Annotated in this window: 51 protein-coding genes, 1 tRNA gene and 1 pseudogene (1 of these 53 running past the window's edge); 30 read left to right on the top strand and 23 right to left on the bottom strand. The window is 69.2% G+C overall.

Annotation, left to right across the window (positions count from 1 at the left end; translation table 11 throughout):
- Positions 1-297, top strand: partial view of a xylulokinase gene (xylB, locus tag J7E91_RS11380; protein ID WP_214901554.1) — the final stretch only. It extends 1,170 nt beyond the left edge of the window; 297 of the gene's 1,467 nt are visible here — the last part of the coding sequence; the start codon falls outside the window, past its left edge; the stop codon is at positions 295-297.
- 329 nt (positions 298-626) lie between these two features.
- Positions 627-1,139, top strand: a complete 513-nt coding sequence (locus tag J7E91_RS11375) for a hypothetical protein (protein WP_214901552.1) — start codon at positions 627-629, stop codon at positions 1,137-1,139.
- Between the two features lie 49 nt (positions 1,140-1,188).
- Here the strand turns inward: J7E91_RS11375 and J7E91_RS11370 are convergent, their stop codons facing one another.
- Entirely contained in the window at positions 1,189-2,721 is a 1,533-nt protein-coding gene (locus tag J7E91_RS11370; RefSeq protein ID WP_214901550.1) for an alpha/beta fold hydrolase, read from the bottom strand.
- 129 nt (positions 2,722-2,850) lie between these two features.
- On the opposite strand from J7E91_RS11370, the gene J7E91_RS11365 reads away from it, so the two are divergent.
- Positions 2,851-3,765: a MerR family transcriptional regulator gene (locus tag J7E91_RS11365; RefSeq protein WP_214901548.1), complete on the top strand. Its 915-nt coding sequence runs from the start codon at positions 2,851-2,853 to the stop codon at positions 3,763-3,765.
- 32 nt (positions 3,766-3,797) lie between these two features.
- Here J7E91_RS11365 and J7E91_RS11360 read toward each other — a convergent pair whose 3' ends face one another.
- From J7E91_RS11360 to J7E91_RS11350, 3 genes are all read right to left on the bottom strand, one after another.
- Positions 3,798-4,607 (bottom strand): SAM-dependent methyltransferase, encoded by an 810-nt coding sequence (locus tag J7E91_RS11360; protein ID WP_214901547.1) that lies wholly within the window; start codon positions 4,605-4,607, stop codon positions 3,798-3,800.
- 61 nt (positions 4,608-4,668) lie between these two features.
- The gene (locus J7E91_RS11355; protein ID WP_214901545.1) at positions 4,669-4,905 is read right to left on the bottom strand and encodes a DUF397 domain-containing protein; all 237 of its coding nucleotides are present in this window, start codon (positions 4,903-4,905) and stop codon (positions 4,669-4,671) included.
- 1 nt (position 4,906) lies between these two features.
- A complete protein-coding gene (locus J7E91_RS11350; protein ID WP_214901543.1) occupies positions 4,907-5,776 on the bottom strand; it encodes a helix-turn-helix transcriptional regulator in 870 nt (289 codons plus the stop codon).
- 203 nt (positions 5,777-5,979) lie between these two features.
- Between J7E91_RS11350 and J7E91_RS11345 the strand changes: the two genes are divergently transcribed.
- The 4 genes from J7E91_RS11345 to J7E91_RS11330 all read left to right on the top strand — a co-directional run bounded on the left by J7E91_RS11345 (position 5,980) and on the right by J7E91_RS11330 (position 9,661).
- On the top strand, positions 5,980-6,420 hold the full coding sequence (locus tag J7E91_RS11345; protein WP_214901541.1) for an ATP-binding protein: 441 nt from the start codon (positions 5,980-5,982) through the stop codon (positions 6,418-6,420).
- Between the two features lie 8 nt (positions 6,421-6,428).
- Complete coding sequence (locus J7E91_RS11340; protein ID WP_251015518.1) at positions 6,429-6,947, top strand: hypothetical protein; 519 nt, start codon at positions 6,429-6,431, stop codon at positions 6,945-6,947.
- Between the two features lie 131 nt (positions 6,948-7,078).
- Positions 7,079-8,341 carry an SGNH/GDSL hydrolase family protein gene (locus tag J7E91_RS11335; RefSeq protein ID WP_214901539.1) on the top strand — a complete coding sequence of 421 codons (1,263 nt, stop codon included), beginning with the start codon at positions 7,079-7,081 and terminating at the stop codon, positions 8,339-8,341.
- Positions 8,342-8,386: 45 nt separating this feature from the next.
- Positions 8,387-9,661: an MFS transporter gene (locus J7E91_RS11330; RefSeq protein ID WP_214901537.1), complete on the top strand. Its 1,275-nt coding sequence runs from the start codon at positions 8,387-8,389 to the stop codon at positions 9,659-9,661.
- A 25-nt stretch (positions 9,662-9,686) separates the two neighbouring features.
- On the opposite strand, the pseudogene J7E91_RS11325 reads toward J7E91_RS11330, so the two are convergent.
- From J7E91_RS11325 to J7E91_RS11300, 6 genes and pseudogenes are all read right to left on the bottom strand, one after another.
- Positions 9,687-12,318, bottom strand: a pseudogene (locus J7E91_RS11325) (AAA family ATPase).
- 234 nt (positions 12,319-12,552) lie between these two features.
- Positions 12,553-13,341: a 4'-phosphopantetheinyl transferase superfamily protein gene (locus J7E91_RS11320; protein ID WP_308376368.1), complete on the bottom strand. Its 789-nt coding sequence runs from the start codon at positions 13,339-13,341 to the stop codon at positions 12,553-12,555.
- A gap of 87 nt (positions 13,342-13,428) precedes the next feature.
- Complete coding sequence (locus J7E91_RS11315) at positions 13,429-14,751, bottom strand: aromatic acid/H+ symport family MFS transporter (protein WP_308376366.1); 1,323 nt, start codon at positions 14,749-14,751, stop codon at positions 13,429-13,431.
- 130 nt (positions 14,752-14,881) lie between these two features.
- Complete coding sequence (locus J7E91_RS11310) at positions 14,882-15,460, bottom strand: cysteine dioxygenase family protein (RefSeq protein ID WP_214901535.1); 579 nt, start codon at positions 15,458-15,460, stop codon at positions 14,882-14,884.
- A gap of 102 nt (positions 15,461-15,562) precedes the next feature.
- The gene (locus tag J7E91_RS11305) at positions 15,563-16,468 is read right to left on the bottom strand and encodes a LysR family transcriptional regulator (RefSeq protein ID WP_214901533.1); all 906 of its coding nucleotides are present in this window, start codon (positions 16,466-16,468) and stop codon (positions 15,563-15,565) included.
- Between the two features lie 143 nt (positions 16,469-16,611).
- Positions 16,612-18,855: a sialidase family protein gene (locus tag J7E91_RS11300; protein ID WP_214901531.1), complete on the bottom strand. Its 2,244-nt coding sequence runs from the start codon at positions 18,853-18,855 to the stop codon at positions 16,612-16,614.
- Between the two features lie 312 nt (positions 18,856-19,167).
- On the opposite strand from J7E91_RS11300, the gene J7E91_RS11295 reads away from it, so the two are divergent.
- Complete coding sequence (locus J7E91_RS11295) at positions 19,168-19,674, top strand: CHRD domain-containing protein (RefSeq protein ID WP_214901529.1); 507 nt, start codon at positions 19,168-19,170, stop codon at positions 19,672-19,674.
- Positions 19,675-19,739: 65 nt separating this feature from the next.
- Here the strand turns inward: J7E91_RS11295 and rbsD are convergent, their stop codons facing one another.
- From rbsD to J7E91_RS35830, 6 genes are all read right to left on the bottom strand, one after another.
- Entirely contained in the window at positions 19,740-20,129 is a 390-nt protein-coding gene (gene rbsD, locus J7E91_RS11290; RefSeq protein WP_214901526.1) for a D-ribose pyranase, read from the bottom strand.
- Positions 20,126-21,046, bottom strand: a complete 921-nt coding sequence (locus J7E91_RS11285; RefSeq protein ID WP_214901524.1) for a ribokinase — start codon at positions 21,044-21,046, stop codon at positions 20,126-20,128. Before J7E91_RS11285 ends, rbsD begins: the two co-directional genes overlap by 4 nt.
- 38 nt (positions 21,047-21,084) lie before the next feature.
- The gene (locus J7E91_RS11280; RefSeq protein WP_214901521.1) at positions 21,085-23,037 is read right to left on the bottom strand and encodes a substrate-binding domain-containing protein; all 1,953 of its coding nucleotides are present in this window, start codon (positions 23,035-23,037) and stop codon (positions 21,085-21,087) included.
- The gene (locus J7E91_RS11275) at positions 23,027-24,565 is read right to left on the bottom strand and encodes a sugar ABC transporter ATP-binding protein (RefSeq protein ID WP_214901519.1); all 1,539 of its coding nucleotides are present in this window, start codon (positions 24,563-24,565) and stop codon (positions 23,027-23,029) included. Before J7E91_RS11275 ends, J7E91_RS11280 begins: the two co-directional genes overlap by 11 nt.
- Positions 24,562-25,578 carry a LacI family DNA-binding transcriptional regulator gene (locus J7E91_RS11270; protein WP_214901512.1) on the bottom strand — a complete coding sequence of 339 codons (1,017 nt, stop codon included), beginning with the start codon at positions 25,576-25,578 and terminating at the stop codon, positions 24,562-24,564. The genes J7E91_RS11275 and J7E91_RS11270 overlap by 4 nt, the downstream gene beginning before the upstream one ends.
- Positions 25,579-25,991: 413 nt before the next feature.
- Positions 25,992-26,243: a hypothetical protein gene (locus J7E91_RS35830; RefSeq protein ID WP_251015517.1), complete on the bottom strand. Its 252-nt coding sequence runs from the start codon at positions 26,241-26,243 to the stop codon at positions 25,992-25,994.
- A gap of 15 nt (positions 26,244-26,258) precedes the next feature.
- Between J7E91_RS35830 and J7E91_RS35825 the strand changes: the two genes are divergently transcribed.
- Positions 26,259-26,471, top strand: a complete 213-nt coding sequence (locus J7E91_RS35825; RefSeq protein WP_251015516.1) for a hypothetical protein — start codon at positions 26,259-26,261, stop codon at positions 26,469-26,471.
- Here J7E91_RS35825 and J7E91_RS11260 read toward each other — a convergent pair.
- From J7E91_RS11260 to J7E91_RS11250, 3 genes are all read right to left on the bottom strand, one after another.
- A complete protein-coding gene (locus J7E91_RS11260) occupies positions 26,456-26,935 on the bottom strand; it encodes a VOC family protein (RefSeq protein ID WP_214901510.1) in 480 nt (159 codons plus the stop codon). The two genes, J7E91_RS35825 and J7E91_RS11260, sit on opposite strands and share 16 nt — an antisense overlap.
- A gap of 94 nt (positions 26,936-27,029) precedes the next feature.
- Positions 27,030-27,602 (bottom strand): hypothetical protein, encoded by a 573-nt coding sequence (locus tag J7E91_RS11255; protein ID WP_251015515.1) that lies wholly within the window; start codon positions 27,600-27,602, stop codon positions 27,030-27,032.
- Positions 27,603-27,719: 117 nt separating this feature from the next.
- Positions 27,720-28,946 (bottom strand): DNA sulfur modification protein DndB, encoded by a 1,227-nt coding sequence (locus J7E91_RS11250; RefSeq protein ID WP_214901508.1) that lies wholly within the window; start codon positions 28,944-28,946, stop codon positions 27,720-27,722.
- A 214-nt stretch (positions 28,947-29,160) separates the two neighbouring features.
- On the opposite strand from J7E91_RS11250, the gene J7E91_RS11245 reads away from it, so the two are divergent.
- The 5 genes from J7E91_RS11245 to J7E91_RS11225 all read left to right on the top strand — a co-directional run bounded on the left by J7E91_RS11245 (position 29,161) and on the right by J7E91_RS11225 (position 39,239).
- The gene (locus tag J7E91_RS11245; protein ID WP_251015514.1) at positions 29,161-31,341 is read left to right on the top strand and encodes an N-6 DNA methylase; all 2,181 of its coding nucleotides are present in this window, start codon (positions 29,161-29,163) and stop codon (positions 31,339-31,341) included.
- An 84-nt stretch (positions 31,342-31,425) separates the two neighbouring features.
- Positions 31,426-33,435 carry a class I SAM-dependent DNA methyltransferase gene (locus J7E91_RS11240; protein WP_214901506.1) on the top strand — a complete coding sequence of 670 codons (2,010 nt, stop codon included), beginning with the start codon at positions 31,426-31,428 and terminating at the stop codon, positions 33,433-33,435.
- Positions 33,432-34,673, top strand: coding sequence for a restriction endonuclease subunit S (locus J7E91_RS11235; protein WP_214901498.1), 1,242 nt, complete (start codon positions 33,432-33,434; stop codon positions 34,671-34,673). The genes J7E91_RS11240 and J7E91_RS11235 overlap by 4 nt, the downstream gene beginning before the upstream one ends.
- 2 nt (positions 34,674-34,675) lie before the next feature.
- Complete coding sequence (locus tag J7E91_RS11230) at positions 34,676-37,858, top strand: type I restriction endonuclease subunit R (RefSeq protein ID WP_214901496.1); 3,183 nt, start codon at positions 34,676-34,678, stop codon at positions 37,856-37,858.
- Between the two features lie 124 nt (positions 37,859-37,982).
- Positions 37,983-39,239 carry a hypothetical protein gene (locus tag J7E91_RS11225; RefSeq protein WP_214901494.1) on the top strand — a complete coding sequence of 419 codons (1,257 nt, stop codon included), beginning with the start codon at positions 37,983-37,985 and terminating at the stop codon, positions 39,237-39,239.
- Between the two features lie 127 nt (positions 39,240-39,366).
- Here J7E91_RS11225 and J7E91_RS11220 read toward each other — a convergent pair whose 3' ends face one another.
- Positions 39,367-39,579 (bottom strand): DUF397 domain-containing protein, encoded by a 213-nt coding sequence (locus tag J7E91_RS11220; RefSeq protein ID WP_214901492.1) that lies wholly within the window; start codon positions 39,577-39,579, stop codon positions 39,367-39,369.
- Positions 39,576-40,412: a helix-turn-helix transcriptional regulator gene (locus J7E91_RS11215; protein WP_251015526.1), complete on the bottom strand. Its 837-nt coding sequence runs from the start codon at positions 40,410-40,412 to the stop codon at positions 39,576-39,578. The genes J7E91_RS11220 and J7E91_RS11215 overlap by 4 nt, the downstream gene beginning before the upstream one ends.
- Before the next feature lie 152 nt (positions 40,413-40,564).
- On the opposite strand from J7E91_RS11215, the gene J7E91_RS11210 reads away from it, so the two are divergent.
- The 12 genes from J7E91_RS11210 (at position 40,565) to J7E91_RS11160 (ending at position 53,373) form a co-directional block, all read left to right on the top strand.
- On the top strand, positions 40,565-41,035 hold the full coding sequence (locus J7E91_RS11210) for an ATP-binding protein (protein WP_251015513.1): 471 nt from the start codon (positions 40,565-40,567) through the stop codon (positions 41,033-41,035).
- Positions 41,036-41,136: 101 nt separating this feature from the next.
- A complete protein-coding gene (locus tag J7E91_RS11205) occupies positions 41,137-42,726 on the top strand; it encodes a serine/threonine-protein kinase (RefSeq protein WP_214901695.1) in 1,590 nt (529 codons plus the stop codon).
- A 72-nt stretch (positions 42,727-42,798) separates the two neighbouring features.
- The gene (locus tag J7E91_RS11200; RefSeq protein WP_214901490.1) at positions 42,799-44,937 is read left to right on the top strand and encodes a UvrD-helicase domain-containing protein; all 2,139 of its coding nucleotides are present in this window, start codon (positions 42,799-42,801) and stop codon (positions 44,935-44,937) included.
- Between the two features lie 187 nt (positions 44,938-45,124).
- Positions 45,125-47,698, top strand: a complete 2,574-nt coding sequence (locus J7E91_RS11195; protein ID WP_214901488.1) for a DUF262 domain-containing protein — start codon at positions 45,125-45,127, stop codon at positions 47,696-47,698.
- A gap of 567 nt (positions 47,699-48,265) precedes the next feature.
- A complete protein-coding gene (locus tag J7E91_RS11190) occupies positions 48,266-48,469 on the top strand; it encodes a hypothetical protein (RefSeq protein WP_214901486.1) in 204 nt (67 codons plus the stop codon).
- Positions 48,453-48,965 (top strand): DUF6879 family protein, encoded by a 513-nt coding sequence (locus tag J7E91_RS11185; RefSeq protein WP_214901484.1) that lies wholly within the window; start codon positions 48,453-48,455, stop codon positions 48,963-48,965. The genes J7E91_RS11190 and J7E91_RS11185 overlap by 17 nt, the downstream gene beginning before the upstream one ends.
- Positions 48,962-49,795, top strand: a complete 834-nt coding sequence (locus tag J7E91_RS11180; protein WP_214901482.1) for a helix-turn-helix transcriptional regulator — start codon at positions 48,962-48,964, stop codon at positions 49,793-49,795. Before J7E91_RS11185 ends, J7E91_RS11180 begins: the two co-directional genes overlap by 4 nt.
- 301 nt (positions 49,796-50,096) lie before the next feature.
- Positions 50,097-50,219 carry a hypothetical protein gene (locus J7E91_RS36715; protein WP_285439054.1) on the top strand — a complete coding sequence of 41 codons (123 nt, stop codon included), beginning with the start codon at positions 50,097-50,099 and terminating at the stop codon, positions 50,217-50,219.
- Positions 50,220-50,296: 77 nt separating this feature from the next.
- The gene (locus J7E91_RS11175) at positions 50,297-50,434 is read left to right on the top strand and encodes a hypothetical protein (RefSeq protein ID WP_173456875.1); all 138 of its coding nucleotides are present in this window, start codon (positions 50,297-50,299) and stop codon (positions 50,432-50,434) included.
- A 14-nt stretch (positions 50,435-50,448) separates the two neighbouring features.
- Positions 50,449-51,636 carry a cupin domain-containing protein gene (locus J7E91_RS11170; RefSeq protein WP_214901480.1) on the top strand — a complete coding sequence of 396 codons (1,188 nt, stop codon included), beginning with the start codon at positions 50,449-50,451 and terminating at the stop codon, positions 51,634-51,636.
- Positions 51,633-52,538, top strand: coding sequence for an aldo/keto reductase (locus J7E91_RS11165; RefSeq protein WP_214901478.1), 906 nt, complete (start codon positions 51,633-51,635; stop codon positions 52,536-52,538). Before J7E91_RS11170 ends, J7E91_RS11165 begins: the two co-directional genes overlap by 4 nt.
- Entirely contained in the window at positions 52,519-53,373 is an 855-nt protein-coding gene (locus J7E91_RS11160; protein ID WP_214901476.1) for an aminoglycoside phosphotransferase family protein, read from the top strand. The genes J7E91_RS11165 and J7E91_RS11160 overlap by 20 nt, the downstream gene beginning before the upstream one ends.
- 21 nt (positions 53,374-53,394) lie before the next feature.
- On the opposite strand, the gene J7E91_RS11155 is transcribed toward J7E91_RS11160, so the two are convergent.
- Complete coding sequence (locus J7E91_RS11155) at positions 53,395-54,132, bottom strand: recombinase family protein (RefSeq protein WP_214901474.1); 738 nt, start codon at positions 54,130-54,132, stop codon at positions 53,395-53,397.
- 310 nt (positions 54,133-54,442) lie between these two features.
- Between J7E91_RS11155 and J7E91_RS11150 the strand changes: the two genes are divergently transcribed.
- From J7E91_RS11150 to J7E91_RS11140, 3 genes are all read left to right on the top strand, one after another.
- A complete protein-coding gene (locus J7E91_RS11150; RefSeq protein ID WP_214901472.1) occupies positions 54,443-54,643 on the top strand; it encodes a hypothetical protein in 201 nt (66 codons plus the stop codon).
- A gap of 41 nt (positions 54,644-54,684) precedes the next feature.
- The gene (locus J7E91_RS11145; RefSeq protein WP_214901470.1) at positions 54,685-55,239 is read left to right on the top strand and encodes an Arm DNA-binding domain-containing protein; all 555 of its coding nucleotides are present in this window, start codon (positions 54,685-54,687) and stop codon (positions 55,237-55,239) included.
- A gap of 176 nt (positions 55,240-55,415) precedes the next feature.
- The gene (locus tag J7E91_RS11140; protein ID WP_214901467.1) at positions 55,416-55,961 is read left to right on the top strand and encodes a hypothetical protein; all 546 of its coding nucleotides are present in this window, start codon (positions 55,416-55,418) and stop codon (positions 55,959-55,961) included.
- An 88-nt stretch (positions 55,962-56,049) separates the two neighbouring features.
- On the opposite strand, the gene J7E91_RS11135 is transcribed toward J7E91_RS11140, so the two are convergent.
- A tRNA-Leu gene (locus J7E91_RS11135) sits at positions 56,050-56,137 on the bottom strand.
- 181 nt (positions 56,138-56,318) lie between these two features.
- Here J7E91_RS11135 and J7E91_RS11130 point away from each other — a divergent pair.
- On the top strand, positions 56,319-57,653 hold the full coding sequence (locus tag J7E91_RS11130; protein WP_214901465.1) for a DUF2254 domain-containing protein: 1,335 nt from the start codon (positions 56,319-56,321) through the stop codon (positions 57,651-57,653).
- The last annotated feature ends 18 nt before the right edge of the window (positions 57,654-57,671 follow it).

The following is a 57,671-nucleotide window of genomic DNA, read 5'->3' as shown; positions in this document are numbered from 1 at the left end:
GCCGACTCCCGGGTCGCCTCGCGCCCGCTGCGCCTGATCGGGGGCGGGGCGCGGGGACGCACCTGGGTGGAGACCGTACGCCGCCTCTCCGGCCGCCCGCTCCTGATCCCCAAGACCACCGAACTGGTCGCCCTCGGCGCGGCGGCCCTCGCCGCGGGGGCGGCGAGCGGGCAGGACGCGGTGGCGGTCGCCGCCGGATGGGGCGCCGGTTCCGGCACGGAAGTCCCGCCGATGGAACGCGACTTGGCCACGTGGGCCCGGGTCACGTCGGTACTCGACGACCTCACTGGGCGTTAGTCTGTCGAGTGACTTCGGCTGAACGCCGCGAACATCACGATCGACGGCGACTGCCGTCCGGACGCGGCGACGCTGCCCAGGATCGCCCACGAGTCCGTGGAGCGCCAGCGCCGGGCCGGCGCGTCGGTCGAGGTCACCGGACGCCGCGAGACGCGCGAGCGGGCGGTGGTCCGCCTGGTTCTGACGGCCACCGCGTCCCAGCACCCCGACGTCTGGACGACTTCCAGTGCTTCGTGCGCACAGTCCGCCCGGACACCGGCGCGGCTTCGTAGCGGCTCCTCCGAAGCGGCACCTCGCACCGGCAAACCGACTCTTCATAGGTGGATCTCATGGGACTCTTCGACAAGCTCACCGGAACCAAGCGCCCCGCCGACGGTGTCGCCCCTCGGTCCGCGGCTGAGGTCCACGCGGCTCTGCTCGGCCTCAATCGCCCTGATGTCCCGTACGTCATCAGGGACGGCCGAGAGGAGGGCGCCGACCTGGTGGCCGAGTGGCGCATCCTGGACCCGGCCTGGCAGACCTTCTTCGTCCGCAACCAGGTGAGCCGGGTGTTCCAGGTCCGTATGCGCCTGGTCCCGGAGAAGAACGAAGTCCGTTCCCTCGACCAGCAGTACGAGGTCACGTGGGCCGGCGACACCCCCAGGCTCGCCCTCGCGGCCGAGGCCCAACGCGGCCAGGTACATACGGTCTCCAAGAGCTGGACGCTCGGCCGCGGCGAAGACGGCGGTCTCGAAGCGACCGAGACGTTCACCTTCGACAGCTCTGACCTGAAGAACCCCCTACAGGACACCGTCCTGGGCGCGGGGTGGACCTGGCGCGGAGTCGTCACCGGCAAGCTGTGAACTCGGCGCCACCACACCCGCGAGGCAAGAGCCGCTGCTCAGGGGCCCTTCAGCTCCGCAAGTGCCTCAGCACGGACCGGACCGCGTGCTGCACGGCGTGGCGTGTCTGGCCGGTGTGGTCGATCGTCTCGAAACCGTGGTGGCCCAGCGGTACGTCGACCACCTCGACATTGGCCTCGCAGTCCTTGGCGGCGGTCAGGAACTCCTCGACCGTCGCCGCTATCTCCGGGAGTTCGAGCCCCACCCGGGTCAGTACGATCGGCAGGTGTCCCGCGGTACGCACCGCGGTCGCGGGACGGAACCGGGAAGTGGCAGGGCCCCAGCTCGGCAGCGGCGCGAGTATGGGATAGGTCGCCGCCACGCACCGCAGCCAGGGCGGGGGCGCCGCGAGCCAGTCGGCCGACAGCGGTCCGCCACCGGAGAAGTACCACAGCGCGACGCGGTCCCCGTCGACGCGCGGATCGGCTCGTACGAGCTCGACCGCTTCGGCGACATCCTCGGCAGCGCGCCCGTAGTCGGACAGGTCGTGCAGCCGGTGATCCAGCGTCACACCGACCGCTCCCAGACCGGCCACGTACTGGCCGTAGCCGACAAGGGCCGGCCAGTCACGCGGGGTCGGCCGCACACCGGCGGGGACAGGGCCGCCATGGACGAACACCACCGCCGGCCAGGGTTGTTCGGCATCAGGCAGGTGGAGATCGACGTTTCCCACCCTCTCCCGGGGCCGTTCCGGTACGTCCATGAGGAAGGGCCGGAGGTGTGCGGGCTGTTCGCCCACCGTCGGGGACAGTCGGTGGCCTTCTCCCGCGGCGGCCCGGAGCAGTACGTCGGCCAGTTCGCCGGGGGTGGAGAGCATCGGCCAGTGTCCGGTGTCGAGTTCGAAGAAACTCACCCGGGGGTCGGTGAGCGCCTGGAGGCGGGGGTCCCCGAGTCCCACCTGGAGCTCGACCATGGCGATGCCCGGCCCGTTGGCGGTGCACAGGACGCCGGTCACCGGCAGCTCGGAGCCCGCCCCGGACAGCCGCAGTGGCTGGGTGAGCGTGCCCACCGGCTGCGGTGCGGCGAGACGGGTCAGCCGTGCGAGCGCGTCTGCGGGGACGCCCGCGAGGCTGCCCCAGCGCTGCCACTCGTCGAGCGGCGGCGGGGGGACGCGCCAATCGTCCCCGGCCTGCCCTGCGGCCTGCCCGGCGTCCTCCCCGGACCGGTGCAGCAGCCGGTCGCGGACCGCCTGGTCGGGCACGAGCTTGAGCGCCGGGTCGCCGTCCTGGGGCAGGCCCGCGTCCAGGTGGACGATCCGGGCGATCCGCTCCGGGCGCCGGTCGGCAGCGCCGAGCACCGGGTGGATGCCGTAACCATGACCGGCCATCACCACCTGTGGCGCGTCCACATGGTCGATCAGCTGCACCACATCCTGGATATGCGTCTCCAGATCCGTGCCGGGTCCCGCCAGGTGGCGGTGCTCCCCCATGCCGGTGAGCGTCACCGGATACACCTCGGCCCCCGACTCCCGCAGCCGGGCGGCCACCTCCCGCCATATCCAGCCGCCGGTGTGGGTCTCCGAAACCAGTATGAATGCCGTCATCAACATCTCCTCGCACGCCTCGTAGGCCTCGTAAGCCTTGGTCAGGGGATCGGCCGCATTGGCCGTCCGCGCTCGCCGGTACGGTAGGAGCTCCCCCTGAGGGAGGTTCAAGCCTTGTCCCCTGACGGCATGTGGAGTATCGGAGAGCTCGCCGAGCATGCGGGCGTCACCGTCAAGACCGTCCGCTTCTACTCCGACCGCGGCCTGCTGCCCGAGGCCGTCCGCAGCGCCGGCGGCCACCGCCGGTACGGCCCCGGCGCACTGGACCGGCTGCGTACGATCCGCTCCCTGCGCAACCTCGGCCTGCCGGTCCCCGAGGTGGGCCGGATCCTCGACCGGGAGGACGCGCTGGAGGACGTCGTCGCGGGGCAGCTGCGGGAGGTCGGCTCGCGGCTGGCCGCCCTGCGCTGGCGGGAAGCCGCCCTCCAGTTGCTCCGGGACTGCGCCCCCGAGGAACGCGCCGAGCGGCTGCGCCTGATCGGCGCCGTGGCCGCCCCGCCCAGCACAGCCGCGCTGGCGCGCTTCTGGCGGCGCTGGCTGCCCCCGCGGCTTCCGGCCCGGGTGGCCGCCGCGGTCATCGAACAGGCAGTCCCACAGCCGCCGGTGGATCCGACCTCGGCCCAGGTACTGGCCTTCACCCGGCTGCACGCCTTCGTCTCCGGCGACTGCCCCGGCGGCGATCGCGGCCAGCCCGAGGCGCACCGGCCCGACAAGGGCTACCGCCCGGCCGTGCTCTACGACGGTCTCGGTGAGGCGTTCGCGCTGGCGGCGCCGCACCTGCGGGCACAGCGGGCACCGCACGAGGGCGAGGCACTCGACTGCTTCGTCTCCGCGTACGCCCGCTCACACGGCACGCGTGACACTCCCGCGTTCCGCCGCCGGCTCGGCGGCCAGCTCGCCGCGGACCCCCGTATCGACCTCTACTGGCAGCTCACCGCCGAAGTGACCACCCCGCCGTCCGGCCCGCCGGAACCGACCGCCGGGGCCGCCCACGACTGGCTCCTCGCCGCCCTGGACGCCCAGGTCGCCCGTACGGCCGTCTGAACGGGGTGGTTTCACCCTGTGTCCGGCCCGGTTCAGACCTTGCGGGCCACACCCGCGTACCCGGGGATCGGGTCGTCGCCCGCGACCGGGACCACTTCTCCGAGCTCCGGTCGCCAGTCTGCGGCCAGCGAGACGCCCGGCTCGACGAGCTCGAAGTCGTTGAAGAACTCGGCGAACTCCGCGCGGGAACGCGGCCGCAGGGTGAGCCCCTTGGCGGCGTACAGCTCCGACGCCTTCGCCGCGCCCGCCGGGTCGAAGTCCCCGGTGACGTGGGACAGGACCAGGTAACTGCCGGACGCCAGCCGGTCCATGAGGCGGTTCACCAGCGCGTGCGCACCGTCCTCGTCACCCACGAAGTGCAGCAGCGCGACAAGCGACAGCGCGACCGGCTTCGTGAAGTCGAGCGTCTTGCCCGCCCGCTCCAGGATGAGGTCGGGTTCGCGGGCGTCCGCCTGGATGTACTCGGTGGCGCCCTGCGGCGTGGAGCGCAGCAGCGCCTCCGCGTGGGCGAGCACGATCGGGTCGTTGTCGCAGTAGACGATGCGCGCCTCGGGGGTGGTCCGCTGAGCGATCTGGTGCAGGTTCGGCTCGGTCGGTATGCCCGTACCGATGTCGAGGAACTGACGTACGCCGTTCTCCGCGAGCCAGCGAGTGGCACGGTGCATGAACGCCCGGTTGACCCGCGCCATGTCACGGCCCCGCGAGTCGAGGGTGAGGAGCTGGCGTGCCATCTCCTCGTCGACCGGGTAGTTGTCCTTGCCGCCCAGGAACCAGTCGTACATGCGCGCGGGGTGCGGCTTGCTGGTGTCGATCTCGACGGCAGTGTGGTCTTGCCCAGTCATACGGCGCTCCGTGGTCAGCGGGGGTGAGTGGTGAACGGTGAACGGTGGGAAGTGTGGCGGATCAGGTGAGCAGGAAGTCGGCCTGGCCGGCCTTCGCTCCCTGGATGAACGCGGCGATCTCGCCAGGGGTGTAGATCAGCGCGGGGCCCTCGGGGTCGGCGGACTGGCGGACGGCGACCCTGCCGTCGGCCAGCTTCATGGCTTCGACGCAGTTGCCGCCGTTGCCGCCGCTCCACGGCTTGTACCAGCCCTCCGCGGGCAGGTCGTTGGCGGGCATGCCGTTGTATATCCGGTCCATCTCACAGCTCCTTGCGGAGATTCCTGAGGATCTCCTTTGTGCGTTGTGCAGTCGCGGCCTGAGCCGCCATGCGGTCCATGACTTCGAGGTAGGCAGCCACCTCGGGGCGCGCGTCGAGATAGACCGCGCCGGTCAGGTACTCGCTGTAGACCATGTCCGGCAGTTCCGGTACGGCGAAGCGGAAGAGGACGAACGGGCCGTAGGTGCCGGGATGGTGTCCCGTGGCGAACTCGGCGATCTGCAAGGTGACATTGGGCATTTCGACGGCCTCCAGGAGGCGGTCGATCTGCTCCCCCAGCACATCCGGCCTGCCGACCGGCCGGCGCAGCACCGTCTCGTCCATGACGACCCACAGCTTCGGGGCGTCGGCGCGGGTGAGGAGGCTCTGACGCTCCATGCGCAGGGCCACATGCCGCTCGATGGCGTCGGCGGCACCGGGGCCGGCCTGCCCGACGGCTCCGCCGCGCAGGATGGCGCGGGCGTAGCTCTCGGTCTGCAGGAGGCCCGGGACGAACTGCGGCTCGTACGCCCTGATGAGCGACGCGGCGCCCTCCAGGCTGACGTACATGCTGAACCAGTCGGGCAGGGTGCCGTGGAACCGCTGCCACCAGCCGGGCCTGTTCGCCTCCTCGGCCAGCTCGACGAAGGAATCGATGTCCTGCGGGGAATGCCCGTACGCCTGCAGCAGGAGCTGCACGTAAGGGATTTTCAGCCCGACCTCGGCCGTCTCCATCCTGCGGATGGTGGCCGGGGTGACGCGGAGCACCCTGGCGGCCGCTTCGCGCGTCATGCCTGCCCTTTCGCGCAGTTCCAGCAGGCGCTTCCCGAGAACGACCTGGCCCACTGTCGGGGCGGACCGCGGTTCACTCACTTCAGACCTCCCCGTGGCTGTTGCGAGCAGTGTGCCACGCGGTTGCAGTCAAAGAAGCGACACTCTGCAATTTTCATAGTGGCCCTTGCCAAGTGCCGCGTTGGGGTGGAGAGTTGCGCGGTGAACCAGTTCACGCGGATGCCGTGCGCTGCCACCGGAGGGAGGCAGTTGCCGGCGCTGCCCCCCACCGTGAGGAAACGCTCGTGGCACCAGGCACTGCGCTCGTCCCCCAGCTCATGGACCGCTGCCGGGGAACGGCCGTACGCCGGTACGGGTTCGAATTGCCCGCCCGCGCTGAATTTGTGTCCTCGGCACGGCATCTGACCGGGCAACAGCTCGCGCGGTGGGGCGTCGACGAGGACACCTGTGACACGGCGGCTCTGATCGTCTCCGAACTGTTCACCAATGCCGTACTGCACACCGCGAGCGAGCAGGTCGTGTGTGAACTGCGCGACAGCGACGGTCGCCTGCGTGTCGCCGTGAAGGACCAGGGGCTGGAGCCCACCGGGCCGCGGCTGCGTCAGGCCGGCGACGAGGAACACGGGCGCGGGCTGCAGCTCGTCGACACCCTGAGCAGCTTCTGGGGAACGCGCGATGCGACGGACGGTCCGGGGCGCATCGTCTGGGCGGAGCTTCCTTGCTGAGGTCCGTGATGACCAGCCTGCCGGCCGGCCGGCTGTCGCGCGCGCGTCGCCACGAGGCGGGCGCGCAGAGCCGTGCGTACGGCGGCCCCCAGAAGGGCCCGCAGCACGGCGCGCACAACGGCGAGTACAACGGCGAGCAGGGCGGCGAACGGAACGGCGGGCGGAACACCGGACGGGTGCGCCTGCCCGTGCCGCCGGGTCTTTCCACACCGCTCGGCTGCGACGCCGTGGGGCTTCCCGCGCGGCACGGGTTCCGGATGATGGCCCACCTGTCCCGGCCCGGATGCGTCTTCGCCGACGCCGACTGGTGGTGGTGGCTCGTGCCTGCCGAGTCGGACCTCGGGCTCATGTGGCCGCAGCCCGCCCGTTACGTTCCCGGAGCGTACGTACCCGCGACACGTCCGCGCCTGATCCACACGCCGGAGGGCGGCGCACCGTACACGCCGCCGATTCCGCTCTACCTGATGGTCTGCCGGGTCGCGGGCACCGCTCCGGCGTGGTCCACTGTGCCGCATCAGGGGTCCTGACCACCTCCGCGCAAGAGACTGTTCGCGCTTCGCACCCTGGACAGCGCATGCCGTGCCGCGAGTCAATTCCCTGAGTGCCGGACTGGCATGTCCATGCGCATGCCCATGCTCAGGGGAGGAATCTCCGCGCCATGAACAGACCCACGTTACGCAGACACGCCCTGCACGCCCTGCACGCCCTGACCGCCGTCGCCGTCGCGATCGGAACGGTTCTCGCCGCCGGACCGCCCTCCACCGCACGGCCCACGCCCTCGCCCGCGCCCACCGAGCCGGGCAGAACGTCCGTCGTCACCTGGGCCGCCAGCACGGACCGGCTGTCCACCGCCGGCGCCGCCCCGGAGCGCACGTACCGGCTCGTCGTGCACACCAGCGCGGGCGGCAGCGGGCTGCGGATCCGGCTCTCCAACGCCTTCGGCACCCAGCCGGTGACCTTCGGCCGCGCGTACGCCGGACTGCGGGCCACCGGCGCCGCGCTGGTGCCGGGCACCAACCGGCCGCTGACCTTCGCCGGATCGCCCTCGGTGACCGTGCCGCCCGGCGGCTCGGTCTACAGCGACCCGCTGCCCGGCACGGTGCGGCCACGGTCCGACCTGGCCGTCAGCCTGTACGTACGCAGCGCGGGCGGCGCCGCGACGGGTCACAAGATGGCCCTGCAGACGTCGTACATCGCGCCCGTCGGCGACCACGCCGCCGACGACTCCGCCACGCCCTTCACCCGGCGGATCACCTCGTGGTTCTACCTCGACGCCGTCACCGTGGGCGCCCGGCGCGGCACGGGCGCCGTGGCGACGCTCGGCGACTCGATCACCGACGGCGCGATCTCCACCCGCGACACCAACCGCCGCTGGCCGGATTTCCTGGCCCGCAGACTGGACGCCGATCCCGGCTCGCGCGTCAAGGGCGTCGCCAACGAGGGGATCTCGGGCAACAAGGTCCTCAAGGACGGTTCCGGCGAGAGCGCGCTGAAGCGGCTCGACCGGGACGTGCTCTCGCAGCACGGCGTGCGCACCGTGGTGCTGCTCGAAGGGGTCAACGACATCAAGGGCGTCCCGGCGCCGACAGCCGCCGAACTGGTCGCCGGTTACCGGCAGATCATCGACAGGTCGCACGCCGCGGGCGTGTGCGTCGTCGGGGCGACGGTCATGCCGTACGAGGGCTGGCGGGAGTGGACGCCGGCCGGAGAGGCCGTACGGCAGGAGGTCAATGCCTTCATCCGCGGCAGCGGCGCGTTCGACGCCGTCGTCGATTTCGACCGGGCGGTCATGGACCCGGCCGCGCCGTCCCGGCTTCTTCCGGCGTACAACAGCGGCGATCACCTCCACCCCAACGATCTCGGGATGCGCACGATGGCGGACACCGTCGACCTGAAGAGCCTGCGCTGTCCGAGGCGTTGACGGACCGGCGGTTGAGGCCGTTCGCGCGGGGGGAGGGTCGTGATCATGGCACAGACCCTCGCCCCTGCGCGGCGCCCCGTCCGGCAGCTGTTCGCGGCCTCCGTCGGCAACGCCGTCGAGTGGTACGACTGGTACGCGTACACCTTCCTCGCGACCTATATCGCCGGGCAGATATTCCCCAAGGGCTCCGGCAATTCCCTCGTCCCCCTGCTCTCCACCTTCGCCGTCTTCGCCGTCGGCTTCTTCATGCGGCCGGTCGGCGGCCTGCTGATGGGCGCCGTCGCGGACCGGCACGGGCGTCGTGCCGCGCTCACCCTCACCATCCTCCTGATGGGCGGCAGCAGCCTGCTGGTCGGTCTGACCCCGACGTACGCCTCCGCGGGTGTCCTCGCTCCTGTGGTGCTGGTCACCGCGCGCCTGCTCCAGGGACTGTCCGTCGGCGGCGAGTTCGCGGCCTCGACCACGTTCCTCGTCGAGTCCGCCGGGCCGGGCAGGCGCGGTCTCTTCTCCAGCTTCCAGTACGTCTCCACGACCACGGGCCAGCTCGCCGCGTCCGGGATCGCCGCCGCGCTCGTGGCGGGCCTCAGCGAAGGGGCGATGGAGGGGTGGGGGTGGCGCGTTCCGTTCGTCGTGGGAGCGGCCCTGAGTCTCGTCGGGTTCTGGATCCGGCGCGGAGCCCAGGAGACCCTCGCCACCGAGCACGCGCACAAGCCGCGCCCCGGTCTCTTCGACGCCCTGCGGCACCACCCGCGCCAGTCGCTGCTGATCTGCGGCATCACGGCGGGCGGCACCATCGCGTACTACACCTGGACGTCCTATCTGCCGACGTACGCCGAACTGAACGCGGGCATCGCGAAGTCCGACGCGCTGCTCGCGGGCACCATCTCACTGGCCTTCTTCGCGCTGCTCCAGCCGGTCGGCGGGCTGCTGTCCGACCGTTACGGCCGCAAGCCGCTGCTGCTGTTCTTCGGCATCGGCTTCGCGCTGCTGAGCGTGCCCCTGCTGCGCGCCGTCAACGGTTCCTTCACGTCGCTCCTGCTCGTGCAGTGCGCGGGAATGGTCCTGCTCACCGGCTTCACGTCGATCTCGGCGGCGGTCAACGCGGAGATCTTCCCGGCCAGGGTCCGCGCGGCCGGCATCGGTTTCCCGTACTCCCTCACGGTCGCGCTCTTCGGCGGTACGGCGCCCTATGTGGGCACGCTGTTCAAGGAGCTGGGCCGGCCCGGACTGTTCCCGTGGTACGTCGCCGCGCTGTGCCTGGTGTCCACGGCGGTGTACTTCCGGCTTCCCGAGAGCGCGCACAACGAGCTGGACCGCTGACCCGGGCAACGGTCCTGGGTGCTCCTCAGAGCGAACGCAGCGCCTCCCGGGCACGCTTCACCAGTCCGTCGGCGCTGCACTTCTCGGCGAGGACCAGGCCGCGGCTCAGCTCGCCCGCGGACCGCGCGGCGATGCCGTACTCGACCCGCGCCACGGCGTGCTCGTACGCACAGGGTGACCCTTCGAGGCAGGCGACCGCCTTGGCGAGCAGCTCCACTGCCCGTTCTCCCTCCTCCAGGGCCGCCGCACAGCGCAGTGACTCGCCGATGGCGGTGTCCGTACCGAAGCGCTCCGCGCGGTCCCGTACGTAGGCGGCGAGGGCGGCGGCGCGGTCGGGGTCGTCGGCGGCCACCGCGCGGGCGAGATCGCTCGCCCAGGGCGCCATGACACCGTTGTGCCGACCGCGCGAGGTCAACGCCTCTCCCGCCGCTTCGAGTTCGGCGACGGCTTCCTTGGTGCGGCCCTGTGCGAGCAGCAGCCTTCCGCGTACGCACTGGGCGTCGGGAATGACGATCGACGACGGGTACGGCGGAGCGAAAGCGTGGCGTTCGGCCGCCTCCTGGGCGGCGTCGACCCTGCCCCGCGCGAGCAGCGTGTCGATGAGCATGCAGGCGGCGTCCCAGTGCATCGGCAGGCCGTTGCCGACGCGCTCGGCGAGGCGCAGACTCTCGCGCAGACACATCTCGGCCTGGGCGAGCCGGCCGCGCCTGCGCTGGAGGTAGCCGACGAGGGCGTTGGCGAAGGCCAGATGGCCGCCGCTCCAGCCGGAGATCTCGAAGGCGCGCAGTGCCTCGTCGAAGAGGCTCTCGGCCTGGTCGAGCCGGTCCGCGAAGGCGTACGTGAGGCCGAGCAGCGCCGGGGGGCTCGAAACCCCAGGCGGTGTTGGTCCAGCCGAGGCCCGGTGCGAGCATGCCGTCGAGCAGGGCGCGGTCGCAGATCTGGACGATCTCCTCCGCGTTCTCCCCGCGTGCGGTGCCGTCGAAGGCTCTCAGTATGAGCAGCACGCGTTCGGAGTTGTCGCGGCCCTGGAGATTTTCGGTCATCTCGGCGAGGCGCCGGGAGCGTCCTGGGCCGTCGTCCTCGGCCGCCTGTACGCCCTCCCACAGGAAGTGCACGGCCTGGAGACGCATCCTGGCGGGGCCGGGGCCGGTCCTGGCGACCTCGGCGGCCACGACCTGGGCCGCTTCCCGCGTCTGGTTGTTGTGCGTGAGCGCCTGGGACAGCCGGAAGACCGCGTCCACACGCTGACCGGCGTCCAGGCCCGGCATGCCCAGGGCCGTCCGCAGGTGGCCCACGGTGGTGGCGGGCGAGGTCAGCAGCGTGGCGCAGCCCAGTTCGTACAGCACCTTGGCATGTTCTTCCGGCAGCGGAGGCTCTTCGAGGGCGCGCTCCAGACAGCGCCTGGCGGCGTCCGGAGCGCCGACGGCGAGGTGCTCGGAGGCGGCCTCGCGGAGCTGGGCGACCAGCTCCGGGTCGTCGTCCGGGTGGACTTCGAGGAGGTGCCTCGCGGCAGCCGCCGCGCCCCGGCCCGCCCGGGTGACCGCCCAGGCGGCCAGGCCGTGCATGGCCGTGCGGGTGGCGGGCGGAATGGCGCGGTAGACGGCGCCCGCGATGAGCGGGTGGACGAACTCCATCGGGTCCGTACCGGTGAGAATGCGGGCCGTGCGCAGCCGTTCGGCGCAGTCGGCGGCCCGGGCACCGGCGAGGCCGGCGAGCGACGCGGCCAGGTCCAGCGAGATCTCCGTGCCGAGGATGGCGGCGGCCCAGGCGAACCTGGTGGTGTCGGTGCCCAGTTCTTCGAGCCGGGCGATCAGGCCGGTGCCGCGGGCGGCGGCACCGAGGGCGCGCAGGGCGCCCGCGGAGCCCTCGACCGGGTCCAGGCGTTCGTCGCTCACCTTGGCGACGAGCTCCACGGTCTCGTACAGGTTGCCGCCGGTGACCGCCCACACCTCACGGCAGAACGGATCGTCCGCGTGCTCGCCCAGGGCGGCGCGTGCGAGGCTCGCCACCGCCTCGGCGCTGAGCGCCCGCAGGGTGACGCACTGCCGGGCGACGGCCTCCATCGCCCGGATGAACTCCGCGGTGTCACCGGTGGGTTCCTCGGTGCGGTACGCGATGACGACGAGCACGGGAAGGTCGTCGCGCTGGACGAAGGACGCCAGCCAGCCGAGGGTCTCCAGGTCGGCCCAGTGGGCGTCGTCGACGAGCAGGACCAGCGGCCGGTGCACGGTCGCCAGGCGCAGGAGCAGGGCGTCCAGGCCGTCCCGGACACCCTGGGGGTCGGCCCTCCCACCGGCCGGCGCCACGCCGAGCGCGGGGCCGATGATGTCGTAGCCGTCACCGAGCAGGTCCCTGGCGTCCACCGCGCCGGGCAGCGCGAGTGCGGGCTGCAGGAGTTGCCGTACGACATGGAAGGGGACGGAGGTGACGGTCTCGCCGGCGCGCGCGGACCACACGGTGCACCGTCCGGCGGCGAGTCGCCGGACCTCGGCCAGCAACGCGGTCTTGCCCAGGCCCGCCTCACCACTGCAGACGAGAACTCCACCGGCAGGCACGTCGGCGCAGAGCGCGTCGACGGCGCGTGCGGCGGCAGCGAGTTCAGTCTCGCGCTCCAGCAGCGGGACGGTGACCGGGAGCTCCGGGCCGGACACCATCATCCCTCCCCAAACCGTGGCGGACCTCGAGCGTAGCCCGGCAGCGCTGTCGGTGGAATCGTTCCGCGCACTTCGGTCCGGTACGAGTGAACGACCGTTACCCGGCATTTCGTCACTGGCCGCCCCCGGCTTGCGGACTCCGGGGCTCCGGTCAACACGCGCGCGGTCGGGGTCGTATACAACCGCCGGAGCGGCCCGCCGCGCAGTCGGACACAGCAGGCCGTGGCAGGTGTCGTGTCAGGCGCGGTGGAGCGGTTCGCGTGACGCGCGTTCCCCATCGCTCGGAGCGGAAGCCTGCGCGGGCGCGGACTGAACGGCGACGGCGGCCGCGAAGCCGTCGGGGGCCACCACATCGCTGACGAGCCAGCCCGCCGGATGGTTCGCCGCCGCCGGGCCGGTGCCGAGGTAGTCGAGCGAGAGTCCGCGGGCGAGGCCGAGGCCGAGCCCCTTGAGGTACGCCTCCTTGCGCGCCCAGACCCGCGCGAAGGCCGCGGCCCGCCCGGCCTCGGGCAGGGCCAGGAGCTCGGCGGTCTCTCGCGGATGCAACTCCCCCGCCACCTCCCGCACCACGCCGGGCCTGGGGACCGCCTCCACGTCCACCCCCACGGGCACCGCCGCACAGGCGATCAGTGCCACGCTCCCGCTGTGCGACAGCGAGAAGTGCACCGGGCCGTCCGCCGTGGCGGGCCGCCCGTGCGGCCCGCCGCAGGACGCGCACGGCTCCCGGTGGATGCGCACCGCTGCCGGTTCGATTCCCAGGCAGGCTCCCAGCATCGACCTGAGCGCCACATGGGCGGTGACGTAAGACCTGCGGTCGGCCTCGCGGACGAACGACGCCGCGCGCTTCTTCTCGCCGTCGTCGAGTACGCCGACGGCGAGCCGCGCCGCGACGTCCCCCTGCCGCTCGGCGTCCACACTCCACAGCACGGGCGCCGCGCCGCCGCCTTCGGCGCGCGGCGGCCACACCACGGAAGCGGACGCTCCGAGAACCGGGGTCGTGGGCGCGTACATCACGGTTGCGTTCACCGGCCGAGCATAGGCAGTACGCACCGGAATTCCGAAGCGGGTCGGCCGGACGACGGCCATGGCCGAAGTCCGGGTGCCGGGCCGATGTCAGGCCGCAGTCACCGGCGCGGCCCCCGCACCCGCCCCGGCATCACGCTTGCCCCGGCGTGCCGTCAGCGGCACCAGTGAGATGGCCGCCGCCCCGCAGAGCCCGGCCACCGCGAAGGCGGTGAACCCCCAGTCCTGCATGCCGTTCGCCACCAGGGCGCCCCCCACCGACGGACCGACGACCGCGCCGAGCCGGCCGACGCCGGTGACCCAGCCGAGGCCGGTGGCACGCTGGCCGGGCGCGTAGACGGTGTTGGTGGCGGCGTAGACCATCACCTGGGCGCTGAACAGCCAGACGCCGGTGATGAAGACGACGCCGTACATCAGAGCCAGTCCCAGTTGCTGCCCCATCAACAGCGCGCCGACGGCGGTGAGTACGAACCACAGCGCGGAGACGCGCACCGCGCCGAAGCGGTCGGCGGTGCGTCCGGCGATCAGCATGCCGACGATGCCGCCCGCGTTGATCACCATCAGGAAGCTGATGGAGGAGGTGAGGCCGTAGCCGGAGGCGCGCATCAACTGCGGGAGCCAGGTGCTCACTCCGTACACGAGAAGCAGCCCGCAGAAGGACGCCACCCACAGCAGCGGAGTCGCCCACCGGCAGCCGGGTGCGAACAGGGCGAGCACCGTGTCCCAGCGGCCCTTCGCGCCTGCGGCCGGCGCCTGGGCAGGCTCGGGGGGCTCCAGTCCGTACCGTGCGGCGATCGCGGCGGCCTCGGCCCGGCGGCCTCGGGCGAGCAGTACGCCGGGCGACTCGGGCAGGTAGCGGAGGACGAGCGGTACGGCGACGAGCGCGGGGGCGACACCCGCCCAGAACACCCAGCGCCAGCCGAACGCCGGGGCCAGGGACAGCCCGAGGCCGGTCGCCACCATGCCGCCCGCGTGGTACGAGGTCATCAGCAGCCCGGTCGCGAGGGCCACCCGGCCGCGCGGGGCGAACTCCATGACCATCGCCAGGCAGGTCGGCATCAGCCCGCCGAGCCCGAGGCCCGCGGCGAAGCGCCCCGCGCCGAAGAACGCCGGACCTTCGGCGAGCGCGCAGAGCGCGGAGCCGAGCGAGAAGAGGATCACGGACCAGATCACGACGGGCCGCCGGCCCAGCCAGTCGGTGAGATTCCCGGCGGCCAGCGCACCGAGCAGCATGCCGAAGGTGGTCCAGCTGCCGATGGTGCCTGCGCTGGCGGGGGTGAGCCCCAGGCCCTCGTCGTCGAGCATGTGCGGCATGACGGCGCCGTAGATGTTGACGTCCATGCCGTCGAAGAAGACGACCAGCCAGCACAGGCCGAGTACGAGCGCCACGGGGCGCAGGGATCTCTTGGGCACGGGGGAACCTTCGCGTCGAGGTGTACGAGCGAGCGTTCCGCCACGCCTGGAGGCCGCGTTCGCCCAGTGAACTAATGTTCGTGATCGGCTCGCCCGCAGTTTCCGCCCGCCCTCCGCGCATGTCAATGGGTCAGCGCTCAGCCGCGCGCTCAGTAGGCACCTCGTACACCCGCCGGACGCTCGTGCCGAGGCGCGACAGGTCCGCGCCGTACACGTGCAGGGAGATCGCCACGTCCGTTCCCGCGTTCCACACGCGGTGAATGTCCCCGGGCGGCGCGAAGCCGCACACCGTCCCCCGCGGGTTGACGACGTCCCGCGTGGCGACCAGCCGCGCCGCCGTGCCGTCGCGGGACGGGACGAGCCGGTAGCGCCGCTCGTGTTCGGCGCCCGCGTGGACGCCGGTCGTGCACCACGCCACATGGTCGTGCACGGGGGTGCGCTGGCCGGGCAGCCAGACGAGCGCGACCACGGAGAAACTTCCGTCGGGTTCCGCGTGCAGGAGGTGCTGGCGGTAGCGCTCCGGATCGCTCGCGCGCTGCCCGGCGGTGAGCAGGTCGTCGGCGCCCAGATGCGGCGCGAGCCGCTCGCCGACGAGGTGCGCCGTCGGCTCGGGCGGCAGGCCGAGCGCGACGGCCTCACGGACTTCGGAGATGAATACGGCGAGACGCGTCGTCGTGCGCCCATCCATGGCTGCGGTCGAAGTGGTCATACGGGCAAGCCTTGCGCCGCCCGGCCGGCGACGTCCAAGGAGCGTTTGTGCGGTACCGCCCAAGGTCCGCTTATGAGTTGGACGCGGGCCCCTCGAACGCCGTCAGCAGCCGATCTTGTTCGCCGCGACCGTCCTGAGCTCTCCGAGCACCAGCGCCGTGGCCGGTATCCGCAGATGCTCACGCAGCACGTACGCCGAGATGCGCCGCCGGGACGCCGGCTGCAACGCACGCCCCGCCACCTTCGGGTGGCGGAGGAAGTTGAGCACCAGACCCGGCATCATCGCTGCGCCGAGCCCTTCCGCGACAAGGCTCTGCACCACAAGGTTGTCGTCGGTGGTGAAGGCGATGTCGGGCGCGAAGCCCTGTTCGGCGCACTCGTGCAGGAAGTTGACGCGGCAGCGCGGACAGCCCGCGATCCAGCGTTCGTCCGCGAGGTCCGCCAGCCGAACGGCACGGCGCCGCGCGAGCGGGTGCCCGGCCGGCAGCAGGACCAGTAACTGGTCCTCCATCAAGGGGACTTCCAGCACTTCCTCGGGCACGTCCTCGTGCGACCCCGGATAGGTGAAGGCGAGCGTGATGTCGCATTCCCCGCGCACCAGGCGCCGCAGCGACTCGGGCGGCTCGTCCTCCAGGAGCTCCACTCCCACCCCCGGGTGACCGGCGGCCAGCAGGGCCATGGCCTCGGGGACGAGGGTCGCGTTGGCGCTGGGGAAGGCGCAGACGCGCACCCGTCCCGCGCGCAGCCGGGTGAGGGAGTTCATCTGCTGCCGGGCGGCGGACATGTCGTCGAGGATGACGGCCGCGTGCCGCGCCAGCGTCTCCCCGGCCTCGGTGAGCCGCAGACCGCGGCCGACGCGGGTGAACAGGGGCGTACCGACGTCGCGTTCGAGCGCCTTCATCTGCTGGGTGATCGCGGGCTGCGTGTATCCCAGGACGCGGGCGGCGGCGGAGTACGAGCCGGTCCTGACCACTTCCTGGAAGGACTTGATGTGCCGCGTATCGAACACCCGTGAAGCATAAGCGGATTTTTGGATGTACGAACATCACCAATTCAGCCGTGATGGACGCCCCGTCGGCAGCAGAGCCCCGGATCCGGCCGGGAGACGGCTGACGCCGCGCTCCCGGCCGGCCGCTACGGCGGTACGGGCCGCTACGGCGTACGGAACTCGTAGAAGCCGCGGCCGAACGTGGCCGCCACCAGGCGGTGGTTCCTGGCGTCGTAGTCGAGGTCGTCCACCGGCACCAGCGGCATCCCGCCGCCGAGCCGGCGCCAGCCGCGCGAACCGTTGCGGATGAAGACGCCCTGGTCGGTGGCCGCGTAGAGCCTGCCGCCGCCCGCCAGGACCACATCGTTCACCGGGGCCTGCGGGAGGTTGCCGGACAGGTCGGTCCAGCTCGCGCCCGCGTCGGTCGTGCGCAGCAGGTGCGGCTGGGCCTCGCCCGAGCGGTACCCGGACAGGGCGACGTACGCCGTCTCCGGGTCCTTCGGGTCGACGACGACCCGGGTCACCCAGGGCTGTCCTTCGAGGACCTTCGTCCAGTTTGCGCCGAGGTCACGGGTGACCCAGACCCGGCCGTCGTCCGTACCCGCCCAGACGGTGCGGCCGTCGCGGGCCGCCGCGACGGTGGTGAGGGTGCCGTACGGGTAGTTGTCGCGGCTCGGGCCGCCGGTGAGGTCGGGGCTGATGGGCTGCCAGGTCGCTCCACCGTCGGTGGAGCGGTTCAGGCGGTTGCCGCCGTAGTACATGACGCGCGGGTTCACCGGATCGAACTGGAGCGGAGTGAACCAGTTGCGCCGGTCCGAGGTCGTGGCCTGGGTGAAGTACGTCATCGCGTTGCCGCCGTCGGTCGAGCGGGCGCAATTGCCGTACTGGTAGCAGGCGTAGACGTTCTCGCGGTCGGCCGGGTTGATGAGGTTCTGGAGGCCGTCCCCGCCCAGGTATTCGTTGAAGGCGGCTCCGCCCCAGGAGCGCAGCGAGCCGTTGTCCTGGGCGCCGCCCGATATGCGGCCGGTGTCCTGCGGGGTGGTGGCGACGCTGTAGAGCTGGGTCCACGGCATGTACGTCGCCTTGGTCCATCCCCGGTCTCCGTCGGCCTCCGAGCGGTAGACGCCGCCGTCATTGCCGAGGTAGACGCGGGACGGGCGGCGCGGGTCCCAGACCATGGCGTGCTGGTCGACATGGACGGCCTGGCTCTCACCCGTCCAGCTCGCGCCGCCGTCCTTCGACGTCATCAGGGCGACTCCGGCCGCGTGCACATGGCGTGCGTCGTCCGGGTCGACCCAGACCTTCCCGAACCACCACGAGAACCCGCCCTGCGACTGGGCGAGCTTGCTGTCGTCGGGCAGCCTGGTCCAGCTGTCGCCCGCGTCGGCGGAGGTGAAGAACCCGGCGAACCCGCCCTTCGCGTCACCCACGAGCGCGTACAGCCGTCCCGGTTCGGACGCCGCGACGCCGAGTCCGATACGTCCTGTGTCCGGGCCCGAGGCGGGCAGTCCGCCGCCGAGCCGCCGCCACGTGGAGCCGCCGTCGTCGGAGCGGAAGACGCCGGAGCCCGTGCCGCCGTAGGTGCGCTTGTCGGGCTCGCGCCGCCGGTCCCACATGACGGCGTACACCCGGTCGGGGTCGGCGGGGTCGATCTGCACGTCGACGGCGCCGGTGAACTCGTTCGGTACGTCCAGCACGTGCCGCCACGACTTGCCCGCGTTCTCGGACAGATAGACACCGCGGTCGCCGCCGGGGACGTACAGCGAACCGGCGGCGGCCGCGAAGATCCGGCGCGGGTCGCGCGGGTCGGCGCGCAGGGCGCCGACCGTACCGGAATCGCGCAGACCGGCGGACTTCCAGGTCTTCCCGTCGTCGGTCGAGCGGTAGACGCCCGTGCCTTCGTACGTGAGACTGCCGCCGCCCGGGTTGGGCTCGCCGGTCCCCGCGTACAGCGTCCCGTCGGACGAGGTGGCGACCGCGCCCATCGCCTGCGTCTGCCGCGCGGGCCAGGCGGGGCTGAAGGTGCGTCCGGCGTTCGTCGAACGCCACAGTCCGCCGCTGGCGGCCGCCGCGTAGACGGTGTCGGCGTCCTGCGGGTCCAGGGCGAGATCGACGATGCGCCCACCGATGTTCGTGGGGCCGAGGGGCTTCCATCTGCCCGACGTGCGGGGCAGCTCGGCCGCCTCGGAGGCGGCGGACTCGTACGCGTGCCGGGGCAGCGGTTCCCCCGGAATCTTCTTCTGCAGATAGCTGTACTCGGCCGGGGCGGCGGGACCGCGCAGTACGTCGCCGTCGGCGGCCGTGGCCGCTCCGGCGGTCTGCGATCCGGGGGCCAGCAGTCCGGCCGTGACCAGCGCTGCCCCGATGACGGCCCACTGTGCTGTTCTGGTCGGTCTCCCTCTGAGCATGAGCACACTCCCTACGCGACTTCGACGGCACGTAACGAGGCGCAACCTCTCACCAACAGCCCGTCCACCACCAGTAGTTCACTCAGGCCAAAGGCGAGGGGGCCGATCCGGTCATGCATCCGGTCATGACGCGTTCTCAGCGGCCTGACACCCCCCGGCCCGGTCCCGTCCGCCGCCGACGCACCCATCCAGCCGCGCAAATGTTGAGGGACGGGCGCGGCTGCCCTTGTGTGGGAACCAGCGATCCGGCCTCAGTGCGAGCCACCGGGCTCCCCCGTTTCTCCGATCGCCCGACACAGAGATGAGACGTCCATGCGTGTTCCGACCACCCTGATGGTCTCGGCCGTTTCCTGCGCGGCCGCCTTCGCCACTCTGACCACTCCGGCCGTCGCGGCCGGTACCGGCCCGGCCGACGGCCACGACAGAGTCACCCACGGCCAGGCCCACCTCACCGGCCGCGAGGAAGTGCCCGGGCCGGGCGACCGTAACGGGAGCGGCGAGTTCTGGTACGAGATCAAGCACGGCACCCTGTGCTACTCACTGCACGTACGCAAGATCGCGAAGCCCACCGCCGCGCACATCCACGCGGGCAGGCGCGGTACGGCCGGGCGGATCGTCGTCACCCTCAAGACGCCCACGCACGGGTCCTCGAAGGGCTGCGTCAAGGCTCACCGGCACCAGACGCACGACAACGCCGCCAAGGTCCTGACGTTCCGTGAACTGAGGGCCATCGCCACCAAGCCCGGCAAGTTCTACGCGAACGTTCACAACCGGCCCTTCCCCGACGGGGCCATCCGCGGGCAGCTCCACCGCAAGTAGGGCGCCGGTACGGGATCGCCGGGCGGGCTCCATGTGAGCCCCCCGGCGATCGCGTCGTTCCTCGGTCAGAAGAAGACGCCGCAGCGCAGCAGTACGTTCGCGTACGGGCGTGCCTCGCCGGTCCGTACCACCAGCCGGGCCTCGGCCGACAGCGCCTTGAGCTCGTCGTGCGGCACCAGGACAAGCCCCGGAAGGCACTCCTCCAGCAGCGCGGCCGCCGCCGGATTCGCCTCCCGTACCTCGTGCGCGGCCGTCGCGCCCTCGATCACCAGCTCGGCCAGCAGACCCTCGAGTACGTCGGCGAAGGACGGTATTCCGGCGCGGAAGGCCAGGTCCACGACGTGCGGACCGGCCGGAATCGGCATGCCCGCGTCGCAGACGAGGACGCCGTCACCATGGCCCAGGCCGGCCAGGGCCCCCGCCAGATGGCGGTTGAGAATTCCGGCCTTCTTCACAGCGCCGCGACCTCCTCGGCGGTCGGGAAGGACACCTGCGCGCCCTCCTTGGTGACGGCGGCGGCGCCCACCCGTACCGCGAAGGCCGCAGCCGTCGCCAGGTCCTCTCCCCGCGCGAGCCGCCAGGCCAGCGCGGCGGTGAAGGCGTCACCGGCTCCCGTGGTGTCGACGGCGTCGACCCGGGGGCTCGGCACGCGTACCGCGGCGGTGTCCGTACCGCCTGCGGCGACCAGCGCGCCCTCCGCGCCCAGGGTGACGACCACCGACCGCGCGCCTAGCGCGAGCAGCGCCCGCGCCCAGTCCTCGGGCTCCCTGCCGTCGTACCCACCCGCGTGGCCGCCGAGCATGAACCGGGCCTCGTGCTCGTTGACCACCAGCGGGTCGCAGGCGGCGAGCACGTCGACGGGCAGCGGGGCGGGCGGCGAGGGGTTCAGTACGAACCGGGTACCGGCCGCCCGCGCACGTGCCACCTCGGCCACCGTCTCCAGGGGGATCTCCAGCTGCGCCGAGACGACGCGGGCGCCGGCGAAGAGGCCGGCGGCGTCGCGGACGTCCTCGGGGGTCAGCCGGGCGTTGGCGCCGGGCGAGACGACGATGCTGTTGTCACCCGAGGGGTCCACGGTGATCAGGGCGACCCCGGTGGGCGCCCCGCCGACGCGTACCCCACCGGTCTCCACACCGGCCGCGCGCTGCGATTCCAGCAGCAGTCGCCCGTGGGCGTCGTCGCCGACGCGGGCCAGCAGGGCGGTCCTGGCGCCGAGGCGGGCGGCGGCGACGGCCTGGTTGGCGCCCTTGCCGCCCGGGTGGACGGCCAGGTCGGAGCCGAGCACGGTCTCGCCGGGGGCGGGGCGGCGCTCGACGCCGATCACCAGGTCGGCGTTGGCCGACCCCACGACGAGCAGGTCGTAGTCGTACATTCCTGTCCTGTCTTAGCTGTTCGCGGTCACGGGCACGGTCACGAGAAGTCGGCGACGTTCTTCTTCGTCACGACCTTGACCGGCACCTTTACCACGCTGTCGACCTTCTTGCCCCGCGCCGCCTCGACCGCGTTCCGGACGGCGATCTTCCCGAGTTCCCTCGGCTGCTGCGCCACGGAGGCGTAGAGCGTGCCGGCCCCGACGGCCTTGAGACCGTCCGGAGTCCCGTCGAATCCGACGACGTGCACAGACTTCCCCGCCTTGCTGCCGAGCGCCTTGACCGCCCCGAGCGCCATCTCGTCGTTCTCGGCGAAGACACCCGTGATCCGGGGGTTGGACTGCAGCAGGTTGGTCATGACGTCCAGGCCCTTGGTGCGGTCGAAGTCCGCGGGCTGCCGGGCGACGACCTTGATCCCCGGGTACGCCCGGAGCCCCTCGGCGAAGCCGCTGCCACGCTCGCGGCTGGCGGAGGTGCCGGCCGTGCCCTGGAGCACGACGATCTCTCCCTTGCCGCCGAGCTTCTCCGCCAGCGCCTTCGCGGCGAGCTTGCCGCCCGCGACGTTGTCGGAGGCGACGAGTGCGGCGGTATCGGCCTTGTTGACGCCACGGTCGGCGGCGACCACCGGGATGCCGGCCTTGTTGGCGGCCCGTACCGCCGGCCCGGCCGCGTCCGAGTCCACGGGATTGACGATGATCGACTTCACGCCCTCGCCGGTGAAGTTCTGGAGCTGGTTGGCCTGCTGGGAGGCGTCGTTCTGCGCGTCCGTCACCGTCAGGTCGATACCGGCGTCCTTGGCCTCTGCCTGCGCGCCCGCCTTCATCTGTACGAAGAAGGGGTTGTTGAGGGTGGAGAGCGACATCCCGATCTTGGTGGTCGTACCGGAGGAGCCGGAGTTGAAGTAGGACACGCCTGCGACGACGAGGGCCACGCACACCGCTGCGATACCGAGCTTCGCCGCGCCCTTACGACCGTTCCCCGACGCACCGGACGCCGCCGCGGGAGCTGCCGACCCGCCACCTGCCCGCCGCCGCAGCGTGTCCAGCAGCACCGCGAGCGCGATGACGACACCGATGACGACCTGCTGCCAGAACGCCGAAACGGACAGCAGGTTCAGGCCGTTGCGGAGTACGGCGAGTATGAGCGCGCCGATCAGGGTGCCGGACGCCTTGCCGACGCCGCCCGCCAGGCTGGCGCCGCCGATGACGACCGCGGCGATCGCGTCGAGTTCGTAACCCTGCGCGGCCTGCGGCTGTGCGGAGGCCAGCCGGGACGCCAGAACGATGCCGGCGACGGCGGCGAAGAGGCCGGACAGGGCGTAGATGACGAGCTTCTGCCGCTTGACGCGCAGGCCCGAGAGCCGGGCGGCTTCCTCGTTGCCGCCGATCGCGTACATGGAACGTCCGATGTACGTACGCCCGAGCACAAGCGCCGTCAGGAGCCCCATCACCACCATGACGACAACCGGCACGGGCAGCCACCCGCCGAGCGTGTCGCCCAGTACCGACACGGACTCGGGGAAGGGGATCGGGCTGCCCTGCGAGATGACCAGGGACAGGCCGCGGCCGATCGAGAGCATGGCCAGGGTGGCGATGAACGGCGGGAGTTTGCCGTACGAGACGAGGGCTCCGTTGACGAGGCCGCAGGCGATGCCCGTAGCGACGGCGAGGATCACCGCGATCCACACCGGGACGCCTTCGGACGTGGCCGTCCAGGCGAGGACGGTTGCCGAGAGCGCGGCCACCGAACCGACCGACAGGTCGATGCCCGCCGAGACGATGACGAAGGTGACACCGAACGCGAGAATCGCGGTGACGGCGGCCTGCACCCCCACATTCAACAGGTTCTGGGTGGTCAGGAAGTCGCCGGAGAGCAGCGACATCGCCACCACCAGCACCACCAGGGCGCTGAGCGCGCCGTTGTCGAGCAGGATGCGGCGGACCGTACTCGCGGCGCTCGCGCCCGTCGTGCTCTTGAGCGTGTCAGTGGCCACGGGGGCCCTCCACTTCGTTCTTCGTTCCGTTCGGGTTCGGGGCGCTGACGGCGAGCGCCATCACCGCGTCCTGGGTCGCTTCGTGCGCGGGGAGTTCGCCGGCGATCCGGCCCTGGGCCATGACCAGCACCCGGTCGCTCATGCCGAGGACTTCGGGCAGGTCGCTGGAGATCATCAGGACGGCGTGCCCGGAGGCCGTCAGCTCATTGATGAGCTGGTAGATCTCGACCTTGGCGCCGACGTCGATGCCGCGCGTCGGCTCGTCGAGGATCAGCACCAAGGCGCCGGCGAGCAGCCACTTCCCGATGACGACCTTCTGCTGGTTGCCACCCGAAAGCGTGCGGACGTGCTGGCCGAGGCCCGCCATCCGTACGCCGAGCTGCTCGGCGATCCGGGCGGCGGCCGCGCGCTGCCCCTTGCGGTCCACGAGTCCGCCACGCGTGGCCGAACGCAGCGTGACCAGCCCGAGGTTCTCCTGCACGGAGGCGTCGAGCACCAGCCCCTGCCCCTTGCGGTCCTCGGGTACGAGCCCGATCCCGGCGCCCATGGCGGCGTTCACATCGCCCTTCCCCAGCCGCTCGCCGCGCACCGCGACGCTCCCGGCGTCGTAGGGGTCGGCGCCGAAGACCGCGCGTACGACCTCGGTGCGTCCGGCGCCGACGAGCCCGGCGAGACCGACGACCTCACCCGCCCGCACATCGAAGCTGACGTCATGAAAGACGCCACCACGCGTCAGTCCCCGGACGGACAGCAACGCGTCACCGGCCGCCTCCGGCCGTTCACGCGGATACTGCTGCTCGATGCTGCGCCCGACCATCAGCCGTACGAGCTCGTCCTCGGGCGTGGAGGCGGGCACCTGGCCGATGCTGCGACCGTCACGCAAAACGGTGACCCGGTCGCCGAGGGCCGCGATCTCCTCCAGGTGATGGGTGATGAAGACAACACCCACCCCGTCCGCGCGCAGCTGCCGCACGATCCGGAAGAGCTTGTCCACTTCCTCGCTGGTCAGTACGGCAGTCGGTTCGTCCATGATCAGGACGCGCGCCTCAAGACTCAGCGCCTTGGCGATCTCCACCATCTGGAGCCGCGCGATGCCGAGTTCGCGCACCAGGACTTTCGGCGAGACGTCCACGCCCACACGGCGCAGCAGCTCCTCCGCGTCGGCCTCCATCCGCTTGCGGTCGATCATCCCGAAGCGCCGGGGCTGACGGCCGAGAAAGATGTTCTCGGCGACGGTCAGCTCGGGCACCAGATTGAACTCCTGATAAATGGTGGCGATGCCCAGCCGCTCGGCGTCCTGCGCACCGTGAACGCGGACTTCCTCCCCTCCCACGAGGATCCGGCCGCTGTCGGGCCGGTAGGCACCGGACAGCATCTTGATCAGCGTGCTCTTTCCGGCGCCGTTCTCACCGAGCAGCACATGCACTTCACCGCGCCGCAGGTCGAAGTCGACGGAGTCGAGCGCGACGACGCCGGGGAAGGTTTTGCGTATGCCTTCGATGCGCAGCAACTCGTCCTGGCTGCTCACAGATTGCTCCTCTGACTCTGCTCACCCTCGCCGCAGGACCGGCGTACGACGAGACGGGCGGGAAGGGTGACGGACTGCGGGGGCCGGCCCTCGATGAGGTCGACCAGGGCCCGTACGGCGGCTCGGCCCAGCTCGCCGGTCGGCTGGGAGATCGCGGTGATCGGCGGATCGGTGTGGAGGAACCACGGAATATCGTCGAAGGCGGCGAGCCCGATGTCCCGCGGAATTCGCATGCCCCGCGCGCGGATCGCGTCCAGCGCGCCGAGCGCCATCAGGTTGTCGGCGGCGAAGACCACTTCGGGCGGTTCGGCCAGGCCGAGGAACCGCTCCGTCGCCCGCCGCCCGCTGTCGGCCTGGAAGTCGCCCTGGCCGATGTAGGCATCGGGCAGCGGCAGCCCATGCTCCCGCAGAGCCTCGCGGAAGGCTTCGACGCGCTCACTGCCGGTGGTGGTGGCGGCCGGTCCGGCGATGATGGCGAGCTTGCGGTGGCCAAGACCGTACAGATGGGCGACCAGATCACGTACGGCAGGACAGCCGTCCGCACGCACCACGGGTACGTCCACTCCCGGAATCCAGCGGTCCACGAACACCATGGGGGTGCCGCCGCGCGCCGCGTCACGTACCTGCGGCGAGCTTCCGTCGGCGGGCGACACGAGGAGCCCGTCGATCCGGCGGTCGAGGAGCGTACGGACGTGGTGGTCCTGCAAGTCGGGCCGCTCATCCGCGTTCCCGATGATGACGCTGTAGCCGAGCGCACGCGCCGCTTCCTCCACGGACCGGGCCAGCGCGGTGAAGTACGGATTGAGTACGTCGCTGATGACCAGCCCGAGGGTGCGCGTCTGGTCGGTGCGCAGCGAGCGGGCCACGGCGTTGGGCCGGTAGCCGAGCGTGTCGACGGCGGCCAGAACCCGGGTGCGCGCGCCGGGACTGACCGACGGATGGCTGTTGAGGACACGCGAGACCGTGGCAACGGACACGCCTGCCTCAGCCGCGACATCTTTGATGCTCGCCACTGCCGGACCACCTCCTTGTGGTTTGCGTGGACCTCGATCCAGGGCCCAGCGGAACCCTTGAAATCGATTACACGCACGATTGGAATCGATTACACAGACTGAAGGCAAGACCCCACCCCCACAGCGAGACCCGATCGTGACGAAGGGTCGCTCATATGAGCGGAAAGGCCGACCCCCTCCGGACAGGGCGGGGAGGCCGCACCCGACCCCTGCCTCACCTGCAACGCCGCCGGTGAGGGGACGTGTCGGGGCGCTCCCCGCAGGGCGTTGAACGCAACCACCGCGAACGAACCCACACCTACCCGAACGTTCGACGCCCGAGGAGACGCCCCGGCGCGGCACCGACCCCAACGCCCCCGCAACCGCACCCCCGGACGCCGCAACCCCCAGGGTCCCGACCCCGAACACCTCGGTCAGCCGACGGCGGACTTCGCCGCCGCCCCGCCGGTACGCCGACGACCCGGGTCGCACGCCACGAGACACACCGCGCTGACCAGCGCCATGCCCGCGAAGGCGAGGGCGACCGGCGTCCAGGAGTTCCCGGAGGCGCTGAACAGCCACGTCGCAGCGGCGGGCGCCAGCGTGCCGAGGAGGCCGGCGGTCTGGAAGCTACGGATCGCGGTGAGCGACCAGGTCCATTCCTCGGTCGGCAACACGCTGCGCACGGCGTAGAGGCCCTGGTGGTCCCCACGACCGACCACCGCCTGACCGGCGAGGCTCTCCGCGCGGCCCTCACCTCACGCGCCGCCCGCGCGGCCTGCCCCTGTGGTTCTCCCTCGCGGTGCACGGGCGAAACGGTCGGCCGCCTCGCCTTCCTCCACCCGGACATCACCGAGAAAACGGTCCGCGAAATCCTCGCCTCGCTGGTCGGCGCCGACTACTCCCCCGCGTAGGCCCTTCGAAGTGCGGCAACGTCGAACTTGACCATCGACATCATCGCCTCGGTGGACCGCTTCGCCTTGTCCGGATCGGGGTCGCTGATCATCTCGATGAGCCCGTCGGGGACGACCTGCCAGGACACCCCGTACTTGTCCCTCAGCCAGCCGCAGGCGACTTCCGCGCCCCCGTCGGAGAGCTTGCTCCAGTAGTAGTCCACCTCGTCCTGGTCGGCGCAGAAGATCTGGAACGAGATGGCTTCGTTGAAGGTGAACTCGGGCCCGCCGTTCAGCCCGACGAACTTCTGCCCGTTGACCTCGAACTCGACGGTCAGAACCTCACCGACGGGCCCGGGCCCGGCCTCGTTGTAGCGGACGATCCGTCCGAGCTTGGAGTCCTTGAAGATCGAGACGTAGTGGTTCGCGGCCTCTTCCGCCTGCCCGTCGAACCACAGGCAAGTGGTGAATCCCTTGGTGACCATCGGTGCCTCCAGCACTTGAGCGATGTGTACTCATAGAGACCGGCTCCGCCCGGCAAACTCATCGGCTGCAGGCTGCGCCACGCTGGGTTCCAGGTCAGCCGACCTTCTTCCACTCCTGGCAGCGCTCGGTCTTGAGGTACTCGCCCTTGTTGAGAGTCACGCGGCCGGGGCCGTTCAAGTTGTTGTTGGCGATGATCGCGTCGAACTCGCCGCTGGCGTTCCTCAGACGGGCCCAGTAACAGCCGAACTCACTGTCAGGACCGCTGGTCCTGTACGTGCCCGCCGCGATGTCCTCGCCAACCAGGTACTCGCCGTCCCCACCGAAGCTCTCCGGCGGTCCGGGCTTCTTCGTCCTCTTCGGCTTCTTTGGCTTCGCCGTGACCGTCTGGGTCTCCGTGACGGTCACCGCGGGCTCCGGCACGGCCTCGGCCGTCTCGGTCATCGTCACCGTCGGCTTCGGCTCGGCGTCGCTCACCGTGACGTCCGCGCCGGCTTCGCCGCTCGACCCGATGCCCGTGCCCACGATCAGCGCGGCGAGGGCGACACCGCCATGGGTCAGCCACGACTTGTGGCGCGAGGGCTGGCGAGGAGGGTGCGGGGGCGGGGTGGGGTAGGCGCCGTGCGGCATGCCTGACGATTCGAACCCTGGGCGCTGCGGGGTGTTCATCTCGACTGCTCCAAGCGGTCGTCAACCGGTGGTGGATGGGGTGGTCCGCTCCGCCGCCGGCTCACAGGAACAGCGGACCGACGGCGGGCGCGACGAGCTGGAAGCGGGGTCCGGGGCCTACTGGCCGCGGATCCTGCGTCCCGCCTCGGTAGCGGGGTAGAGGATCGCGTCGGCGACGCGGCCACCGGAGTCCTTGACCCCGCCGCTGAAGTTGAGCCTGCCCGTGGCACCCGCCTTGGCGGCGACGCCGTCCCAGTAGCGGGCCTCGCGGTCCCACTGGATGCCGGAGAGGAGCCGGTGCAGCTCGTCGGCGGACATGGCGTTCATCGGGTCGGCCCAGGGCGTGGTGTGGTGCACGGCGATACCGAGGCCCGCGAGGACGGCCGGAGCAGTGAGGGCACTGCGCGAGGCGAAGTGGCTGAAGTGCTCGGAGATCAGCCGGGCCAGGAGCGGGACGATCGTCCTCTCCGCCTGTTCGGCGCTCGCCCCGACGGGCAACTCGTCCTCGTGGACGGTCTCCGCCGAGCGGGACAGTCCGGTGCGCCCGTAGATCGCGGTGATCACGAGGGCCCGCAGTGCGGACAGCGTGACGACCTCGGCGTCGGTCTTGCCGACCTGCCGCTTGCTGGCGTTGACCAGCTTGGTGAACGGTACGAGCTTTCCGTCGACCTCCACCTTCACGGCATCGGCGACGCGGTGCGCGAGCCGGGTCGCGAAGTCCCGCTGGTCCATGGACATGGCCAGGTTCTTCGCGACGGCGACGCCCTGCACGTTACGGTCGTAGAAGATCTGCCGCGCATCGGCGACGGACAGGTCCACGTACAGCTCGAAGGGGACACGGATCTGACCGAGTTCGGCGTACGAGAGCCCGTATCGCTCGGGTTCGTCGTACAGCTCGTGCCAGGCCGTGGTCTGCGTCTCGCCGTCGATGGCGACGATGCAGGTGCCGGGCGTGATGGTCAGCGTACGCAGCCCGGTGCCGGGCAGCCGCTCGTCGCTGAGCGCGGCCAGCGGCCCGGCGTGCCAGAAGGTGATCGGCGGGGTGGACCAGCCGGCACCCAGCTCCCCCTTCACACCGTCGGCGATGTATTCGGCGTACGAGCCGACGTTCTTGCCCTTCTGCGTCGACTTGAGCGCACGCTGCACCAGAGCCCGCAATTCGGCGTGGCGGCGCACCGCGCCGGAGGCCGCCTTGAGTGTCCTGGTGTCCTCCTCGCGGCGGGGCGACGGCACGAGCTGGACCAGGGTCGCCACGGACATGGTCCCGATCACGGCGTCCGCACGGAACGGCATGACGGTGAGCTGGGTTCCTTCGATGACGGCTGTCGGCATGGTGATGCGCATGGCTGTCCCCCTGAGTGATCGAAGCGCGGTCCGGTTTCCCGAAGCCGCGCGGTGGGTGGCACTACGGACACGCCGCAGGTGTGAACCTGGGCGAGCACTGTCCCCGGAAGCACCTTCAGGTAAGCACTACCGTGAAAGCACTGTCAATCACCTTGACGCGTTTGGGCGGCACGGTAAAGTGTTGACCGTCCACTCACGAGAGGCCCGGAGATTCATGCCCCAGCCATCAGCCCAGGTGACCGCCGCCGAGATCTCCCGCATCGCGGGCGTCACGCGCGCCACCGTCAGCAACTGGCGGCGCAGGCACAACGACTTCCCCGTCCCGACAGGTGGCACCGAAAGCAGCCCGCTCTACGACCTTGAGGCGGTGCAGAGCTGGCTGGAGAAACGCGGGCAGACGTCCGCCGGCACCCCCTCCGAGGAGCTCCGCACGGCGCTGCGCCTGCACGGAGCGGCGTCGGGTGTGGCGGCGCGGCTCATCCCCCTTGTCCTGGCGGCATCCCGGCGCAGCACGGACGAGCTCACCGCTCTTGCCGACCTTCCGGATTCCGAGGTCATCACCCACGCCGACCGCGTGACGGCGGACGTGGGGAATTCCCTCCCGGAGGCAGCAGCCGTGCGTTTCCGGGCCGAGGACGCGAGCGCCTTGCGGTCCTTGCTCCGCTGCGTACGCGACGAAGGCGCACACGCCACCCTCGACGTCCTCGCGGAGCGCGAACTGGACGACACCGCTTCCAGCGGCACGTACCAGACACCGTCGAGACTGGCGGATCTCATGGCACGGCTACTCCCTGATCACCCTGCGCGGGTCCTCGACCCGGCGTGCGGCAGCGGCACGCTGCTGGAGGCGGCGGCTCGCCTGGGCGCGACTGAGCTGTACGGCCAGGACTCGGTACCCGTGCAGGCACAGCGCAGCGCCGTACGCCTGCTGCTGTCGGCGCCGGACGCGGACGTCACCGTCCGCACGGGAGACACCTTGCGCGCCGATGCCTTCCCGGCTCTGACGGTCGGCGGGGTGCTGTGCAATCCCCCGTACGGCGACCGGGACTGGGGGCACGACGAGCTGGCGTACGACCAGAGGTGGGCCTACGGTGTGCCGCCTCGGATCGAATCAGAGCTGGCCTGGACCCAACACGCGCTGGCGCACCTGGAATCCTGCGGCCACGCGGTACTGCTGCTTCCGCCGGCCACGGCGGCCCGTGCCTCCGGCCGCCGCATCCGCGCCGAACTCGTCCGCAGCGGTGCGCTGCGCGCCGTCGTAGGCCTCCCCGTCGGTGCCTCCGCGCCCCTTCACATCGCCCTCCACCTGTGGATTTTGCGGCGTCCGGAACCAGGGGACGCGGGCAGCAAGTCCGTGCTGTTCGTGGACGTGAGCGGAGACCAGCGCGAAGGCCCGCCGAGCTCACCGCGGGCGGCGTACTCCCGGCTGCGGCACCGGGGTGGAGTGGACTGGAACGCGCTGTCGGCGGAAGTTCTGGGCCACTGGACCACCTACAGCGACGACGCGGAGTCCTTCACCGACGTGGCCGGCGCGGCCCGTGCCGTACCCACCATCGATCTGCTCGACGACCTCGTCGACCTCACCCCCGCTCGGCAGGTGCGCGCCGCCCCCGTCGACCTCGACCCGGCGGAGGTGGCAGCGCGCACGGAGGAGCGGCGCGGGCTGCTGACCGCGTCACTCGACACCCTGGGGACGGCGGCGGGTTACGGACCGTGGGAGGCCGCGGCGGAGACCTCGCGGGCGGCGGCCTGGCGTACGGCCACCGTCTCCGATCTCGCGCGCGGCGGCGCACTCGCCCTGCTGCGCGCGGCGGTCCCGGCCGGGCGCGGGGACTCCCGGCCCGGTGCTGCGGGCACGGCCGTGGACCCGGATGCGGACCCGGACATGATGGGCGGCCGCCCCGTGCTCACCGTCGCCGATCTCCGTAACGGCGCACGCCCGTCGGGCACTGCGGAGGACCTGCGCACCGATGCGGCGCACACCGTCGTCGAGGGTGACGTTCTCGTACGCGGTGTCGCCGGCGGGGACGGCACCATGACCCGCGTCGCGGACGAGGCGGACGCCGAAGCGCTCCTCGGCCACCACATTCACCTGCTGCGACCGGACCCGTCCCGGCTGGACCCCTGGTTCCTGGCTGGGTTCCTCGGCGCTGGTGACAACATCGCGGGGGCTTCGACGGGCAGCACCATCCAGAACGTGTCACCCGGCCGACTGCGCGTACCGCTCATGCCGTTGGAGGAACAGCGACGGTACGGAACGGCCTTCCGCCGCCTCCACGAACTGCGCGCCGCCGCACGGCAGACAGCAGCGCTCGCTTTCGAAACGGCCGACGAGGCACTCACCGGCCTCACCTCGGGCGCGCTGCTCCCACCGTCCGAGGGGCCGTCGGCCTGAACGGCTGACCCGCCCGTCACACATCGACCACACTGAGTCCCCAGCCGCCCCCTGTCCGGGGCGGGGAACATCGAAGGGAACGCGTTGAACAGCAGCAAGCACACGGAGTTGGCGAACCACGCCTGGTCCGTCGCCGATCTCCTGCGCGGCGACTACAAGCAGTCGGACTACGGAAAGGTCATCCTTCCGTTCACCGTGTTGCGCCGCCTGGAGTGCGTCCTGGAACCGACGCGTGACAAGGTGAACGAGACCGTCGCCAAGTTCCAGGGCCAGGACATCGACACCGGCCACTTCCTGCGCCGCGCGTCGGGCCACTCCTTCTACAACAAGAGCGACCTGACTCTGCGCAAGATCGCGGCGGACCCGCAGAACGCGGCGAAGAACCTCCAGATCTACGTCGGCGCCTTCTCCGACAACGCCGTCGAGGTCCTGGACAAGTACGAGTTCAGCCAGCAGATCCGCAAGCTCGACGGCGCGAACCTCCTTTACCAGGTAATCGGCAAGTTCACCGACCTCGACCTACGCCCCGAAGTCGTGCCCAACCACAACATGGGTTACATCTTCGAGGAGTTGATCCGCCGCTTCGCCGAGCAGTCGAACGAGACCGCGGGTGAGCACTTCACCCCGCGCGAGGTCATCAAGCTGATGGTCAACCTGCTGGTCGCGCCGGACGCGGACGCGCTGACCATGCCGGGTGTCGTACGCACGGTCATGGACCCGGCCTGCGGTACCGGCGGCATGCTCAGCGCGGCCGAGGACCACATCAAGACGCTCAACGCGCACGCGACGGTCGAGGTGTACGGGCAGGAACTCAACCCGGAGTCGTGGGCGATCTGCCGTTCCGACCTCATGATCAAGGGCCAGGACCCGGAACACATCGCCTTCGGCAACTCCTTCTCCGACGACGGCCACGCGCGGGGGAAGTTCGACTACGTCCTCGCCAATCCGCCCTTCGGTGTGGAGTGGAAGAAGGTCAAGGAGGAGGTCGAGTACGAGCACAAGGCGCTGGGCGACGCGGGTCGCTTTGGGGCGGGCCTGCCGCGTATCAACGACGGCTCGCTGCTCTTCTTGCAGCACATGCTGTCGAAGATGAAGCCGGTGGATGTGCAGGGTGGTGGCGGCTCGCGTATCGCCATCGTCTTCAACGGCTCCCCGCTGTTCACGGGCGCGGCGGAGTCCGGCGAGTCCAACATCCGGCGCTGGATTCTGGAGAACGACTGGCTTGAGGCGGTCGTGGCCCTCCCGGACCAGCTCTTCTACAACACCGGTATCTCCACGTACTTCTGGATCCTGACGAATCGCAAGGCGCCCGACCACAAGGGCAAGGTCGTGCTGCTGGACGCGCGGGACTACTGGGTCAAGATGCGAAAGTCGCTGGGCGACAAGCGCAAGGAACTGGGCGACGGGACGAACGGCCGGCCGAACCACATCGCGGAGATCACGCGGTTGTACGGGGAGGCAGTGCAGGTCGCGAAGGATCCCGAGCACCCGCTACACGGCAAGGTCAAGCTCTTCGCGAACGAGGACTTCGGCTACCAGCGCATCACGGTTGAGCGCCCGTTGAAGCTGCGCTTCGAGCTGACGGAGCAGACGCTGGCGGCGCTGGATGCGTCAAAGGTGTTCCGGAAGCTTCCGAACGCGTCGGTCATGTTCGACGCCTTCGAGTCGATGGAGGTCCGGCGCTGGGCCACCAAGTCGGAGGCGTGGGTCGCGCTCAAAGACGCGGTGATCGAGGCGGGTTCGACGTGGCCGACCGGTGCGCCGTTCAACAAGGCACTACGGGACGCGATCGGCGTGCGGGACCCGGAGGGCGAGGTGCAGTTGGTGAAGGGCAAGCCCGAGCCGGACTCGGAGCTGCGGGACTACGAGAACGTGCCGCTGGGTGAGGACGTGGAGGAGTACCTGAAGCGGGAAGTACTGCCGCACGTCCCGGACGCCTGGATCGACCACACGAAGACGAAGATCGGCTACGAGATCCCGTTGACCCGGCACTTTTACGTGTACGTGCCGCCGAGGCCACTGGCGGAGATCGACGTGGAGTTGAAATCCCTGGAGTCAGAAATTCAGGAACTGCTTGGCGAGGTGACGGGATGAATGACCTTACCACGCTGTGGCGCATGGCTAAGTATGAGAATGGGTTCGCGTTCAAGCCTGGCCACTTCAGCACGACCGGTCTCCCCGTCGTTCGAATTCGTCAGCTCATTAACCCGGCAGCCGACATGGACCGGTGCGAAGGACCTGTGCCTCCTCGATATCGCATCGAGAGCGGCGATCTGATTTTCTCTTGGTCGGGATCGCTGGCAGTCCGTATTTGGAATCGAGGACCAGCCTGGCTAAACCAGCACCTATTCAAGGTCATCCCGAACCCTGGCGTGGAAAAGAAATGGCTGCAGTGGGTTCTCCAAGCATCAATTCCGCGCTTTGAAGGCCTGATGCATGGATCAGCCATGACGCACCTAAACCTGGACATGTTGAAACTCCTCAAGTATCAGCTACCGGAAGCGGCGGAGCAGCGCCGCATCACCGAATTCCTCGATGCCGAAACGGCCCGCATCGATTCACTAATGCACGCACGAAAGCTCCAGCAACGACTCCTGGCCGAGCGCCGCGTCGCGCTTAGAAATGACTGCGTCACCTTCGACGGCCCCCGTAAGATTCGACACCCACTCTTGGGGTACATTCACCCAGACTGGAAAGTGCAACCTCTGCGACGGGCTCTGCCGGCTATCAACGTGGGTGTAGTCATCAACCCCTCCCACTTTTTCACAGACTCTGGTGTTCCCTTCCTTCACGGGTTTAATGTTCGGGAGGGGTGGATAAACCCGGTCGGCCTCAAATTCATGAGCCCCGAAAGCAATGATCTCCACAAGCGATCCAAGGTGTTCGCAGGGGACGTGTTGGTCGTAAGAGCCGGAGCTACCGCTGGCCGCTCCGCCAAGGTTGGCGAAGAATTCGACGGCACCAACTGCGCATCTGTCTTGATCCTGAGGAAGAGCAACACCTTGGATTCCGCATTCCTGGAGACATTCATCAATTCTGTCGCCGGAAAGGGGCAGGTATCTTTCTCGCAATACGGAGCAGCCCAAGAAGTCATCAGTGCGGGACAAGTTTCATCCTTCCTCATTGCCCTTCCATCCTTGGTTGAGCAACGAGCGAGGGTGGCTGAGCTCAATGTGGCCACTGCTGGAACTGTGGACTTGGAGAGTCGCTTGACGCGCCAAGTAGACCTGCTTGCCGAACGACGTCAAGCCCTGATCACCGCCGCCGTAACCGGCCAGTTCGACGTATCCACCGCCAGCGGCCGCAACGTAACGGACGGAGTGAGCGCGTAGCCATGCCTCCCATTCACACAGAGTCCGCCTTCGGCGATGCCATCGTCGCAGCGATGATCGAGCGCGGCTGGCGCGAAGCGAGCCCCCAGGACTACCGCGCCGACCTCGGCCTGGACACCAACGAACTCTTCACCTTCATCGGCGCCACCCAGCCCGACGAGTGGTACGAGCTCGTCACCCTCTACGGCAACGACCAGACCGAAGCCATGCGCGGCTTCGCCAAGCGTCTCGACCAGGCCATCGCCACCGACGGCCTCCTCGACATCCTCCGCAACGGCGTAAAGGACCGCGGCGTCCGCCTCCGCGTCGCGTACTTCAAGCCGAACCTCGTCGCCCACGACTCCGTACTCGACGGCTACCGCGCCAACCGACTCACCGTCGTCCGCGAGCTCAAGTACGCCACCAAGCAGGCCGACTGGGGCAACGCCCTCGACCTCACCCTGCTCCTCAACGGAATCCCCGTCGCCACCGCCGAGTTGAAGAACCTGCTCACCGGGCAAGGCGTCGAGCAGGCCAAGGACCAGTACCGCACCGACCGCGACCCCACCGAGCTGATCTTCACCCGCCGGGTCGTCGCGAACTTCGCCGTGGACCCGGACCTGGTCTTCGTAGCCACCCAGCTCAAGGGAGCGAAGACCCGCTTCCTCCCCTTCAACACCGGCTCCAACGGCCCCGGCCAGCCCGGCGGCGCCGGAAACCCCACCCCCACCACCTACGGCGCGTACGCCACCTCCTACCTCTGGGAGCAGGTCTGGCAGCCGGACAACTGGCTGGACCTCCTCCAGCGCTTCGTGCACCTGCACAAGACCAAGACGCCCGGCGGCGGCACGACAAAGACCACGATCTTCCCCCGCTTCCACCAGTGGGACGCAGTCAAGAAGCTCACCGCCCACGCCGCCACCCACGGCGCCGGCAGCAACTACCTCGTCATGGCCTCCGCCGGTTCCGGCAAGTCGAACACCATCGGCTGGCTCGCCCACCGCCTGTCCGACCTCCACACCCCCGCCGACCCCCGCGAACTCGCCCCCGAGGCCCTCGCGAGCGGGCTCAAGACGGGCGTACCGGTCTTCGACAAAGTCATAGTCATCACCGACCGCCGCAACCTGGACGCCCAACTCCGGGAAACCATCGGTAGCTTCGAGCAGACCGCCGGCCTGGTCGTGAAGATCGACGAGAAGTACGGCGCCAAGGGCGAGCAGCTCGCCCGCGCCCTCTCGCGCGACACCGGCAAGATCGTCACCGTAACCCTGCACTCCTTCCCGGCCCTGCTGGACTACCTCCAGCGCAACCCCACCGAGATCCAGGGCAGCACCTTCGCGATTATCGTGGACGAGGCGCACTCCTCGCAGTCCGGTGACGCTGCCACCGCCGTACGGGCCGCCCTGCGTGAACTCGGCCTGGACTCCGACTCGGAGGACGCCGGCGCGACCACCCTCACCCTCGACGGCAAGCTGAAAAAGAAGGCTCTGGAGCGTTCGCGCGCCGCGAACCTCTCCTACTTCTCCTTCACCGCCACGCCCAAGGCCAAGACCCTCGAACTCTTCGGCACGCTCCAGGACATCGACGGCGAGGCGACGTACCGCCCCTTCCACACGTACTCCATGCGGCAGGCCATCGAGGAAGGGTTCATCCTCGACCCGCTGCGCAACTACGTCACGTACAACACGTACTGGAAGCTGGTGAACCAGAACCCGGACGAGCGCGAGGTAGACCCCTCGAAGGCGAACGGCCTGCTCGCCCGGTACGCGCTCACCCACGAGTCCACCGTCGCCCAACACGCGCAGGTGATCGTCGAGCACTTCGTGTCCCACAGCCGGGGCCGCCTAGGCGGACGCGCCAAGTCCATGGTCGTCACCGCCTCGCGGAAGTCAGCGGTGGAAATGGCGCGCGCGATCAAGAGCTACATCAAGGATCGCGACTACGACACCAAGTACCCCGACCTGGGTGTCCTCGTCGCCTTCTCCGGTTCGCTCACCATCGACGACGAGGAGACCACCGAGTCGAAGGAGAACGGCGGCCTCTCCGAGAGCGCGCTGCCGAAGGCGTTCGCGTACACGCGCGCCGACGACAAGGCCGCCCGCTCGGGCGGTTCCGGTCAGCAGGAGTACAAGATCCTGGTCGTCGCGGAGAAGTACCAGACCGGCTTCGACCAGCCGCTCCTGACCACGATGTACGTCAACAAGACGCTGACCGGCATCTCGGCCGTACAGACCCTGTCCCGCCTCAACCGAACCGCCGAGCGCAAGACCCAGGGCGACCTGGCCGTCCTGGACTTCGTGAACGACGCCGAGGACATCCAGGAGTCCTTCCGCCCGTACTTCGAGGAGGCGATGACCCTCCCCACCGACCCGAACCTGCTCTACACCGCGCAGAGCCGGGTCATGCAGGCCGCCATCCTCGCCGCGCACGAGATGGACGAGTTCGCCGCCGCGTACTTCGCCGCCAAGGAGAAGGCCGCCGGCTCGCAGGCGAAGTGGGAGAAGCTGCACGCGGAGCTGTACCGGCTGCTCTCCCCCGCCGTGGCTCGCTTCGCAGCGCTGCTCGACAGCGAGGACGAGGACGACGCGAAGACGGCGGAGGACTTCCGTGCCGACCTCACCGACTACGTCCGCAAGTACGGCTTCCTCGCCCAGATCGTCCCGTACCGCGACGCCGAGCTGGAGCGGCTGCACCTCTACGGCCGCTACCTCCTCAACCGCCTGCCGCGCCGCGCGGACGGCGGCGTGGACATAGGCGAAGTCGACCTGAGCCACATGCGCGTGGAGCAGACAGGCGAGTACGACCTCTCCCTCACAGCAGAGGGACCGACGGTGATGCAGGGCTTCGGGGACGGCTCGGGCGGGGCGAAGGAAGCGGAGAAGTCGCTGCTCTCCGAGCTGATCGACAAGTTCAACGCGAAGTTCGGCACGGAGTTCACTGAGCAGGACGTCATCCAGCCCTTCGAGGAGGCGAAGGCCGACCCGAAGGTCCGGGCCGCGGCGGTCGTCAACGACGAGGACAACTTCGGGCTCGTCTTCGACAACGTCTTCGCGGACAAGATGGCCGACCACATCGACACCATCGCCGGCATGGGCCGCCAGTACTTCGGCCCCGACAAGGGCTTCAAGTCCAGCCTGGACCGCAGCGCGCGCAAGGCGGCGTGGCGGATGATCCGCCGCGAGGAGGGCCTGGACGACGACGTCTAATTCGTAGACCCGGCTGGATATGCCGCCGGAGAACCCTTTGGAGCAAGACCTCGGCCCCTGCCCGGCGATCACCGCGCGCACCCCGACGGACCCTCAGCTACGAGAACCACTTCAGGAGCGGGCAATGGACAACGAGATTCAGCTGATCAGTGACGGTGATGGGCTGGCGGTCATCGGGAACGCGACGGACGTCGAACGCTTCCTCGTATCGGAGGGACTGTCGTCGAAGGACCTCGGACTGCAACGGCTCAAGTCCGCCTTCGGTACCGGAGCTGCGGTCGCGCAGGCAGGTTCAGAGATAGCCGCCAACTCCGGTCGCTGGGTGAAGCTGACCAAGGATTCCGCGCAGCGTGTCAAGAAGTTCGGGCTAACGGAAAGCAAGACGCCAGGCGTCAGCCATGCGATGGTGGGCAAACCTGGCTCAATCAAGTCATGGCTCCAGATCGAGAAAGGGGCCGGCTCTTTTCTGACCAACCCGGCGCTTCTGACTGGTGCCGCGGGGATCATGGCACAGCTCGCGATGCAGCAGACCATGGACGAGATCACCGACTATCTCGCCACGATCGACGAGAAGGTCGACGACGTGCTCCGCGCCCAGAAGGACGGTGTGTTGGCCCGCATGATCGGAGTGGACCTCGTGATCGAGGAGACCATGACCATCCGAGAGCAGGTGGGCCGGGTCTCCGAGGTCACGTGGTCGAAGGTGCAGGCCGCTCCAGCGACGATCGCAGATACCCAGGCGTACGCGTTGCGTCAACTCGACGCACTCGCGGAGAAGGTGGAGCGCAAGAGCAAGTCCAAGATCGGCGATCTCGCCACGGCGGCCAATGAAGCCGAGTCCAAGGCTCAGGAGTGGCTCGCTGTTCTGGCTCGTTGCTTCCAACTGCAGGACGCGATCGCCGTGCTCGAACTCGACCGAGTGCTGGACACGGCTCCGGAGGAGCTGGACCAGCATCGCCTCGGGCTTCGGGCTGCCCGACAGAACCGGCTGGATCTCATCTCGCGGAGCACCGAGCGTCTGGTGGCCCGGATGAATGAGGCTGCTGGCACGGCCAACGCGAAGGTGCTGCTGCACCCGACCAAGTCACCGGCTGTAGTCCAGTCGAGCAACCATGTCGCGACTGGCGTCCATGACTTCCACGGGCGGCTCGGGATTGAGTCCGGTCGCCAGTCATCGGATGCAAGACGATGGGGGGACGCGGCCGCGGAGGCGAGGGACAAGGCGCTCAAGACAGGAGCAAAGGGCGTCGATGCCGCCAGAAACCTCGGCAACGAGACCCTCGACCGGGCCAGCTCGGTAAAGGGCAAGCTCTCCAGCGGGATCGCCGAGCGAGCGCGCCGTCGGCGCGGGGACGAAGAGGAACACGCTGAGGAAGGCTGAGTCTGATCCGGCGGTCGGCCCCCGGCTCTTCGGGGCGGGGGCATTCTTTACCTCAGCTAACCGTGCAAGACGTGGGCGCCCAGCCGCCCGCGCGACAGGGCCCCCACGGGGAATGCAAATGTACGGCTCAGATGGTCTGGTCGGCGGCCAGCCGGACGAACTCGGTCCACGTCTGCGAAGTGACGGTCAGGACCGGACCGGTGGGAACCTTCGAGTCCCGAATGTGCACAGCTGCCGAAACGTTGGCCACCTCCACGCACTGCCCACCTTCGGCACCGCTGTAGCTGCTCTTGAACCAGGCCACTCCTTGAGCGGTGGCCGAGGTCTTTGCGGTGTTCATAGCTCTCCCAGCAACTTCTCGATAAATCCAAGGGACTCTCGCGGAGTGAGAGCCTGGGAACGGATGATCCCATAGCGAGCAGCGGCGAGACGGACCTCTTCCCGGTCCGTAAGCAGGCTGCTTCGACCTTGGACCTCCATGTACGTGAGGTGCTCTCCGCCCTTGCGCGTGATGACGGTGAATGGACCGTCTACGCCAGCGTTGTCCTCCCGGTCCAGTGGCATGACCTGGATCTCGACATTGCGTTTCTGACCGACAAGCAGCAACTGTTCGAGCTGTCCCCGTAGCACGGGCGTACCCCCAAGCGGCCTGCACAGAACGTTCTCCTCAAAGACGAAGCTCAGCAGCGGCGCAGGCCAACGGTTAAAGATCTCCTGCCGAGCCAGACGGGCTGCCACTCGCGACTCGATCGTCTCCTCGTCCAGCAGCGGACGCCGCATGGCCAGCAATGCTCGCGTGTACTCCTCCGTCTGCAACAACCCATTGACTACGTGTGTGTCGTAGACACACAGCTCGACCGCTTCCGCTTCCAACCGCGCCATATCCCGGAAGAACGCCGGATACTGCGCCCGCGCAACCTCCTCCTTCAGCGCCCTGAGCAACCCACCCGCATCCAGCACCTCATCCGCCCGGTCGATGAACCGCGGCGGCGGAATCCGCCGTCCCTGCTCGAACGACGCCACCGACTGCGCCGCGTACCCCACGCGCTTCCCGAACTCCGGCCGCTCCAGACCCGCCCGTACCCGCAGCAGCTTCAACTGCCGCCCGAATGCCGTCACCACGCCCTTCCCCGGCTCGTCCTCCGGACGAGGCCCCGCATCGCTCTGCTCCATCGGCTCACTCGACTCCATCGGCTCCGAGGAATCCACCGGCTCCGCCTTCCCGACCCACTTCACGTACACACCCACACGCCACCACGTACAGCCCGCACCCGACAGCGCGTCACCACTGGTCACGCTACGCCACCAACGGAAGCGTAGAAGGCATGACCAGTGAAACCGCTCGCCCCACCGTCACCACCCGAGCCACCACCCCCACCCACCACTTCGCCATGCGCTTCAGCTCGACCCCGCGCGGTGCCCGTCTCGCCCGGCGCCTCGCCGGGCAGCGGTTCGACGCCTGGGGCATTCCGTACGACAGCGACGTACACGACGCACTCACGCTGATCGTCGCCGAGCTGGCCGCCAACGCCGTCACCCACGGCCGGGTACCCGGCCGCGACTTCCACCTCGCCGTCACACTGGCCCCGGCCCTCGCGACCGTACGCATCGACGTCACCGACACCCGCACCGAACGCGTCCCCGCCGTCGCCCCGCCCTCCGACGACCGCGACTCCGGCCGCGGCCTGCTCCTGGTGGAGTGTCTGGCCACCCGATGGGGCTGGTGTCCACGGACCGACGGCCCCGGCAAGACGGTCTGGGCGGAGTACGCGCCCGCGCTGCCCGTCGCAGGGTGACCTGACGGCTGGACGGAAGATCGCCGCAGCGGCCACACTTGTCCCCCTGGCCGTCCGACAACGACGGTTTCGTCGGACAGCACCACACGGGGGCGGGCAAGGTGTCGCAGCAGTTAATCTCCGGGCGTTACGAGCTCCTGGAGGAGTTCGACCAGGGCGGCATGGGCGTCGTCTGGCGCGGCTACGACGCCGTCCTGGACCGGCCCGTCGCCGTCAAGGCCATCCGGCAGGCGTCGATCACCTCGCCGCACCTCATCGAGGAGTTCGCCAAGCGGTTCCGCCGCGAGGCCCGCATCACCGCGCGCATTCAGCACCCCGGTGTGCCGCAGGTGTACGACGCCGTGCTCGACGACTCGTACGAGCGGCTGTTCCTGGTGATGGAGCTGGTCGACGGCATGTCGCTGTCGGCCTACATCCACCCCACTCGCCCCCTGCCCGTCAGCTGGGCGGCCGCCGTCGCCGCTCAGGTGGCGACCGTCCTTTCGTACGCGCACGAGGTGCCGGTCATCCACCGTGACCTGAAGCCGGGGAACATCCTGGTCGCCCGCGACGGCACCGTAAAGGTCCTCGACTTCGGCATCGCGGCGATCCTGCGGACCGATGTCACCAAGCTGACCGCGACCGGAAGCCCCATCGGTACGTACCAGTACATGTCACCCGAGCAGGTGCGGGGCGGGAGCATCACGCCGCAGACCGACCTGTACGCGCTCGGCTGCGTGCTGCACGAACTTCTCAGCGGACGACTGGTATTCACGGCCGAGAGCGAATACCTGCTGATGTTCCAGCACGTCAACGCTGCCCCGACCCCACTGCGCCAGCTGCGGCCCGACGTACCCCAGGCGCTGGAGGAGCTGGTGCTGCTCCTGCTGAGCAAGGCGCCCGAGAAGCGGCCCGCGGACACGCAGGAGGTGTACGAGCGGCTGCTGCCGTTCCTCCCGCCGCCGGGCCAGGAGCCGACCGCCGCCGAGGCGGGGCCGGCAGGGGCTCCCGACCCGACGGGGCTGTTCCGCCACCCGTACGCGCCTCGCGCCCGTACGAAAACGTCGGCGACCGCAGGCCCGGCGCCCACCGCGTCACCGCTCGCCCAGCCCGCGATTCCCGTCCCGGCGCAGCTGCGCGAGGAGATCAAGGAGGCGTACGCCCACTCCGACGCTCTCCTCGAAGAGGAGCGCTTCGCCCAGGCCGCCGAGGTACTCGGCGAGATCATCGAACCGGCCGCCCTTGCCCTCGGCTCCGAGAGCAAACAGGTGCTGGGCCTGCGGCGGCAGCGGGCGGCGATCCGCCTCCTCGGTGGCGACTACCGGGCCGCGCTGCCGGAGTTCGACGCCCTCGCCGACGCGTACGCCCGCATCGTCGGTCCCACCGGCGAGAAGGCCCGCGCCTGCCGCGCCCAGGCCGCGCGCTGCCGCGCCGAACTCGGCCAGGTCACCGAGGCTCTCGCCGCTTTGCAGGGCGTACTGACGGTCGTACGAGCCGTCGACAGCGACGCCGGTGAGGAGGCCGTGGAGCTGCGGCACAACATCGGGATGCTGCTGCTCGCCCAGGGCCGGGCCGCCGAAGCCCGGGAGGTCCTGGAGCCACTCCACCAAGACGTGTGTCTGGTCTACGGGCCGGACGACGAAATGGCCGGCGAGATCGCCGAGGCGCTCTCCGTCATCCGGCTCGGCCTCGACGGCGACTCCGCCCGATAAGCCAGTCGGAGCCCGCAGCGACCGAGTATCGCAGAACCGCCAAACCGCCCCGGGAGAACGGAACCCACCCGCATGCCGCACCTCGCCTTCGACATCGGTTTCTGCGACCAGCTCAGCAAGCTCCAGGGGACCGTGAGACAAGGGGTGTTCGACGCCTGGGAGAAGTTCGGCCGCCTCACGCTCGACCAGCTCTTCAAGGACCCCGGTCTGAAACTGGAGTCCCTGAAGCGCGCCAAGGATCCGCACATCCGCACCATCCGCATCGACCAGGGCACCCGTGGCGTCGTCCTCGCCCCTGACCGCGGGGACACCTTCGTACTGTTGCGGGTGATGCCGCACGACAAGGCCATCGCCTGGGCGATCAAACAGAAGGCCAGCATCAACGCGGTCACCCGCGCCGTCGAGATCCGCGACATGGCGATGCTCGAAGAGCTCACGCCCGCCTACGAGCAAATCGCCGCCGCACCCGACCAGCGGCTCTTCTCCCAGATCTCCGACGGCGACCTGACGGCCCTCGGCGTCGACGGCACCACCCTCCGCCAGGCGCGTGTCCTCACCAGCAAGGAACAGCTGGAGGTCTTCGCGCCGTACTTCCCACCGGACCAGCGTGAAGTACTGGAGTACCTCGCCGAGGGCTTCACCGTGGAGGAGGTGTGGCGCGACCTGGTGTCCGTCAACCTGCCCTCGGCCGCCTCCGACGAGCCGGTGGACACCACCGACTACGCGACGGCCATTCGCCACACCCGCACCCGTATCGCTCTCGTCACCGGCTCCGACGAACTGCGCGACATCCTCGACAAGCCGTTCGCCGCCTGGCGCGTCTTCCTCCACCCGTCCCAGCACAAGGTCGCCTACCGGGCCAGCTACTCCGGCCCCGCGCAGGTGACCGGAGGGCCCGGTACCGGGAAAACCGTCGTCGCCCTGCACCGCGTACGGCATCTGCTGAAGTTCCTGCGCGACGGCGACCGGATCCTGCTGACCACCTACACCAACGCCCTCGTCGCCGCACTGCGCGGCGCACTCGCGGACCTCGTCGAGGACGAGGAGTTGCGCGAACTCGTGGACATCACCACCGTCGACGCCCTTGCCAGTCGGGTCGTGTCCACGGCGCGCCGGCCGCTGCGGGGCGGCGAGGAGGAGGCCCGCTGGGAGCAGGCCGCGCGGGCGACCGGGTTCACCGGCACCGCGCAGTTCCTCGCCCAGGAGTACAAGCACGTGGTCCTTGCGCAGAGCCTGCGGAGCCTGGCGGAGTACGAGGCCGCCGACCGGCGAGGGCGGGGCAGTCGTCTCCCCGTCGCTGAACGCCCTCTGGTATGGCGTACCGTCCAGGAGTTTTCCGACCAGCTCGCCGCCGACGGCCTGCGCACGTATCTGGGGACCTGTGCGGAGGCAGCGGAAGTGCTCAGGGCCAGGGGGCCCCTGTACCGGCACGTCGTCGTCGACGAGGCGCAGGATCTGCACCCCGCACAGTGGCGACTTCTGCGTGCCGCCGTCCCTTCACGACCCGACGACCTGTTCATCGCCGGCGACCCTCACCAGCGGATCTACGACTCGAAGGTGTCGTTGAGCGCCCTCGACATCAAGGTCGCCGGGCGGTCCACCAAAATGCGGAAGAACTACCGCTCGACGCACGAGATCCTCAGCTGGTCCACCGCTCTGCTCGTCGGCCGCCCCTTCGCACAACTGGCGGACGACACCCGTAACGAAACCCTCCTCGGTTACCGCTCGGCCCTGCACGGCAACGGGCCCGCCCACTACGCGGCGGTCTCGGAGGAGGAGGAGCTCGATGCCCTCGTCGAACAGGTGCGGGGGTGGACGGAGAACGGCATCGCTCCGGGCGAGATCGGGGTGACCACGCGCTTCAACCGGGGCGTGGAGAGGGCCCTCGCACGGTTGACTTCCGTCGGTATCCCCGCGATGAAACTGAGGGCCGACGCCACCGGCGGGACAGATTCGGTCCGCGTCGGAACGATGCACTCCATCAAGGGACTGGAGTTCCGCTGTGTTGCTGTGACGGGGGTGAGCTCGGACGCCCTGCCGTTCCCGAAGGCGGTGACGCCCGTGGTGGTCGACCGTCTCCAGCACGAAACAGACCTCATGTCCGAGCGCTGCCTGCTGTTCGTGGCGTGCACGCGTGCTCGGGACAGGCTCTACGTGTCTTGGACTGGAGATCCGAGCCCCTTCCTGACGGACGCTCAGGTGGTCGTCTGAGCACAGTATTCCGCGAGACGTGCCCTGCGCTACGGATGGCGGGCATCGAGCTCAGGCCGACCGGGCGCCTCAACTTGCGCCCAGGCGGCAGCCTCCCGCCCGTTCGCTGGGCGACTGTCAGTGGGAGGCCATATCGTCGGCGCCAACGGGCTTCGATCAGGTGAAGCGATAGGGGACGGACACCACCATGCAGGCCAAAGAGACACTGTTCGCCGACCTTGTGCAGGGACGGGCCCAGCAGTTCCAGGTGCCCCTTTATCAGCGAACGTATTCCTGGACCGAGAAGCACCTGGCGCAGCTGTGGAGCGACATCCTTGAACAGGTCGAGTTGTTGGAGTGCGGGGAGAAGGCAAGCACACACTTCCTCGGGTCGGTCGTCCTGGCGCCGTCCCCGCAGAACGAGGCGACGTTCCCCCGTTGGCTCGTCGTGGACGGCCAGCAGCGGTTGACCACGATCTCCTTAGCCCTTGCGGCGATTCGCGACCATATCGCGACTGCTCAGCCGGGCGAGGCAGAGCGCATCGATGAGGACTACCTGATCAACAAGCGCAAGGGAGACAACGATCGCTTCCGCCTGCTGCCCACCCAGGCTGACCGACCGCACTACGCCGCGCAGATCCGCGGCACGCGGGACGGACAGGCAGCGGGCGACAACATCGCCGCCGCCTATCGGTTCTTCCGCCGCAAGCTGGTGGAGGCGGCGGATCCTGCGGAACCACAGGACGTACTCCGCATCGAACAAGCGATCACGTCAAGGCTCGCCCTGGTGTCGGTGACCGCTGAACGCGGCGACAACGTCCACCGCATCTTCGAGTCGCTCAACAACACCGGTCTCAAGCTCAGCCAGGCGGACCTGCTGCGCAACTACCTCTTCATGCGGCTGCCGAGCCGTGGCGAGCATGTGTATGAGACGTACTGGCTGCCGCTGCAGGACAGCCTGAGCAACAACGAGCTCGAACAGCTCATGTGGTTGCAGTTGGTGCTGGATGGCGACGACCGGGTCCGCCGTCAGGACCTGTACGCCGCCCAGCAGCAACGCTTCGAACGCGGCGAGGTGAACGAGGACGAGATCGAGGCATACATCAAGGAGTTGCACCGCCGATCCGTCCACTTCCGGAGGATGATCCGCCCCGAAGAGGAGCCCGACGCATCGGTCCGGGCCCATCTGCGCCGGTTGGACGACTGGCAGGCAGCGGTCACGTATCCGGCGCTCATGCTGCTGCTCGACCGTCGGGAACGAGGAGAGATCGATTCGGCCGAGACCGCTCGCGCCATGTCGTACGTCGAGAGCTTCCTGGTGCGCCGGACGATCTGCCGCGTGCCGACGAACAACCTCAACAGGATTTTTCAGTCGGTGCCGGCGCAGCTGCCCCTGGACGTTCCCCTCGCCGACGGCCTGCACCAGTTGCTCTCCGCCACCAACCGATTCTGGCCCGACGACGACGAGCTGCGCGAGAAGATCCGTGTGGCCCCCTTCTACCAGTACGGCCGATGGCACCAGCGCAGGCTGGTGCTACAGCGGCTGGAGGAGAGTTATGAGCACCCTGAGCCGGTGGACTTCGCCGCCGCGCAACTGACCATCGAGCACGTGATGCCTCAGTCGGCCGGCGCAGAGTGGATGGAGATGCTGAGTGAGGACGCGGCCGATGGTGAGAGCCCGCAGGATCTGCACTCCCGGCTGCAGCACACGCTCGGTAATCTGACACTGACCGCGGTGAACTCGGAACTGTCCAACCACCCCTTCGAGCGCAAGCAGGACCTGCTGCGGAGCAGCCATCTCGAGATGAATCGCCGCATCGCGGCAACAGAGCGCTGGGGTGCCAAGGAAATTCTGTCTCGCGGCGATGATCTCGCCGAGATTGCGGTCGGGCTGTGGCCTGCCCCGCTACGCGGCGTCGGTCGAGCGGAGCGCAGTCGGGACTGGCAGCTCGCCCACGAGGTTCTGGCCGCGCTCCCGCACGGCACCTGGACTTCCTACGGCGACCTCGCCGCGTATATCGGCTCCGGCGCTCAGGCCGTGGGGAGCCATCTCGCCAGTACCGAAGGGCTGGTCAACGCGTACCGGGTCCTCAATGCCGACGGGAAGGTGTCCGACGGCTTCCGGTGGACCCCGCAGTCTCCGGGAGGCGATGTCCGTGCCCTGCTGAGTGCCGACGGGATCCACTTCACCCTCAGCGGAGCCGCCGACCCCGCGCAGCGTCTGACCAGCGACGACCTGGCCCTGTTGCTGTCGAACCCCGACGACGGGTCGGCAGAGGAAGAGGAACCCGCGGAGCGCACGGCGCAGAACCAGGAGGTCGAGACTCGCGCCGATCGGTTCTTCCGACAGCTCGCCGCGGACGACTCGGCCAAAACCGTGGCCGCTGTACGGGCTCTCCTCTCCCGCTGGGAGGAAGTGGGCGGCTGGACCGGCCACGGATCAGGTCATGTCACCACCAGCGCTTTTCTCATGCTTGGGGCCGAGGGCGGGCCGGGCCACGGCATCTGGCCCCTCGTTCTCTACCCTGGCAGCGAGCGCGGCGGCTCGGCGGAGGTGGTGTTCCAGCACCTCGCCGCGCGGGAACCCTTTACCGACCGAACGCTGCGCGCCGCGCTTCTCGATCGTTTCAACGCGATGGAGGGCGTGGACATCCCTGAGGGCAAATTGGAGCTACGCCCCAGCTTCCGGCTGTCGCTGCTGGAGAACGACCGTAACCGTGAGTTGCTCTCCGAGGCGCTTACCTGGTTCCGCGATCGATGGGAGAACAGGGATGCGTCCTGAGCTTCTTACAGCACGAGACCGCTGATTTCGGCTGCCCCGCATCACGAACGAGCGGTGCGGGGCCGCCGCGCTGGACATCTCCCGTCCGGTGCCGGGAGCGCCATCACGCACAACGCAAAGCGCCGGCCAGGATCTCTCCTGACCGGGCACTTGTCGGTAACGCTGTGGTGTCCGAGGGGGGACTTGAACTCTCCTCTCGGGCACCAGCCCATAACTGCTCTGACCTGGGGAAACGCCCGTCGATCGGCTTCATTTCGGCGGGCGCTTCCCCTGTTCTTTCCTGCTGTTTCAGGCCCTCTCGGGCCCCTGTTGGTCATGCGTTGGTCACGTGACCAACCCTCTTCCGAGGCGTCCGTCCCTGGTCAGGCTTCCCGGACGGCGCCACGGGGCTACGCCCAGTCTGCACGGGCGCGTGCGTGACCACGCACCGGGGGGTGGGCCGGGGTGGTCGCCGCCCTGTTTATGCAAGGACACGCATAGTCGCGTTCGCGCATAGACGCGTGACACCGCCCCCTCTAGTGTCGTTGGGCAGGCGGCCCAAACGGGGCCAGAGCAAGGGGGTTTGGCATGTCCGAACGTTCGGCACTCACCCGGCTCACGGGCAACGGCGAGTGCGGAGAGAAGGACTGCCCGAACGTGTACCGCACGGCTACCGGGTCGTTCGTGGTGCAGGGCGACGTGTCCGACGCCTTCACCCCGCCCTCCGGGGAAGGGCTCGTGGAAATCCCGGAGGCAGTTCTCAGGGAGGCGTTCCGTGCACTTGGATGGTGACGCGTGGAATGACTGCTTCGATTCCATGGAGCGTGAGGCGTGGCGACTGGAAACGCTGCCCGTCTACACCATGCCCCAGGAAGCGGAGAAGCTGAAGCGCTTTCTCGCCGGGGAGAAATCCCCCGACGATTACACGTCGGCTTGGATGGACGAGGTTCGGCAATGGACCTCGGAAGGAAAGAGCGTCGGCAGGGTGCACGTCGTGACCCGCCCGCTCTCGGACTACCTTCGGTTCGAGTTCGAGTATTACTACCGGCACCACGTGAAGGTGGGCGAGGATATCCGCATTCTCGACCTCACCGACCGGGAGAACCCGGGACTTCCGGGCCAGGACTTCTGGATGTTCGATGAGTCCAAGGTGGTCCTGATGAACTACCGGGCGGGCGGGACGCAGATAAACCGGGAGCTGTACGAGGGTGATCCCGAACAGTACCGGCAGTGGAAACGAATTGCCGTTGCCGAGTCGGTTCCATTCCTGGAGTACGTGAGCGGGTGACGTTCGACCCTGAGCAGATGGGCCAGCCGAAACAGGAACTGGCGGCCCTGCTGAAAGAACTACGCAAGCGAGCCGGCCTCACTGGGGACCGGCTCGCTCGGCGTTGCAACATGTCCCAATCGAAGATCAGCCGGATTGAGAACGGGAAAGCTCAGCCGAGCCTACTGGACCTGGAAAGAATCCTACGAGCCGTCGTGGCTCCACCCGAGGTCATCGAGGAGGTCATCGCCCTCGCGCGGTTGGCCAACACCGAATGGCAAGACCTGCGCTCCCTGCGCCGTAGGGGCCTGGAGAAGAAGCAGACTGAACTTGCAGCCCTCGAATCCTCCTCTACGGAATTCCGCTTCTTCCTGCTCTCGATGATTACAGGACTGCTGTCCACCCCTGAGTACATCCGGGCCAGCCTTGCCCATTCCCCGGCCGATGTCACTAAGACGATCGCGAGGAAGCTGGAGCGGCAGGAGGTTCTTTACGACACGAAGAAGCGGTTCACCTTCATCCTGACCGAGCAGGCTGTGAGGTGGCCGCTCCTTCCCCCGGCTGCGATGGCAATGCAGATTGACCGGCTGGCCTCACTTACCCACCTTACGAACGTGAAGCTCGGCGTTATCCCAATCGCGGGATACAAGCCCATGGCGCCTATGGACACCTTCACCATCTATGACAACACGCTGGCCACTGTGGAGAACACGACCGGTGTCGTGATCCTTAGAGATCCAAGAGACATCGAAATGCACCTGGAACTGTTCTCCACACTGGAGGGCTATGCATTGTTCGGGGACGAAGCGCGAGCCTTGTTGGCGGAGTGGTCTGCTGCTTGCCGTTCATGATCTTTAGTCCATGACGGGAAAGAACTACACAACCCCCGCTTTCCAGGTCAATGTTTTCCCCCATGGCGGCGACCGAGCGAGACGAAACGAGAAACCGCGACGGCGGACGCATGACCCTGCGGGTGTCATACGACGGCGGCCGGACGTACGGCCCGGTTCGTGAGGTGCGTGTGGACCCGCGCAAAGCAGTGATCTTGGGTTCACCGACCAAGTACCCGCCCTGCGGGTGCCCCCGGTGCACGGGCCGCAGTTCGCCGTCTGTGAGTGATCTCCGCCCTGTCGCGGTGGAGCCGAGGACGGCGTGAGGCATGGCTTGGGTCGCTGGGTGCTGCGCCACTTCGGCCGGTACGCGGGGCCGCTGTACCTGGCCATGATCCTCGGCGGCTGTGCCTTGATTTTCGCCGGAGCCCTGGCGATCCGGTAGCCGCCGGACTCGCCGCTGTCCCCTTTGCTTCCCGCCTGATCCCGGGCGGGAGTCCCCGAGAAGAGAGAGGTAGTCCGATGGTGGAAGAGAACACCGGTTCCGTGGCCCCCGAGGGGGGTGGCCTGCTCATCGCGAAGCGGAAGATCGTGGCCGCGCGCACTCGTGCCGAGCAGGAGTCGGACGTCAGCGGTGGCCGTTCCGACGGCAACGACTGACGGGAGCGCCCACGTTGCTTGATGCAGCCTCGTGGGCGGGGCGTCTGGGCGGGGACAAGTTCCTCGCCCGGACGTACCACCGCTCCTACGCACACATCCCCGGAGCCGCCGACACGGCGGGCCTGTTTTCCTGGGACGACCTGAACCGAATCATCGCCACACAGCGGCTGGAGCCGCCCCGGCTGCGCCTCTCGGTCGACGGCGAGATGGTCCCGCTGCACCGCTACGCCATCCCCACCACGAACCGCCGAGCGGTCACCTGGTCCCGCATCCAACCGTCCGACTTCCACGCCCAGCTCAGGGACGGGGCATCGCTGGTCCTCGACGCGGTGGAGAAGATCCACCCCGTCGTGGGGGCGGCTGCGGAGGCGCTGGCTCGCTTCCTCGGGACTTCCGTGCAGGCCAACGTGTACGCCTCGTGGACCGAGCGGGAGGGCTTCGGCCGGCACTGGGACGACCACGACGTGGTGGTGGTCCAACTGCATGGCTCGAAGCGGTGGCGCCTGTGGGGGATGACCCGCGAGGCGCCCACCTTCCGGGACGTGGAGTCGCCGGAGGAGCCGGAGGGCGACCCCGTGGCGGACCTCGTTCTGTCCCCGGGTGACGTGCTCTACCTGCCGCGCGGCTGGTGGCACGCGGTCACCGCTGACCAGGGGACGGAATCTCTTCACCTCACCTTCGGCATGGTCGCGCACACGGGTGCTGACCTGATGCTCTGGGTCGTGGATCAGCTTCGGGCGTCCCTCGCGCTCCGCAGGGACATCCCGCGCTTCGGTTCGCTGGCGGAACAGGCGGACTTCATCGACGCCGTGCGCCGTGAGGTGACCGACATGATGGCGGACCCGCGCCTCGTGGAGCGGTGGGCGGAGTCGATCGACACGACCGACCTGGGCCACGCGATTCCGTCCCTGCCCTACGTAGACGGGCTCCCCGCACGAGGGGAGATCACGGTCAAGCTGACCGCTCCGAGGGGCCGCCTGACGGCGAACCCGGCAGAGGGCATGGTCACCTTCTCGGCCGCCGGTACCGCGTGGGACTTCGCCGAGTCCGCAGCTCCCGCACTGGGCACGCTGCTGACCAACCAGCCGACCACGCTGGGCGAGATGGCCGACTCCGCCGGACTGGAGGTCAAGGACGTAGCCGAACTGGTCTCCGTCCTCATCGACGGCCACGCCGTCGCAGTCGTGGGGACGGCGCTGTGACCGCCGCGCTCTCCCTGGGGACATACCGCGTGCGTGCTGTCAGTCAGGCGGCACGCACCGCTCTGGCTGCCGGTAGCCCCTGGGTGGACACGGCACCCAACTACGCCCACGGTCGGGCGCACGAGGAGCTGCGCCCGCTTCTCAGGGAGTACCCGACCGTGCGGGTAGCCACGAAGGCGGGGTTCTTCACGGAGGAACAGGGCCGCACCGCACTGGCTGACGGCGTGCTCACCAGGGAAGAGGCGGCGGGTAGGCACAGCCTTGAGCGGGGCTTTGTCCGCTGGCAGATGGAGCGCTCGTTGGCCGCGCTCGGGCGCGTGGACCTGGTGTTCGTGCACAACCCGGAGCACGACGGCCAGGGCCTTGACCGTACGGCTCTGCACGGGCGTCTGCGGGAAGCCTTTACGGCGCTGGAGGAGTTCGCCCATGCGGGCAGGATCGGCGGGTACGGCGTCGCCACTTGGTCGGGTCTGACCTCCGGGGCGTTCAGCGTGCCCGAGTTGCTCGCTCTCGCCCGGCAGGCGGCGGGTTCCGCCGAGCACCATTTCACGGGCTTGCAGATGCCCGTCAGCCTGATCATGGATGCCCCGATCACACAGGCCCTGAACGGTGGCGGACCACTGGTGCAGGCGAAGGACGCGGGGCTGATCACGTTCGGCTCCGCGCCCCTGCACGGGGGCGCCCTCCTCGATGCCATGACACCCGAACTGGTGAACCTCATCCGCCCTGGCTTGTCGGCCGCAGCCGCTGCCCTGCTGGCCGCTGGCTCGTGCCCTGGCCTCGATGTCGTCCTGACTTCCGCGAGCACCCGTGAACACTGGGACGATGCGGCGAAGGCTCTGGCTGCGCCTCTGACGGCCCAGGAACTCAGGAGGGTGACGGATGAACTCGCCGGTGAATGAGGAGGTGCAGGCCCTGATGGAGGCCGCCCACGACCGGGCGGCCAAGGCACTGGGTCTCACCTGCACGGGGTCGCTGGCGTGGGGCTTCCTCGGTGTCACCCTCGGACGCCGAGCGGGGGACCGGTGGCTGCGGGTGAGTCGGACGGCGAAGAGGAACGCGGGCAGGAAGCGGGGGGAGGGCATCGTCGGCGCCTCCGAGCTGGTGCCTGACGGCGTCCCTCGTCCCCGCCTGTACGAGGTGCACGACTGGACTGACGGGGAGTGGGCTTTCGAGGCGGAAGTCCTCGACTACGTGACGCAGCCGATCGTGTCTCCGGACCGGGCCGACATCGACCGCGACCCGGGGTTGCCTGACGAGTGGTGGGCGGACCTTCGCCAAGCCCTTGCCCTGCTCGCTGAAGTGGAGGGTGTGAAGACGACCGTCCGGGATGGGTGGATCGAACGGGCCTTCCCCCAGTTCCTTGGCATCCCGGCACCCGCCAAGGTGGAGCGGGTGACCGGTCACGGTGACCTGCACTGGGGCAACCTCACCGTTGCGCCCCTGTGCCTGTTGGACTGGGAGCGGTGGGGCTTGGTGCCCTTCGGCTATGACGCGGGGCTCCTCCACGCCAACAGCCTGCTCGTTCCCGACGTAGCCGCTCGCATCCGCAGGGAGTTCGCGCCGACCCTCGACACCCCGGCCGGCCGAATCGGGGAACTCGCCGCGCTGGCGGAGATGCTGCAAGCCGTGGCCCGTGGCTGGTACCCCGCCCTTGCACCCCGGCTCGTTGCCCGTGCGGAGGCGCTCACCGGTGTTCGCCCACCCGTCCCGGTGCGCTCCGAGGTGAGCGCCTGACTGCGCCCCTGTGCGCCTGTCTCAGGCGCTCTCACCGATGTGCCGGTACAAGGTTGCCCGGGAGATCCCCAGCGCCTTGGCGATGGCGGTGACGCTCTCTCCCTTGGCGTGCCGGGCACGGGCCACGGCTAGCTTGTCGTCGTCCACGACGGAGGGGCGTCCACCGTGGTTGCCCTTGCGGGCCGCAGTGTCCAGCCCCTCCAACGTCTTCTCCCGGATGCCTTCCCGCTCTACCTCGGCGGCCACGGCCAGGACGGCGAACACGATCGCGCCTGCCCCGTTCGGGTCGTACACGCCCTGCAAGGGGCCGGAGAGGAGTTCCAGTTGGATGCCGTCCGCTTGCAGGGTGGAGGACAACGTCATGAGTTCTGCCGCGTTGCGGGCAAGGCGCTTCATCTCGACCACGGTCAGGATGACGGGCTGATTGGGTGCGGCTGTCTTGATCTCCCGAGCGAGGGTGAGTGCCTTGTCCAGTTCCGGCCGCTCCTTCACGCGGGTACTGATCTTCTCGGAGAAGACGCGGTTGCAGTCGGCACGGGCAAGCATGTCCAACTGGCTCTGGAGTTCCTGCCCGACAGTGGAGCAACGTGCGTAGCCGATACGTATAGCTGCGCCCGGCGTCGCCTCGGGTGCCTGCACTACGGGTGCGCCTTGCGTCCACGCCTTGCCGGGGTTGCGGTCGGCCGGAGTCTTCACGGCGAGTTCCGACTTGAGAGACGGCACGAGGGCGAAGCGACCCGTGTGGTAGTTCGCTGCCACCTTGCCCGCTCCCGTCCGGCAAGGGCTACCGGCAGGGGCTTCGCACTTCGGGCAGGGGTGACGCTCCTCGGGCAACCCCCGCGAAATCCGGATCGAGCCGCACGAGGAAGCCGACCCGCAAGAGGTAGCGCGCGGCATCACCAGCACGATCCTGCGGCAGATCGACACAGCCAAGTTCGCGGCAGAGGTAGGGCCGCTGGCGAAGCTGGCCCTGGCTGGCCAACAGCCGGTTGAGGACTTCCGGGAGAAGCTGGCCGGCCTGCCCCGGGGGCTGTCGGACGAGTACCTCGCGATCCTCTCCGCCTTCTACGTGCGGCTGGTTGAGCTCGGGGAAACGGCTCCCATTCATGCGCTCGAAAACGTCACCGGGACCAAGCAGGCCACGTTGAAGGGCCACCTTCGAGCGGCGCGACAGCGCGGCTTCCTGACCAAGGTCGAAGGGAAGGCGGGCGGGAAGCTCACGGACAAGGCGATCGAGACGGTGAAGGGGATCAAGGGTGAGGAAGCCTGACAGCCGTAGCGGCTGCGGCAGAGCGAGGGGGAACTAGCCGGGTGGCAAAGCGCGGCAACGGGCTCGGTGGGACTCCGGTGGAGATCCCGCGCACGGGCCGACCGAACACCTGGGGCGTGCGTACGCCCCTGCACTTCAACCCGGCGACGGGCAAGAAGGAGCGCTACTGGATAGGACGCGAGTACAAGACCAAGACCGAGGCGGAACGGGCGCTGCGCAAGTGGCACACCGACCACGAGGCAGGCACCCTCACGCCCCGCTGCGACATGACCATGGGCGAGCTCATGGACGGGTGGCTTGCCAAGCATCGGGGCGAGGACACCACGAAGGAGGGGTACGGGCCGAAGATCCGGCTGCACATCAAGCCGCACATCGGCAAGGTCAAGGTGGTGGAGGTGACGGACGAGCGGCTGGACGAGCTGTACCGGCTCTTGGAAACCGCGCCCATCGAGGCGAACGGGAACAAGCCGCTCGGACCCAAGAGCGTCCGCCACATACACAACATCATCTCGGCGGCGCTCGACTCGGTGACCGGACCGAGGAAGCTCCTCGCGGTCAACCCGGCGCACACTGCCAACCCGCCGACCGAGCGGTAGACAAGGCGGCACAGCCGGACTTCCCCACCCTCAACGATCACGAGACGGCGCACTTCCTCAAAGAGATATGGAAGCCGTGCGGCAACCGGGCGTGCGACGGCGGACTGACCCACCACTGCCTTCGGGATGCCCCGCTGTGGACCTCGTACGCGGCGACCTCATGCCGCCGCAGCGAAGTGCTGGGGTGGAAGTGGTCGCTCATCCACTGGGATGAGTGCGCCATCGAACTGGGCTGGGTCGTGGTCGAGGAAGGCAACACCTACCGGCTGCGCAAGCTCACCAAGGATGGAGACGACAACGCGATCATCTACGTAGACCAAGCCCTGATGAACGTCCTCAAGTGGCAGAGGGAACGTCAGGACGCGGAGCGGGAACGCCTCGGGGATCTCTGGGTGGACCATGACCTCGTGTTCGCCCGTGACGGCTTCAAGCTGTACCGGGGCGAGGCAGGCGGACCGCAGGACCCCGAGAAGGTGTCGGCCCGCTGGCGGACGGCACGCAACCGTCTGCACCTGCCGGAGAACTTCCGGCTGCACGACTGGCGGGCATCGAAGATCACGAACGATCTCGACAACCACGAGAACCCGGTAGAGGTCTCCGCCAACGCCCGGCACCACTCGCCGGGCTACACCATGGCGCGCTACGGCAGGCGTCGCGCCGAAGGGGCGAAGAAGCTGGCCGCTTCCAGCGCTGCCCGTCTCGGCCTGTCATCCCTGGTCTGACCAGGAAGTTCGCTCGGCTGTTGGTCACGTGGTTGGTCACGCCACAGCCGGAGAAACAGAAAAACCCCAGATCAACTGGGGTCTCTGCTGGTGTCCGAGGGGGGACTTGAACCCCCACGCCCGATAAAGGGCACTAGCACCTCAAGCTAGCGCGTCTGCCATTCCGCCACCCGGACCAGGTGGTCGGCCCCGGTTTCCCGCGGCGACATGGAAAACAATACCAGGGGTTCGGTGTGGCTTTCACCTGCGTATCCCGTGGTCAGTGGCCTGCGGCGGCCCTGCTCGGCGTGACGCGGCCGGCGCTCGGCCACGGTGTTTACGGAGTGCTACCTTCCGCGTACGCTTAGCGTTCGCGGGATGAGTCATGGATACGGATCCGGCCGTCGTGCGTACCGTCGGCCGCGTGCGCTGTCGCCCCTGCGTGAGCATCTGCGGGACACCTTCTGGTTCGCGCCGACCGTGGGGCTGGTGTGCGCGTTCGCGCTGTGGTGGGTGGCCTCGGCGCTCGATGCGGAGATCGTCGGGTATCTGCAGGGCGAGAAGGCGTATGACGCGATCAGCGATCTGATCTCGATCGCCGAGGACGCCAAGACGATCGTCACCACGATCAGCTCGGCGATGATGACCTTCATCGGTGTGGTCTTCAGCATCTCGCTGGTGGCCGTACAGATGGCGAGCGGCGGGTTCACGCCCCGGGTCGTGCGGATCTTCGTCCGGAGCCGGATCACCAAGCTCACGCTCACGGTCTTTCTCGCGACGTTTCTGTTTTCACTGCTGGTGCTGACCCAGTACGACAGCAAGAGCGATCCGCGGCTGGTGACCACCGTGCCGCTGGTGCAGAGCGTTCTGGTCATGACCATGGTCGTGCTGAGCCTGCTGCTGTTCATCGCGTATGTGTCGTCCACGCTGCGGCTGATGCAGGTCGGGCCCGTCGTCGACCGCATCGCTCGGGATGCGTTCCGCGTGCTGGCCCGGCAGCCGGGCGGGGGGCTGGGCGGGGGAGCCGGGCGGGAGCCGCTCGCGCCCGAGAGCGGGCGGATCGCGTACCAGGGGCGGGCGGGGGTGCTGCGGGATGTGAATGTCGCGCGGCTGGTACGGGCCGCCAGGCGGGAGGGAGTCGTCCTGCGGCTCATTCCCCGGATCGGGGACTTCGTCGTACCCGGGACGCCGGTGCTGGCCGTTCACGGCGACGGAGCGCCGTCACGGGGTGCGCTGCGCTACACCGTGTCCGTTGGCGTGGAACGCACGTCGCATCAGGATCTCGGGTTCGGGCTGCGGCAGTTGTCCGACATCGGGTTGCGGGCGCTGTCGCCTGCCGTCAATGACCCGACGACAGCCGTGCAGTGCCTGGACCGGATCGTGCAGTTCCTCGCCGCTGTGGTGGAGATGCCGCTGGGGGCCGTCCATCACCTGGACCGCGAGCGTGTGGTGCGACTGGTGCAGGACGTGCCGGAGTGGGCCGATCTGGTGGATCTCGGGTTCACCGAGATCCGGGGGTGCGCGGTCGGCAGTCCGCAGGTTTCGCGGCGGTTGCTGGCCGGGATCGAGGATCTGTTGCTGCTGGCGCCGGCTGACAGGAGAGAGCCGCTGGTGCGGCACCGTACGCTCCTCGTGCAGGCCGTGGAGCGTACGGTGCCGGAGGCCGCCGAGCGGGCGTTCGCCCTGCTGTCCGACCGCCAGGGCATTGGCTAGAAGGCTCGTGAAGATCTT

The sequence above is a fragment of the Streptomyces sp. ISL-99 genome (assembly GCF_018614005.1).
Taxonomy (GTDB): Bacteria; Actinomycetota; Actinomycetes; order Streptomycetales; family Streptomycetaceae; genus Streptomyces; species Streptomyces flavidovirens.
This window is presented reverse-complemented; position numbering and strand designations above follow the sequence as displayed.

Coding starts and splice junctions, on each gene's coding strand:
- J7E91_RS11175 (WP_173456875.1), top strand. CDS start 50,297: ATGGTGGAAGAGAACACCGGTTCCGTGGCCCCCGAGGGGGGTGGCCTG.
- J7E91_RS11310 (WP_214901535.1), bottom strand. CDS start 15,460: ATGACCACTTCGACCGCAGCCATGGATGGGCGCACGACGACGCGTCTC.
- J7E91_RS11375 (WP_214901552.1), top strand. CDS start 627: ATGGGACTCTTCGACAAGCTCACCGGAACCAAGCGCCCCGCCGACGGT.
- J7E91_RS11245 (WP_251015514.1), top strand. CDS start 29,161: ATGCCCCAGCCATCAGCCCAGGTGACCGCCGCCGAGATCTCCCGCATC.
- J7E91_RS11255 (WP_251015515.1), bottom strand. CDS start 27,602: ATGAACACCCCGCAGCGCCCAGGGTTCGAATCGTCAGGCATGCCGCAC.
- J7E91_RS11195 (WP_214901488.1), top strand. CDS start 45,125: ATGCAGGCCAAAGAGACACTGTTCGCCGACCTTGTGCAGGGACGGGCC.
- J7E91_RS11160 (WP_214901476.1), top strand. CDS start 52,519: ATGAACTCGCCGGTGAATGAGGAGGTGCAGGCCCTGATGGAGGCCGCC.
- J7E91_RS11250 (WP_214901508.1), bottom strand. CDS start 28,946: ATGCGCATCACCATGCCGACAGCCGTCATCGAAGGAACCCAGCTCACC.
- J7E91_RS11225 (WP_214901494.1), top strand. CDS start 37,983: ATGGACAACGAGATTCAGCTGATCAGTGACGGTGATGGGCTGGCGGTC.
- J7E91_RS11220 (WP_214901492.1), bottom strand. CDS start 39,579: ATGAACACCGCAAAGACCTCGGCCACCGCTCAAGGAGTGGCCTGGTTC.
- J7E91_RS11260 (WP_214901510.1), bottom strand. CDS start 26,935: ATGGTCACCAAGGGATTCACCACTTGCCTGTGGTTCGACGGGCAGGCG.
- J7E91_RS11285 (WP_214901524.1), bottom strand. CDS start 21,046: ATGTACGACTACGACCTGCTCGTCGTGGGGTCGGCCAACGCCGACCTG.
- J7E91_RS11230 (WP_214901496.1), top strand. CDS start 34,676: ATGCCTCCCATTCACACAGAGTCCGCCTTCGGCGATGCCATCGTCGCA.
- J7E91_RS11190 (WP_214901486.1), top strand. CDS start 48,266: ATGTCCGAACGTTCGGCACTCACCCGGCTCACGGGCAACGGCGAGTGC.
- J7E91_RS11365 (WP_214901548.1), top strand. CDS start 2,851: ATGTGGAGTATCGGAGAGCTCGCCGAGCATGCGGGCGTCACCGTCAAG.
- J7E91_RS11360 (WP_214901547.1), bottom strand. CDS start 4,607: ATGACTGGGCAAGACCACACTGCCGTCGAGATCGACACCAGCAAGCCG.
- J7E91_RS11340 (WP_251015518.1), top strand. CDS start 6,429: ATGACCAGCCTGCCGGCCGGCCGGCTGTCGCGCGCGCGTCGCCACGAG.
- J7E91_RS11295 (WP_214901529.1), top strand. CDS start 19,168: ATGCGTGTTCCGACCACCCTGATGGTCTCGGCCGTTTCCTGCGCGGCC.
- J7E91_RS11355 (WP_214901545.1), bottom strand. CDS start 4,905: ATGGACCGGATATACAACGGCATGCCCGCCAACGACCTGCCCGCGGAG.
- J7E91_RS11210 (WP_251015513.1), top strand. CDS start 40,565: ATGACCAGTGAAACCGCTCGCCCCACCGTCACCACCCGAGCCACCACC.
- J7E91_RS11130 (WP_214901465.1), top strand. CDS start 56,319: ATGAGTCATGGATACGGATCCGGCCGTCGTGCGTACCGTCGGCCGCGT.
- J7E91_RS11235 (WP_214901498.1), top strand. CDS start 33,432: ATGAATGACCTTACCACGCTGTGGCGCATGGCTAAGTATGAGAATGGG.
- J7E91_RS11330 (WP_214901537.1), top strand. CDS start 8,387: ATGGCACAGACCCTCGCCCCTGCGCGGCGCCCCGTCCGGCAGCTGTTC.
- J7E91_RS11300 (WP_214901531.1), bottom strand. CDS start 18,855: ATGCTCAGAGGGAGACCGACCAGAACAGCACAGTGGGCCGTCATCGGG.
- J7E91_RS11370 (WP_214901550.1), bottom strand. CDS start 2,721: ATGACGGCATTCATACTGGTTTCGGAGACCCACACCGGCGGCTGGATA.
- J7E91_RS11215 (WP_251015526.1), bottom strand. CDS start 40,412: ATGGAGCAGAGCGATGCGGGGCCTCGTCCGGAGGACGAGCCGGGGAAG.
- J7E91_RS11200 (WP_214901490.1), top strand. CDS start 42,799: ATGCCGCACCTCGCCTTCGACATCGGTTTCTGCGACCAGCTCAGCAAG.
- J7E91_RS11335 (WP_214901539.1), top strand. CDS start 7,079: ATGAACAGACCCACGTTACGCAGACACGCCCTGCACGCCCTGCACGCC.